Origin of the sequence: Nostoc sp. EspVER01 (assembly GCF_034530635.1) — a bacterium.
In the GTDB taxonomy this organism is placed as follows: domain Bacteria; phylum Cyanobacteriota; class Cyanobacteriia; order Cyanobacteriales; family Nostocaceae; genus Nostoc.
In genome coordinates this window covers 57,672-113,183 of sequence record NZ_JAVRCS010000011.1, presented here as the reverse complement: position 1 = coordinate 113,183, position 55,512 = coordinate 57,672, and the positions used below count along the sequence as shown (strand labels likewise).

General features: G+C 42.5%; 71 protein-coding genes and 1 tRNA gene (1 of these 72 cut by a window edge). 15 read left to right on the top strand and 57 right to left on the bottom strand.

Annotated features, from left to right (window positions below; all coding sequences use genetic code 11):
* Positions 1-35 precede the first annotated feature (35 nt).
* Entirely contained in the window at positions 36-1,166 is a 1,131-nt protein-coding gene (locus RMX69_RS12360) for an aldo/keto reductase (RefSeq protein ID WP_322637620.1), read from the top strand.
* Between the two features lie 193 nt (positions 1,167-1,359).
* Here the strand turns inward: RMX69_RS12360 and RMX69_RS12355 are convergent, their stop codons facing one another.
* The 3 genes from RMX69_RS12355 to RMX69_RS12345 form a co-directional block, all read right to left on the bottom strand.
* The gene (locus RMX69_RS12355) at positions 1,360-1,617 is read right to left on the bottom strand and encodes a hypothetical protein (RefSeq protein ID WP_289799297.1); all 258 of its coding nucleotides are present in this window, start codon (positions 1,615-1,617) and stop codon (positions 1,360-1,362) included.
* A complete protein-coding gene (locus tag RMX69_RS12350) occupies positions 1,595-1,816 on the bottom strand; it encodes a hypothetical protein (RefSeq protein WP_289799296.1) in 222 nt (73 codons plus the stop codon). Before RMX69_RS12350 ends, RMX69_RS12355 begins: the two co-directional genes overlap by 23 nt.
* A 123-nt stretch (positions 1,817-1,939) precedes the next feature.
* Positions 1,940-2,206 (bottom strand): hypothetical protein, encoded by a 267-nt coding sequence (locus tag RMX69_RS12345; protein ID WP_289799295.1) that lies wholly within the window; start codon positions 2,204-2,206, stop codon positions 1,940-1,942.
* A gap of 448 nt (positions 2,207-2,654) precedes the next feature.
* On the opposite strand from RMX69_RS12345, the gene RMX69_RS12335 reads away from it, so the two are divergent.
* Both RMX69_RS12335 and RMX69_RS12330 read left to right on the top strand, forming a co-directional pair.
* Positions 2,655-4,463, top strand: a complete 1,809-nt coding sequence (locus RMX69_RS12335) for an ABC transporter ATP-binding protein (protein WP_322637665.1) — start codon at positions 2,655-2,657, stop codon at positions 4,461-4,463.
* Positions 4,464-4,634: 171 nt separating this feature from the next.
* Positions 4,635-5,252 (top strand): Uma2 family endonuclease, encoded by a 618-nt coding sequence (locus tag RMX69_RS12330; protein WP_322637619.1) that lies wholly within the window; start codon positions 4,635-4,637, stop codon positions 5,250-5,252.
* A 28-nt stretch (positions 5,253-5,280) separates the two neighbouring features.
* On the opposite strand, the gene RMX69_RS12325 is transcribed toward RMX69_RS12330, so the two are convergent.
* Positions 5,281-5,511, bottom strand: coding sequence for a type II toxin-antitoxin system HicB family antitoxin (locus RMX69_RS12325; RefSeq protein WP_104899038.1), 231 nt, complete (start codon positions 5,509-5,511; stop codon positions 5,281-5,283).
* Complete coding sequence (locus RMX69_RS12320; protein ID WP_322637618.1) at positions 5,511-5,723, bottom strand: type II toxin-antitoxin system HicA family toxin; 213 nt, start codon at positions 5,721-5,723, stop codon at positions 5,511-5,513. The genes RMX69_RS12325 and RMX69_RS12320 overlap by 1 nt, the downstream gene beginning before the upstream one ends.
* Before the next feature lie 95 nt (positions 5,724-5,818).
* Here RMX69_RS12320 and RMX69_RS12315 point away from each other — a divergent pair, with 95 nt between their 5' ends.
* Positions 5,819-6,421 (top strand): hypothetical protein, encoded by a 603-nt coding sequence (locus RMX69_RS12315; RefSeq protein ID WP_322637617.1) that lies wholly within the window; start codon positions 5,819-5,821, stop codon positions 6,419-6,421.
* 136 nt (positions 6,422-6,557) lie between these two features.
* Here RMX69_RS12315 and RMX69_RS12310 read toward each other — a convergent pair whose 3' ends face one another.
* The gene (locus RMX69_RS12310) at positions 6,558-7,439 is read right to left on the bottom strand and encodes a LysR family transcriptional regulator (RefSeq protein WP_322637616.1); all 882 of its coding nucleotides are present in this window, start codon (positions 7,437-7,439) and stop codon (positions 6,558-6,560) included.
* Positions 7,440-8,131: 692 nt separating this feature from the next.
* Here RMX69_RS12310 and RMX69_RS12305 point away from each other — a divergent pair.
* Positions 8,132-8,689: a hypothetical protein gene (locus RMX69_RS12305; RefSeq protein ID WP_289799291.1), complete on the top strand. Its 558-nt coding sequence runs from the start codon at positions 8,132-8,134 to the stop codon at positions 8,687-8,689.
* A 77-nt stretch (positions 8,690-8,766) separates the two neighbouring features.
* Positions 8,767-9,411: a DUF3318 domain-containing protein gene (locus RMX69_RS12300; RefSeq protein ID WP_099099657.1), complete on the top strand. Its 645-nt coding sequence runs from the start codon at positions 8,767-8,769 to the stop codon at positions 9,409-9,411.
* Between the two features lie 252 nt (positions 9,412-9,663).
* Here RMX69_RS12300 and RMX69_RS12295 read toward each other — a convergent pair whose 3' ends face one another.
* Positions 9,664-10,461, bottom strand: coding sequence for a 7-carboxy-7-deazaguanine synthase QueE (locus RMX69_RS12295; protein ID WP_289799290.1), 798 nt, complete (start codon positions 10,459-10,461; stop codon positions 9,664-9,666).
* Positions 10,462-10,660: 199 nt separating this feature from the next.
* Here RMX69_RS12295 and RMX69_RS12290 point away from each other — a divergent pair, with 199 nt between their 5' ends.
* Positions 10,661-11,710, top strand: coding sequence for a sugar transferase (locus tag RMX69_RS12290; protein WP_289799289.1), 1,050 nt, complete (start codon positions 10,661-10,663; stop codon positions 11,708-11,710).
* Positions 11,711-12,013: 303 nt separating this feature from the next.
* Here the strand turns inward: RMX69_RS12290 and RMX69_RS12285 are convergent, their stop codons facing one another.
* The 6 genes from RMX69_RS12285 to RMX69_RS12260 all read right to left on the bottom strand — a co-directional run bounded on the left by RMX69_RS12285 (position 12,014) and on the right by RMX69_RS12260 (position 17,586).
* On the bottom strand, positions 12,014-13,471 hold the full coding sequence (locus RMX69_RS12285; protein WP_322637615.1) for a YcjF family protein: 1,458 nt from the start codon (positions 13,469-13,471) through the stop codon (positions 12,014-12,016).
* A gap of 103 nt (positions 13,472-13,574) precedes the next feature.
* Positions 13,575-13,651: transfer RNA gene (locus RMX69_RS12280), tRNA-Met, on the bottom strand.
* A gap of 46 nt (positions 13,652-13,697) precedes the next feature.
* Positions 13,698-14,651: an asparaginase gene (locus RMX69_RS12275; RefSeq protein WP_289799287.1), complete on the bottom strand. Its 954-nt coding sequence runs from the start codon at positions 14,649-14,651 to the stop codon at positions 13,698-13,700.
* Between the two features lie 93 nt (positions 14,652-14,744).
* Entirely contained in the window at positions 14,745-15,245 is a 501-nt protein-coding gene (locus tag RMX69_RS12270; protein ID WP_289799286.1) for a CGLD27 family protein, read from the bottom strand.
* Positions 15,242-15,700, bottom strand: coding sequence for a ribosome silencing factor (rsfS, locus tag RMX69_RS12265; RefSeq protein ID WP_181928677.1), 459 nt, complete (start codon positions 15,698-15,700; stop codon positions 15,242-15,244). The genes RMX69_RS12270 and rsfS overlap by 4 nt, the downstream gene beginning before the upstream one ends.
* 611 nt (positions 15,701-16,311) lie before the next feature.
* A complete protein-coding gene (locus RMX69_RS12260; RefSeq protein ID WP_289799285.1) occupies positions 16,312-17,586 on the bottom strand; it encodes a glycosyltransferase family 4 protein in 1,275 nt (424 codons plus the stop codon).
* Between the two features lie 374 nt (positions 17,587-17,960).
* Here RMX69_RS12260 and RMX69_RS12255 point away from each other — a divergent pair, with 374 nt between their 5' ends.
* The 5 genes from RMX69_RS12255 to RMX69_RS12235 all read left to right on the top strand — a co-directional run bounded on the left by RMX69_RS12255 (position 17,961) and on the right by RMX69_RS12235 (position 24,223).
* A complete protein-coding gene (locus RMX69_RS12255; protein WP_289799284.1) occupies positions 17,961-19,139 on the top strand; it encodes a DNA cytosine methyltransferase in 1,179 nt (392 codons plus the stop codon).
* Between the two features lie 170 nt (positions 19,140-19,309).
* Positions 19,310-19,990 (top strand): deoxyribose-phosphate aldolase, encoded by a 681-nt coding sequence (gene deoC, locus RMX69_RS12250; protein ID WP_289799283.1) that lies wholly within the window; start codon positions 19,310-19,312, stop codon positions 19,988-19,990.
* A gap of 138 nt (positions 19,991-20,128) precedes the next feature.
* Positions 20,129-21,079 carry a DNA repair protein RecO gene (gene recO, locus RMX69_RS12245; protein ID WP_322637614.1) on the top strand — a complete coding sequence of 317 codons (951 nt, stop codon included), beginning with the start codon at positions 20,129-20,131 and terminating at the stop codon, positions 21,077-21,079.
* Positions 21,066-22,718, top strand: coding sequence for an MFS transporter (locus RMX69_RS12240; protein ID WP_322637664.1), 1,653 nt, complete (start codon positions 21,066-21,068; stop codon positions 22,716-22,718). Before recO ends, RMX69_RS12240 begins: the two co-directional genes overlap by 14 nt.
* Positions 22,719-23,074: 356 nt before the next feature.
* The gene (locus RMX69_RS12235; protein WP_289799281.1) at positions 23,075-24,223 is read left to right on the top strand and encodes a glycosyltransferase family 4 protein; all 1,149 of its coding nucleotides are present in this window, start codon (positions 23,075-23,077) and stop codon (positions 24,221-24,223) included.
* Between the two features lie 537 nt (positions 24,224-24,760).
* Here the strand turns inward: RMX69_RS12235 and RMX69_RS12230 are convergent.
* On the bottom strand, positions 24,761-25,639 hold the full coding sequence (locus RMX69_RS12230; protein WP_322637613.1) for a pentapeptide repeat-containing protein: 879 nt from the start codon (positions 25,637-25,639) through the stop codon (positions 24,761-24,763).
* Positions 25,640-25,729: 90 nt separating this feature from the next.
* On the opposite strand from RMX69_RS12230, the gene RMX69_RS12225 reads away from it, so the two are divergent.
* On the top strand, positions 25,730-26,173 hold the full coding sequence (locus tag RMX69_RS12225) for a DUF29 domain-containing protein (RefSeq protein ID WP_322637612.1): 444 nt from the start codon (positions 25,730-25,732) through the stop codon (positions 26,171-26,173).
* Positions 26,174-26,242: 69 nt separating this feature from the next.
* Here the strand turns inward: RMX69_RS12225 and RMX69_RS12220 are convergent, their stop codons facing one another.
* From RMX69_RS12220 to RMX69_RS12170, 11 genes are all read right to left on the bottom strand, one after another.
* Complete coding sequence (locus tag RMX69_RS12220) at positions 26,243-26,479, bottom strand: hypothetical protein (protein WP_289799278.1); 237 nt, start codon at positions 26,477-26,479, stop codon at positions 26,243-26,245.
* Positions 26,476-26,907: a putative toxin-antitoxin system toxin component, PIN family gene (locus tag RMX69_RS12215; protein WP_289799277.1), complete on the bottom strand. Its 432-nt coding sequence runs from the start codon at positions 26,905-26,907 to the stop codon at positions 26,476-26,478. The genes RMX69_RS12220 and RMX69_RS12215 overlap by 4 nt, the downstream gene beginning before the upstream one ends.
* 38 nt (positions 26,908-26,945) lie before the next feature.
* Complete coding sequence (locus RMX69_RS12210) at positions 26,946-27,773, bottom strand: peptidase (RefSeq protein ID WP_322637611.1); 828 nt, start codon at positions 27,771-27,773, stop codon at positions 26,946-26,948.
* A gap of 10 nt (positions 27,774-27,783) precedes the next feature.
* Positions 27,784-28,017 (bottom strand): preprotein translocase subunit SecG, encoded by a 234-nt coding sequence (gene secG, locus RMX69_RS12205; RefSeq protein ID WP_109011945.1) that lies wholly within the window; start codon positions 28,015-28,017, stop codon positions 27,784-27,786.
* A gap of 135 nt (positions 28,018-28,152) precedes the next feature.
* Positions 28,153-29,751, bottom strand: coding sequence for a 2,3-bisphosphoglycerate-independent phosphoglycerate mutase (gpmI, locus tag RMX69_RS12200; protein WP_322637610.1), 1,599 nt, complete (start codon positions 29,749-29,751; stop codon positions 28,153-28,155).
* 221 nt (positions 29,752-29,972) lie between these two features.
* Entirely contained in the window at positions 29,973-31,658 is a 1,686-nt protein-coding gene (locus tag RMX69_RS12195) for an ABC-F family ATP-binding cassette domain-containing protein (protein ID WP_289799274.1), read from the bottom strand.
* Positions 31,659-31,813: 155 nt separating this feature from the next.
* Positions 31,814-32,632 (bottom strand): Rpn family recombination-promoting nuclease/putative transposase, encoded by an 819-nt coding sequence (locus RMX69_RS12190; RefSeq protein WP_322637609.1) that lies wholly within the window; start codon positions 32,630-32,632, stop codon positions 31,814-31,816.
* Positions 32,633-32,678: 46 nt separating this feature from the next.
* Positions 32,679-33,164, bottom strand: coding sequence for a hypothetical protein (locus RMX69_RS12185; protein ID WP_322637608.1), 486 nt, complete (start codon positions 33,162-33,164; stop codon positions 32,679-32,681).
* Positions 33,165-33,407: 243 nt separating this feature from the next.
* Complete coding sequence (locus tag RMX69_RS12180; protein WP_322637607.1) at positions 33,408-33,884, bottom strand: hypothetical protein; 477 nt, start codon at positions 33,882-33,884, stop codon at positions 33,408-33,410.
* Positions 33,885-34,000: 116 nt separating this feature from the next.
* A complete protein-coding gene (locus RMX69_RS12175; RefSeq protein WP_289799269.1) occupies positions 34,001-34,480 on the bottom strand; it encodes a DUF29 domain-containing protein in 480 nt (159 codons plus the stop codon).
* A 165-nt stretch (positions 34,481-34,645) separates the two neighbouring features.
* The gene (locus RMX69_RS12170) at positions 34,646-35,008 is read right to left on the bottom strand and encodes a helix-turn-helix domain-containing protein (protein ID WP_069070753.1); all 363 of its coding nucleotides are present in this window, start codon (positions 35,006-35,008) and stop codon (positions 34,646-34,648) included.
* A 240-nt stretch (positions 35,009-35,248) separates the two neighbouring features.
* Between RMX69_RS12170 and RMX69_RS12165 the strand changes: the two genes are divergently transcribed.
* Entirely contained in the window at positions 35,249-35,695 is a 447-nt protein-coding gene (locus RMX69_RS12165) for a hypothetical protein (protein ID WP_322637606.1), read from the top strand.
* Positions 35,696-35,788: 93 nt separating this feature from the next.
* Here RMX69_RS12165 and prfA read toward each other — a convergent pair whose 3' ends face one another.
* From prfA to rplC, 31 genes are all read right to left on the bottom strand, one after another.
* A complete protein-coding gene (gene prfA / locus RMX69_RS12160) occupies positions 35,789-36,886 on the bottom strand; it encodes a peptide chain release factor 1 (protein WP_163927947.1) in 1,098 nt (365 codons plus the stop codon).
* A gap of 104 nt (positions 36,887-36,990) precedes the next feature.
* The gene (gene rpmE, locus RMX69_RS12155; protein ID WP_251955662.1) at positions 36,991-37,233 is read right to left on the bottom strand and encodes a 50S ribosomal protein L31; all 243 of its coding nucleotides are present in this window, start codon (positions 37,231-37,233) and stop codon (positions 36,991-36,993) included.
* Positions 37,234-37,380: 147 nt separating this feature from the next.
* A complete protein-coding gene (gene rpsI, locus RMX69_RS12150) occupies positions 37,381-37,797 on the bottom strand; it encodes a 30S ribosomal protein S9 (protein ID WP_104906415.1) in 417 nt (138 codons plus the stop codon).
* Complete coding sequence (gene rplM, locus RMX69_RS12145) at positions 37,797-38,258, bottom strand: 50S ribosomal protein L13 (RefSeq protein WP_114081992.1); 462 nt, start codon at positions 38,256-38,258, stop codon at positions 37,797-37,799. Before rplM ends, rpsI begins: the two co-directional genes overlap by 1 nt.
* A gap of 122 nt (positions 38,259-38,380) precedes the next feature.
* Positions 38,381-39,229 carry a tRNA pseudouridine(38-40) synthase TruA gene (truA, locus tag RMX69_RS12140; RefSeq protein WP_322637663.1) on the bottom strand — a complete coding sequence of 283 codons (849 nt, stop codon included), beginning with the start codon at positions 39,227-39,229 and terminating at the stop codon, positions 38,381-38,383.
* Between the two features lie 117 nt (positions 39,230-39,346).
* Positions 39,347-39,697 (bottom strand): 50S ribosomal protein L17, encoded by a 351-nt coding sequence (rplQ, locus tag RMX69_RS12135; RefSeq protein ID WP_100901254.1) that lies wholly within the window; start codon positions 39,695-39,697, stop codon positions 39,347-39,349.
* Positions 39,698-39,728: 31 nt separating this feature from the next.
* Positions 39,729-40,676, bottom strand: coding sequence for a DNA-directed RNA polymerase subunit alpha (locus RMX69_RS12130; protein ID WP_292774906.1), 948 nt, complete (start codon positions 40,674-40,676; stop codon positions 39,729-39,731).
* A gap of 393 nt (positions 40,677-41,069) precedes the next feature.
* On the bottom strand, positions 41,070-41,465 hold the full coding sequence (gene rpsK, locus RMX69_RS12125; protein ID WP_012410703.1) for a 30S ribosomal protein S11: 396 nt from the start codon (positions 41,463-41,465) through the stop codon (positions 41,070-41,072).
* A 54-nt stretch (positions 41,466-41,519) separates the two neighbouring features.
* Positions 41,520-41,900 (bottom strand): 30S ribosomal protein S13, encoded by a 381-nt coding sequence (gene rpsM, locus RMX69_RS12120; protein WP_104906411.1) that lies wholly within the window; start codon positions 41,898-41,900, stop codon positions 41,520-41,522.
* Between the two features lie 115 nt (positions 41,901-42,015).
* Positions 42,016-42,129, bottom strand: coding sequence for a 50S ribosomal protein L36 (rpmJ, locus tag RMX69_RS12115; RefSeq protein WP_015129703.1), 114 nt, complete (start codon positions 42,127-42,129; stop codon positions 42,016-42,018).
* Positions 42,130-42,247: 118 nt separating this feature from the next.
* Entirely contained in the window at positions 42,248-42,472 is a 225-nt protein-coding gene (gene infA / locus RMX69_RS12110) for a translation initiation factor IF-1 (protein WP_006276978.1), read from the bottom strand.
* Between the two features lie 175 nt (positions 42,473-42,647).
* Complete coding sequence (locus RMX69_RS12105) at positions 42,648-43,202, bottom strand: adenylate kinase (protein WP_289799265.1); 555 nt, start codon at positions 43,200-43,202, stop codon at positions 42,648-42,650.
* A 2-nt stretch (positions 43,203-43,204) separates the two neighbouring features.
* On the bottom strand, positions 43,205-44,515 hold the full coding sequence (gene secY / locus RMX69_RS12100; protein WP_289799264.1) for a preprotein translocase subunit SecY: 1,311 nt from the start codon (positions 44,513-44,515) through the stop codon (positions 43,205-43,207).
* Between the two features lie 74 nt (positions 44,516-44,589).
* Positions 44,590-45,033: a 50S ribosomal protein L15 gene (gene rplO / locus RMX69_RS12095; protein WP_289799263.1), complete on the bottom strand. Its 444-nt coding sequence runs from the start codon at positions 45,031-45,033 to the stop codon at positions 44,590-44,592.
* Between the two features lie 103 nt (positions 45,034-45,136).
* Positions 45,137-45,664 carry a 30S ribosomal protein S5 gene (rpsE, locus tag RMX69_RS12090; protein WP_190891248.1) on the bottom strand — a complete coding sequence of 176 codons (528 nt, stop codon included), beginning with the start codon at positions 45,662-45,664 and terminating at the stop codon, positions 45,137-45,139.
* Between the two features lie 93 nt (positions 45,665-45,757).
* A complete protein-coding gene (gene rplR, locus RMX69_RS12085; RefSeq protein WP_094349098.1) occupies positions 45,758-46,120 on the bottom strand; it encodes a 50S ribosomal protein L18 in 363 nt (120 codons plus the stop codon).
* A 2-nt stretch (positions 46,121-46,122) separates the two neighbouring features.
* Positions 46,123-46,671, bottom strand: coding sequence for a 50S ribosomal protein L6 (gene rplF, locus RMX69_RS12080; RefSeq protein ID WP_163927942.1), 549 nt, complete (start codon positions 46,669-46,671; stop codon positions 46,123-46,125).
* A 72-nt stretch (positions 46,672-46,743) separates the two neighbouring features.
* Entirely contained in the window at positions 46,744-47,145 is a 402-nt protein-coding gene (gene rpsH / locus RMX69_RS12075; RefSeq protein WP_094349096.1) for a 30S ribosomal protein S8, read from the bottom strand.
* Positions 47,146-47,165: 20 nt separating this feature from the next.
* Complete coding sequence (rplE, locus tag RMX69_RS12070) at positions 47,166-47,714, bottom strand: 50S ribosomal protein L5 (protein WP_094349095.1); 549 nt, start codon at positions 47,712-47,714, stop codon at positions 47,166-47,168.
* A 116-nt stretch (positions 47,715-47,830) separates the two neighbouring features.
* The gene (rplX, locus tag RMX69_RS12065; protein WP_069070771.1) at positions 47,831-48,184 is read right to left on the bottom strand and encodes a 50S ribosomal protein L24; all 354 of its coding nucleotides are present in this window, start codon (positions 48,182-48,184) and stop codon (positions 47,831-47,833) included.
* Positions 48,184-48,552, bottom strand: coding sequence for a 50S ribosomal protein L14 (gene rplN / locus RMX69_RS12060; RefSeq protein ID WP_069070772.1), 369 nt, complete (start codon positions 48,550-48,552; stop codon positions 48,184-48,186). The genes rplX and rplN overlap by 1 nt, the downstream gene beginning before the upstream one ends.
* 46 nt (positions 48,553-48,598) lie before the next feature.
* Positions 48,599-48,847, bottom strand: a complete 249-nt coding sequence (gene rpsQ, locus RMX69_RS12055) for a 30S ribosomal protein S17 (RefSeq protein WP_094349093.1) — start codon at positions 48,845-48,847, stop codon at positions 48,599-48,601.
* 6 nt (positions 48,848-48,853) lie between these two features.
* Positions 48,854-49,081 carry a 50S ribosomal protein L29 gene (rpmC, locus tag RMX69_RS12050; RefSeq protein ID WP_289799262.1) on the bottom strand — a complete coding sequence of 76 codons (228 nt, stop codon included), beginning with the start codon at positions 49,079-49,081 and terminating at the stop codon, positions 48,854-48,856.
* A 3-nt stretch (positions 49,082-49,084) separates the two neighbouring features.
* The gene (rplP, locus tag RMX69_RS12045; RefSeq protein ID WP_012410718.1) at positions 49,085-49,510 is read right to left on the bottom strand and encodes a 50S ribosomal protein L16; all 426 of its coding nucleotides are present in this window, start codon (positions 49,508-49,510) and stop codon (positions 49,085-49,087) included.
* A gap of 87 nt (positions 49,511-49,597) precedes the next feature.
* Positions 49,598-50,380 (bottom strand): 30S ribosomal protein S3, encoded by a 783-nt coding sequence (rpsC, locus tag RMX69_RS12040; RefSeq protein WP_069070776.1) that lies wholly within the window; start codon positions 50,378-50,380, stop codon positions 49,598-49,600.
* A 53-nt stretch (positions 50,381-50,433) separates the two neighbouring features.
* Complete coding sequence (gene rplV, locus RMX69_RS12035; protein ID WP_069070777.1) at positions 50,434-50,790, bottom strand: 50S ribosomal protein L22; 357 nt, start codon at positions 50,788-50,790, stop codon at positions 50,434-50,436.
* Between the two features lie 93 nt (positions 50,791-50,883).
* The gene (gene rpsS, locus RMX69_RS12030) at positions 50,884-51,162 is read right to left on the bottom strand and encodes a 30S ribosomal protein S19 (RefSeq protein ID WP_012410721.1); all 279 of its coding nucleotides are present in this window, start codon (positions 51,160-51,162) and stop codon (positions 50,884-50,886) included.
* A gap of 108 nt (positions 51,163-51,270) precedes the next feature.
* Positions 51,271-52,134: a 50S ribosomal protein L2 gene (gene rplB / locus RMX69_RS12025; RefSeq protein ID WP_289799261.1), complete on the bottom strand. Its 864-nt coding sequence runs from the start codon at positions 52,132-52,134 to the stop codon at positions 51,271-51,273.
* A 99-nt stretch (positions 52,135-52,233) separates the two neighbouring features.
* Complete coding sequence (locus tag RMX69_RS12020; protein ID WP_069070779.1) at positions 52,234-52,548, bottom strand: 50S ribosomal protein L23; 315 nt, start codon at positions 52,546-52,548, stop codon at positions 52,234-52,236.
* Complete coding sequence (gene rplD, locus RMX69_RS12015; RefSeq protein ID WP_289800116.1) at positions 52,541-53,179, bottom strand: 50S ribosomal protein L4; 639 nt, start codon at positions 53,177-53,179, stop codon at positions 52,541-52,543. Before rplD ends, RMX69_RS12020 begins: the two co-directional genes overlap by 8 nt.
* Before the next feature lie 106 nt (positions 53,180-53,285).
* Positions 53,286-53,918 (bottom strand): 50S ribosomal protein L3, encoded by a 633-nt coding sequence (gene rplC, locus RMX69_RS12010; protein WP_289799260.1) that lies wholly within the window; start codon positions 53,916-53,918, stop codon positions 53,286-53,288.
* Between the two features lie 914 nt (positions 53,919-54,832).
* Here rplC and RMX69_RS12005 point away from each other — a divergent pair.
* Positions 54,833-55,309, top strand: coding sequence for an NAD(P)H-quinone oxidoreductase subunit N (locus RMX69_RS12005; RefSeq protein ID WP_289799259.1), 477 nt, complete (start codon positions 54,833-54,835; stop codon positions 55,307-55,309).
* 109 nt (positions 55,310-55,418) lie between these two features.
* On the opposite strand, the gene RMX69_RS12000 is transcribed toward RMX69_RS12005, so the two are convergent.
* Positions 55,419-55,512, bottom strand: partial view of an efflux RND transporter permease subunit gene (locus RMX69_RS12000; RefSeq protein ID WP_289799258.1) — the 3' end only. 3,173 nt of this gene lie beyond the right edge of the window; only the last 94 of its 3,267 coding nucleotides appear in the window; its start codon lies beyond the right edge, outside the window; it ends in the stop codon at positions 55,419-55,421.

Here is a 55,512-nt window from a genome sequence, read left to right as displayed (position 1 = left end):
ACTCCTAACTTATAACTCCTAACTCTTTGTTAAAAATGCAATACCGACGCTTTGGAAAAACGAATCTGCACCTCTCGGTTTTTTCCTTGGGAACAATGCGCTACTTGACTTCTTTTGAAAATGCTCACCAGACTATCGAACAAGCCTTAGCGCTAGGAATTAATCATTTAGAAACTGCCAGAGGTTACGGCAAAAGCGAGGAGTATCTTGGTAGAGCGCTAAAAGCTGGGTTGTCAGTACCCCGAACGGAGCTTTATGTCACTACCAAAATCTCAGCTACAGCAGATGCTGACACCATGCGTCGGTACATTGACGAATCCCTAGAACGATTACAACTAGATTATTTAGATTGCTTAGGTGTTCATGGTTTGAATACCTGGCAACATTTGGAGTGGATGCAAGCCAAAAATGGCTGTATGCAAGCTGTAGAAGAAGCTGTTGCTGATGGCCGAGTACGACACGTTGGTTTTTCCACCCACGGGCCATTAGAGGTAATTCAGGCAGCAATAAATACAGATTTATTTGAATTTGTCAATCTGCATTATTACTATTTTTTCCAACGGCACGCACCAGCAGTTCAACTAGCTGCCGAAAAGGATATGGGCATTTTCATTATTTCCCCTGCTGATAAGGGAGGACGCCTCTACACGCCACCTCAAACCTTAAAAGACCTGTCTTATCCGTATTCACCCTTAGAATTGAATTATCGATTTTTACTTGCAGATCGCCGTATTACTACTTTGAGTATAGGACCAGCTAACCCAGGTGAATTAAGAGAACCTTTACAAATTGCTGACCATGATGGAGAGTTAACACCAGCAGAAATTTCCATTTTCCAGCGGTTAGAAAATCATCAAAAACTTGCTTTGGAAACTGATAATTGTAGCCAGTGTTATGCTTGTTTACCTTGTCCAGAAAATATCAATATTCCAGAGGTATTGCGGTTACGTAATCTTGCCGTGGCATACGACATGAAAGACTATGGGGAATATCGTTATGGAATGTTTGAAAATGCCGGTCACTGGTTCCCTGGAATGAAAGGCAACCGTTGTACAGAATGCGGTGATTGTTTGCCTCGGTGTCCAGAAAAGTTAGATATTCCAGCTTTGTTAAAAGATACTCACCAAAAATTAAGTGGGAAAGCAGGTAGGAGATTGTGGGGTTGACAAATCCAGGGTCAAATTCGCTATCAGTCCCTCTTCTGGGCAACTACTTTGACCTGTGCAATTGCACCCTCTGGAGCTATATGTATAACGACGTATAACGGCTAAAGTGAGCGGTGTCGAGTAGACTAGAACATAGCGCGAAGTCTCTCTACCGTCTGCTCCACTGCGTTGTTAGCTGGCTTGTCGCAACGGGCTAGTTCAAAAAACTCTCATATTCATCATGATCACCGATCCAAATCCAATAATAATCGTCACCCTTTTTCAAAGCTAATGCTCGATACCTATCACTGAGACGGGCAGACCAAAGGTTTTTACCAACTTTTTTGAAATGCAACGAGGGATGAAGTGAATTTTCCTGCCAAAGTTGATAAGCTTTCCGCGCTTGCTCTTGCATCTCAGGTGACAACTCGGCATACGCTTTCCAAAAATCATCCGTCGCAAAGGACTTCATCGAGATCCCTCACGTTGTTTGCTGCAATGTCCTCCTCTGCTTGAGCAATGAGACGATCTAATTTTCCTGATGCTAAGTCCACTTCGATTTTCCGATCCCACATCTCATCGAGATATTCTTGAAGCCATTTTGCCAGATTGCGAACTTCATCCTCTGATAATTGCTTGATTGCTGATTCAACTTCTAGGCGAGTGTTCATCGGGTACTCCACATACTAAAAGCAGACATATATGCCCACTAATTATAGCTTAGAGGTCAGCAGAGCTAAAAAAATAGACAGCAGCTATTTGAAAGTTTTTGTGTAAAAGTCAGTACTCAATGTTTATTCAAAATCATCAGGCTCTTCAAAGCTCGACGGCTGAAGACGAACAATATTGCCATCCTCTATTCCTTCGATTTTGTTGAGAATCTTTTTTGGGGATTCTTCAGAGAATGTGACTATATATTCATAGATCAAACCATCATCACTCTCGTTTGTCTCAATATCCCACTCCAATTCAAGCAGATCGTTGTATGATATGCCAAGCTCAGACGCTAATTTCTGATTTGCCAACTTTTCTTGCATCTCTTCAAGCTGCCGATTACTCATTGTCCTGATCTCCGTATTAAATTTTAAGGTAACTATTTATTATACAAAACTTTCCGTATATTTTTTCTAAATCCTAATATATCAAGCATTCCCGACATCCGCACAGTGCAGGAATTACTCGGATACAAGGATTTAAAAAGCACGATTATTTACACCCATGTATCTAATAGGGGTGGTAAAGCTGTTCGTAATCCGCTTGATTAGAACTACTGATATATATATATTGCATGAATTTTGAACACCTAAAATGGTACAAAGTTAACACCCTAGTGCCTTAGCCTACGGCATAACACACCCTACAAAACTAGTTTTTAGGTTTCAACTTCGGGGTTTTCAGCCAACATTCTTAGAAAAATGTAAAATTAATAAAGATTTAATAGAGTCAGGAAGATCCGCCTAAGCTGGGGTATCTCGCGGCAATAAAGATGAAGATTAAAAAAAAAGAAATATCCTGCGCCAATCACTAACGGTTTTCCGCTACAGTGGACGGGCTGTAAGCTTAGTATGGACTACTAGCCGATCGCTTACTATTTTTCTGGCTAGTTTAACTTTGGTGGCTGGTCTATTACCGGCGGCGATATCCTACATCAGTAAATTAATTGTTGATGCAGTGGTATTTGCCTCTCAAGCTAATACACAAAGCAATGGTTCTGTCAATATTTATCCTTCACTATTTTATGTAGGATTAGAAGCGATCGCTGTAATTTTACTAGCAGGCAGTCAGCGAGGAATCACTATTTGTCAGTCGTTATTGCGGGCGCTAATGGGTCAGCGAGTAAATGTACTCATCTTAGAAAAGGCGCTGACACTCGATCTTAGGCAGTTTGAAGACTCAGAATTTTATGACAAATTGACCAATGCCCGACGAGAAGCATCGGTTCGTCCCCTTTCCCTAGTAAACCGCACCTTTGGATTGGTGCAAAATGCCCTTTCCCTAATCACCTATGGGATTTTGCTAGTAAATTTCTCAGTTTGGGCGGTGGTGGTACTGATTTTGGCAGCTATGCCTGTATTTATTGCCGAAACAAAATTTGCTGGAGAAGCCTTTCGCTTATTTAGTTGGCGTGCGGCAGAAACCCGTCAACAGCACTACTTAGAAAATCTATTAGCAAGAGAAGATTTTGTCACAGAAGTCAAACTTTACCAGTTGGGAGAGATGCTGCTAGGACGTTATCGCAGCCTATTTGAACAACTCTATGGTGAAGACCGTGATTTAACTCTGCGGAGAGGATTGTGGGGATATCTCTTGAGTTTGGTCAGTACTGGTGCTTTTTACTTAGCTTATGCTTGGATTGTGTTGGAAACAGTGTTAGGTAAGATTTCCTTGGGAGATATGACAATGTATCTCACTGTTTTTCGCCAAGGACAGTCTACTTTTTCCAATGCCCTCACTTCTATTGGAGGGATGTATGAAGACAACCTATATCTATCAAATCTCTATGATTTCCTGGAAGAAGAAGTACCAAAATCTTGGGGTAAGGCAACCATTGGTTTAAATCCCCAAGATGGTATCCGTTTTGAGAATGTCTCATTTACTTATCCGGGAAGTTCCAAGCCAGCATTGAGAAATATTTCGCTGCATCTTAAACCCAGAGAGAAACTGGCTATTGTGGGTGAAAACGGTTCCGGTAAGACTACCTTAATCAAATTACTTACCCGACTCTACACGCCAGACTCTGGGCGAATTTTCTTAGATGGCTTGGACTTGCAGGAATGGGATGTGGATGTATTGCGGCGGCGCGTTGGTGTGATTTTTCAGAACTTTGTCCGCTACCAGTTCACTGTGGGGGAAAATATTGGCGTGGGCGATGTAGAACATCTCGAAAACAAAACACAGTGGAAAACTGCTGCTGAAAAAGGCATGGCCCAATCTTTTATTGACCAATTACCCCAAAGCTTTCAGACTCAACTTGGTCGTTGGTTTAAGGGAGGACAAGAACTTTCTGGGGGACAGTGGCAAAAAATTGCACTGTCTCGTGCATTTATGCGATCGCAAGCAGATATCTTGGTGTTAGATGAACCAACATCAGCAATAGATGCCCAAGCTGAATTTGAGATTTTCAATCATTTTCGCTCGATTACTCAAAATCAGATGGTACTTTTGATTTCTCATCGCTTCTCGACGGTACGAATGGCTGACAAAATTCTAGTCATAGAAAACGGCGAAGTTATAGAACAAGGAACTCACGAAGAGTTGTTACAGCTAGGAGGACGTTATGCCAAATTGTTCCTCTTACAAGCCGCTGGTTATCAATAAGAAAAGAAGTTAAAAGACTATATGAATTGAGATAGCGATGCCTACAGTCGGCTGCGCCTACGCTCACTTTGTAAAAAGCACATAACATCTTTATCTAACCACGTTAAACTGTTCAGTAAATATGGCTCATTAGACAATCCGTATCGTTAAACATTGCTACCCGATAAAATTATGCAAATAACAAAACAGCGATACTATACCCCAGAGGAATATTTAGAGCTAGAAGAAGCTGCTGACTACAAAAGTGAATACATTGACGGGCAAATAATTCCTATGGCGGGTGGAACAGTAAATCATAATCAAATAGCACTCAACTTAAGTACTGAGTTAAATTTCGCTTTTAAAAAGCAGAACTACCGGGTTTTTATGGGTGATATCCGTCTATGGATACTCCAAAAGCGTACCTATACCTATCCAGATGTGATGATTCTGGCGGGTGAACCAGAGTTTTTTAACAACCGAAAGGATATAATTCTGAATCCACAGATTATTGTTGAGGTTTTATCAAAATCTACCAAAGGCTACGATCGCGAGGATAAATTTCAGGCTTACCGGACTATTTCCACTTTCCAAGAATACCTATTAATTGACCAAACTCGGATTCATGTAGATCAATTTTCCAAAACCGGGAAAAAGCAATGGACGCTTCGTGAATATGATGAAGAAGATGAAGCGATCGCACTTGTAACCGTACCATTTGAGATTTCTCTACAGGATTTATATAACAAGGTAAACTTTGAGCCTGTTGAGTCGGAAGGCGAAAGTGCTGATGTTGAGAAATTTGGGTAAAGTGCGATGCCCTGTATCTTAAAAAGATTTAAGCAACTTTTAACGGTTTTTGAGGAAAAGTAATTGGCTCTGGCAAAGGTTTTCCTTGCTCTTCATACCATTCAATCAGAGATTCAATTACCTCTTGCCCGTGTTTAGCGGCTTCTTCATAACTCTTACCATGAGTGTGAAATTGCTGCCAAGGGAATTCCGGTAAGTGTACTAAGTAGCAATTATCCTCATCTGACCATTGAATTACCATACTGTAGCGATCGTTCATTATTCTTCCTCTATTTCTCTTAGTTGCTTCAAAACACGATTAACTTGTTTTTCTAAGTATCGAGGTGCATCGTCTCCATCTTTTCCAGCAATAGTAACTGGTTCATCAGGTATCAATAGGTGAGTCCAGAACGTATGACTACCTTTAGCAGAACGGTAGACAAACCCAGCCTTCAACAAAATAGTTTTTAACTCTCTGATTTTTTTGGGCATCTACCCTAAATTTAAATAACTATGTTATTATCTTTTTGGTACATAAGTACTATACAAATAACTCAAATTTTTACTAAATATTTTTGAGGTCAAACTTGTCTCTATCAGAAACCATTAAGCTTAAAATTTATGAAATTGTAGAGCAAAATCCAGATTGGTTTCCAATATGCTTTACTTTCTACAAAAATGCAAGTAATTACTTAATTGATGAAGGGCATCCCAGTCAAATCTCTTATAAAGACTTGTTTCTCCAAGAATATGTAAGCGGAGATGCCTTAACTTCTGGTTACATTATAGGTCAATTTCATGCTCTAATAGCGTCTCAAAAGGCAGCATTTATTGCTATTGCAGTACCCGATGTACCTTTGGCAAATTCACAGAGGGAACATAACAATTCTATTTTGCAAGGGATAGCTCAACCATTTAAAGCAGAATTTGATGGTACATCATGGGGTGAAGACGGAATCATTGAATGGGATGCTCAGGATACTTTTGCACCAACTCATCCAGAGCTTACTTTAAATAGAGATATTTGGAGGTTCCCTTTGGAAGTAGGTACGTGTTCACCAACAACTTTATGGGTTCGCTTTATGGATTGGGGTGGTTGGGCAAGATGGCCTTATCATTCTCAATATATCTATTTATTTGCAGCCCCAAAGCAGCTTATGAGAATGAAGGACTCTTTACTAAAATTTTAGTGAGTAGTAAAAATTGGGTTGAGTAAGTAGCATCTATTATTAATTTTTTATTTAAAAAAACTATATTTTCTAAATACAAAGTTTAAATGCTTTGTTATTTTGCATAGCCTCTTTCTCAGAAAAGGGTCGTCATTTCTTAACAGATACTCCTGACAACTTGTAGAAATTCTCTTACTACAGGTGTCATATCCTCTTCCCGCCAGACTATAGCCGTTTCAACTAATGGTGTTTTCTCCTCCAGAGTACGATAAACTACGCCAGTTCTCTGAAGATTTTGCAATGAAGACGGTGCGATCGCAATCCCCATTCCCGCTGAAACCAATCCGATAATCGTCTGCATCTGAATCGCTTCTTGAGTCACTTTTGGACTGAAGTCTCCTTGCTGACAAAGACTTACGATTTGGTCGTAAAGTCCGGGCCCCAAATGGCGAGGGAACATGATAAAGTTTTCGTTTACTAGCGATCGCACTGAAATCTTTTCTTGTTCAGCGAAAGAATGAGTTTCCAACATAGCCACAATTAAAGCTTCTTGCTGAATGCATTCTTGATTGAGTGTGTTGTCTTCTAAAGGTGGATGGGCAAAACCTACATGGATGTGCCGATTCTGTAGTGCTTGCTCTTGCTGAGTTGTGGTTAATTCTTGCAATACCAACTCTACTTCTGGAAACTGTTCTCTAAACCGCCGCAAAATCACAGGAAGCAAATCGTAAGTTACCAAACTGGTAAACCCAATTCGTAATTGTCCCTTTTCACCTCTTCCCGTTTTTTGAGTTAGCTCAATTGCTTTTTGGAGTTGAGCTAAAAGTTGATAAGCCTCTTGCAAAAAAACTTGTCCTGCTTCTGTTAGTTGCACCTGTCGTTTGGTCTTGCGGTGAAACAGTTCTACTCCCAATTGCGCCTCTAATTGCTGAATTTGCTGGCTTAAGGGTGGTTGAGCGATGTGCAGTCGCTCGGCGGCTCTACTGAAGTGCAGTTCTTCAGCTACAGCAATAAAGTAGCGCAAGTGTCGCAATTCCATTTCTTTTTCATTTTATAATGTTTCAATTCTCTATAAATATATAAACGCAGAGAGGCGCAAGTTAGCGCAAATATTTTAGAGAATTTGTAACAAAAACTAGAGGTGCGATCGCTATGATTAATGCTAATTTACGTATAAATTTCATTGATACTCGACAATCAAAAATGTATTGCTCACTAGAATCATCCCGTGAAAAAATGTTGCTTGTAATATAAAACTGTATAAGTTTCTATGCTATATTTATTAGTTTTTAGAAGCAGCTATTGAAGTTTTTACGTATTGTTATAAAAGCCTCAGATGCTATGTAAAAATTATTTAAACTTGGCTTCAGCGTTCAAGCTTGATTACAAATCCTGCCACCATACTTGATCTACCAAGAGATTCATTCAAACTATAAAATAATATTAAGTTTTAAGCATTTTAGTGCTATATGCTTTACCAGCTAAGATTTTAAAAATAGTAATTATCGCTTCTTTAATAATGAGCAAGAGTGTTTCAAAAAATATTATTCATAGCGCCGAATAATGATCTATTTTTCTGATCTTCAATGCCCCATGCCCCATAACCTATACCCAATACCTTAATTGCATACTTCTATGGGATTAGAAGTATCCACACCAACCCAAACAAATACCCCTAGCAGGTTAAACTAGGTCTGGTAACAACTGCTCCACGTTCCTTATGAGGCTTTTATGGGAGCTAACCTCAAACAGATTGCCAGCTATTTAGACAACCTTGGTTGGGACTACCGTTTTGATGATGAAGAAGACCGAATCATAACAGGTGTGGAGGCTGATAACCTAGAAGATTTCCTAATAGTTGTCCAACTGGATGAAGAAGGAAAATTTTTTCGAGTATTTGCCCCTCAAGTCCTAGGAGGAATCCAAGACCATCCTCACAAGGCAGCTATCCTCCAAACAATGCTTGCCATTTCCTGGGAAACCAAAATGTTGCAATGGGAGTATGACCCATCCGATGGTGAAATTCGTGCCATTATTGAGTTTCCTTTAGAAGACTCGATTCTCACAGAAAAACAATTTCACCGTTGTCTGAGTGGATTAATTCAGATTGTCGATGGCATAGCAATACCTCGATTGACAGAAGTTATGGCAACAGGCCTCGATCCGGGGAATATAGAACTTGGGGAAAGACTATTACTCAGTATCCAAGAAGAAGCCCCAGGATTGTTAGATTTACTAGAAAAAGCAATGGAAGCGCGAAAAAAGCGAGGAAGTTTTCCTAGTGAGTGAGACGGATCATCACTTAAATAGCTATACTCCAAAGTGATACCCTCACTATATACTGAAATTTTCTGGGGCTGGATATTATGACATCCTATGCAACCTCCTCTGCCAAAGCGGAAATGAGTGAACTACGGCGGTTGAAAGGCTTACTACCGCCAGAATTACAGAGCTGGGTCACGGTTGAAGGCACAACTGAGGTCAATCCACCCCTGGTTCGCTGCGAAGAAATTGGTAAAGACCAAGTAGAAATTCAAATTGATTTGGTGAAATGGGATGCCCTCGCAATGGATCAGCGTAATCTGCTGTTCTGGCATGAGGTTGCTCGCGTTCAAAATGACACAATTCCTAAAGATGGTTGGGAAATGGCAGCTCTAGCCATCGGTTTAGGTGGTGCTGTAGGGGAATTGTGGGTACAAGATGGATTGCTGCTGGTGTTAGCTTTGTCGCTTTGTGGCGTGTCAGGCTGGCGACTGTACCAAAAGAATAATGGGGAAAAGCAACTAAGAGAATTGCTCAATGCTGATGAGAAAGCGATCGCTTTAGCAACTCGTTTTGGTTATAGCCTCCCCAATGCCTACAAGAGTCTCGGTAGCGCCTTGAAAACCTTGATTGATAATACTCCTAGTAAGCGCCAACGATCGAGATACGAAGCAAGACTCTCTGCCCTCAAACGCAGTGCCAATAAGGCAAAAGCTAAATCCAAGGCTCCAGATGAGGGCGCACTATAGCAACCAGAAATTAGGTTGGGTGGGTATTGCTCACCCCCTGAACTAAATCAACGCCTTGAACTAAAATTCAAGTTTCTCTTTGAGTTGGAGAGAGAAGGTTTTATGTAATAAAACCTCTTAGTGGTCTTTTGATTTAGCTAATTAGACTGCCTACTGAGGAGGCTGCTGCCTCCCTAATTAGCGGCAACAGCCCAATTACCATTTCATAAAATCTTACTTTTTTCTTGACTACATCTTTATCAAACTAAAATTTTACAACTGGTTCAGCATTTTATGCGTCTGGGGGATCACTCGTACGTGCTTGACAAACCCCTTCATCAAAGCTTGCCACGTCAAAACTTGATCGCTGGAAGGCGCAAGTACAGGTACTGGAGAAAATTGTTCTGATACTGCCAAAGGCGTAACTGGTTGTAAAAATACTGAGATATCTGGACTAACCTCTGCCACCAACGAAGCTGAACGTTCTAACTCGGCGGGATCTGTGTTTTGAGACACAATTATCTTGACAAAAACATTTAAATATGAGTCATAACATAACTGGAGAAATTTACTATGTTCTTGCCAATGACTTTCGCCACTAACACTGGGCAATTTTAAATCCATACCTACAGAGTCTAAGTATGGGATAATCATTGCTAGTTGTTCTGGGCGATGTCCGCCGGTTTCTAAGTATATAGGTAGACCAGTTATGGCTCGCACTTGGGGTAGAAACTGCGTTAGAAATGAGGCATGAAGAAGTGGTTCGCCGCCAGTTAAGCTAATGCTATCGTGTAGACAAGGCAGATTTTGCTGTTCCACCCATTCGATTAATATGGGTAATGGGACGGGGTTAGAGTGGATTTCAAAGTCGCGCAATCCAGGCGATCGCTCTATCCGACAAGTTGTAGGTGCACTCCAAGTGTGGGCGCTATCACAAAAGTGACAGCGCAAATCACACAAAGCAAAACGAATAAATATCTGACGTGTCCCTACATTCAGTCCTTCCCCTTGAATGGCAGAAAAGACCTCAATCAGGCGTGCGGTAGGTGTAACCGTATTTTTAGAAATCATTTGATGAGAGCAACGCGATCGCGCTGCGTCGGCACAACAGCAAGGATGTTTTTTGGCTTCTTGTTCTATTGTGAATCGTCGCTAGCGATCTCCAATCTCAGCCTGGGTAAATAACAGTTAGTCCTGATTACCACCAATTTCCGATATTAGGTTAAGTAATTTTGTAGGACAAACTAATGTTTGGCATATTACATTATACATGGCAACGAAAGTGCAGAGCTTCATGACTAGCCAACCGACAGAGGTCGATTTTCCAGTTAATTCCCTAAACGACATTGCTATAGTGCAGGTGCCGACGCGGTTGAGCGTGCTGGAGGCTTTAGGCTTTAAGCAAACCTGCCAAGGCTTAATTGGGCCCAATTCACATCCCAAGCAAATCATCATTGACTTTCACCAAACTACTTTTATCGATAGTAGTGGTTTAGGTGCCCTGGTAAGTAATTTTAAATATGCTCAGGCTAAGGATATTACATTAACACTGCGGAATGTAACACCTCAAGTCATGGCAGTTCTAAAACTCACAGGGTTGGATCAGGTTTTTCCTCTAGAACTTGTGGGGGATGGGTCGTTAATAGAACAAGATGACGTAGTAGATAATCGGAAGACAACTTCTCGTAAAGTAGAGCAGTTACCTACTACTCACCCATCTATGGCATCTTGGATGAAACGGTTCTTAGATATTGTTGGGTCAGTGATTGGTTTATTAATTACAGGAATTTTATTTATTCCGATTGCGATCGCTATTCAAATTAACGATCCCGGCCCCATTTTCTTTAGTCAAATTCGTTGTGGTTGGATGGGTAAACGCTTTAAGATTTGGAAATTTCGCTCTATGTGTGTGGATGCAGAAGCGAAGAAATCCCAAGTCAAAAACCAAGTGCAAGGTGCTTTTTTCAAGAATGAAAATGACCCTAGAATTACTAAGGTAGGGCGCTTTTTACGGCGAACTAGTCTTGATGAATTACCCCAATTTTGGAACGTCCTCAAAGGAGAGATGAGTTTAGTAGGCACTCGACCACCTACACCCGATGAAGTTGAACGCTATGAAGTACCTGAGTGGCAACGTTTAGATGTCAAACCCGGTATGACTGGCGAATGGCAAGTAAATGGGCGTTCTACAGTCCGTAGTTTTGAAGATGTAATTCGTCTGGATTTGCAGTATCAAAAAAATTGGAGTTTAGTGTACGATTTAAAGCTAATTTTCAAAACTATAGCTATTCTGTTTAATAGAAACAGTGGTGCTGTTTAGCTAATTATCCTTATTCACAATTTTTTGAGAACTCGCAACTCTCACGATATTCTTAAATACACCCAAGCCTATTTTAGGCTTGGGTAAATTTTAGGTTTACTAACAGCAGCACACAAGTATTAGCCAATTTTAGTTTTGAGATTTTAGACTGATCCCACGGATCAATCCTCTTTATTAAAACAAAGATGTTTATGTATTTTTATCCTCTATTAAAATCAGGGTTTGAAAAAATTTTGGATTTTGAATCATTCAATCCAAAATCCAAGATTCAAAATCTCAAATTTGGTAATCCTGTGTATGAGATTATCCCATTGCTTTCTGAACACTAACTACTTCAACCGGCTGCACTTCTGGCAACAAACGCTTCATGCCTTGCTTAACAAACCCCTGCAAAAAACCAATCTGCTGATTTTGTTGAAATACCTTTTGCAATGTTTGCCGCAAATTCTCCAAATTCAAACCAGTTCCAGAATCTATCGCTATTTCCTGCTGTTGGAAGTAATCAACTAGACTTAACCCTGCGACTCTAGTCAGATAAGCCGCACTTACTCCCTGCACTACACCACCAGCAACAAAGGTAACGGCATTACTTTTCAGAACAGTACTAATCGCCTTTGTAGAAAGTTCAACTAAACCCAATTTCAGCATTAAACTTCCCATTGTTCCAGCTACGGTTTGTGCCTGTTCTAGAGAAAATTTTTGCTGATAGATATTACCTAAATCCATTACCATTTGAGCATTAATTGCCGCAGTTGCCAGGATATCAAAGGCTGGTACTGGGTTAGCAAAGGCAGCGGCAGCAGCTATCCACTGATATTGTTCAATAATTGGGGTGGCGCGATCGCGTCTGGTTCCATTTAGCCAATTTTTCGCCTCAGCTTTCAACAATCCGGCTTTCCTCATGGTTGTTAACCAAACTAGCCGTTGTCCTTGCTGTGCCAAAACTTCACCCAACTGCTGCGTTAATTGCTGGATATCAGCTGCTGGTTGCTCCATCCACTCTTGCACAGAACCATCAGCCTCATGCTTTCGGACTTTGATGGCAATGGGAGAGGCCGCAGTTGCAACTACATTTCCCTGCATCCGCTGTTTCAACGACAGCAAGATGTTGGCGCTTTCATCGGTTAAATACTGGTCTTGTTTGTTGAAAACCATCATATTAGGCTGATTTGCTGCCTTTAGCTGCTGTAAAGTTTGAAATTCTGAGTCTGTCAAATCACCGTTTGTCAGAAATAGCACAAAATCAGATTTTGCTACTTCTGCCAAAATAGCCGCATCTGAGTTTTCACCCACTTCTCTAAATAAAGGTGGTGTCTCTTGTAGAGATACGAAATTTTGTGTCTCTAGATTTTGCTCTAGCACTTGAATTAAAGTGCTTTTACCCACGGATTTCCCGCCAGTCACAGCTACTTTAATTTTTTGCCTGTCTAATTCCAACAATAATTGGGCAATTTGTTCTCTGAGTGTCTCTAAGGCTGGATGGTTTTCCGCTTCTTGTGCTAGTTGGTTAATTACAGTTTCAGTTTTAGCGATCGCACTTTCCACAGTCGCTCGATCAACCACCATACCATCTAGCTGCTTTAAACTGTCTTTGGGGCGATTTTGTTGGAATAACCACAAACCACCACCTACAGCTAAGGCACTCAACAAACCAAACTCACCCACCTGCACTATAGAATCGTGCCAACTGTCCAACATCCACAGGGAAAAGGAAAGTCCCAATCCTCCCACTAAAATTGGTCGCTGCAACTTCACAACCATGATTCTCCGCGCTTTTTGGATGGCTATTTCTTCCAGAATAGATCAAAATAAAACAAAACCCCGCAATCTTTACTGATTGTAGGGTTTTGTTTTACATTTTATTTGGTGGCGGGAAGTGGATTTGAACCACTGACCTTCGGGTTATGAGCCCGACGAGCTACCAGGCTGCTCTATCCCGCGTTGCTCTCGACTTATTTATAGTAACCTATAGTCAAGAGTTTGGCAACTACAAAAACGATAATTCTCCAATTACTTCTAAACGCTTGTATTTTCCCAAGGTGACAAACTTTTCTGAGAGGCTTTCGGCGGCACTGGGACTAATCCACCCCATTTGCTGGAGTAAGTGAATAGCTACGGCATATTTTGCCCGTTTTGCCCCATCCATAACTTTGATTGCCAATCCCAAGCCTTCACCGAGTCTACCAATACACTGCACTCCTTCGGCACCAGTTTTGCTGACTAGTTCTCCTGGAGTTAAGCGCATCAGTTCCGTATCAAATTCTCCATCTCCTGCTACCATTGCGGGGTGATGAGTCATGGCACGGACAATGCGCTCCATATCCAAGTTTGTACTAGAGGCCAACAGTGCATACAAAGATGCCATGTGACCGAGTTGCATCAGATAAGTTGGTGCGCCACAGTCATCATGAGCGCTGATAAATTCTGCTGCTGGCATTCGCAGCAACTCTGCGACTTTGCCCAAAATTAACTGCTGTATTGGATGCTTGCGATCCAAGTAGTTATTCAAGGGCCAATGGCGTTGCTGACAAACAGCTAACATTCCCGCATGTTTTCCAGAACAGTTGTATTCCAGAGGACTCCGTTTGCCTTCAGGAATTGGACACTGGAGTATAGTTGGGTCAAGATCCGCCCGCCAAAGGATATTAAATACCTGTCGGACTTGATCTATTCTTCCTTTATGGGAACTTGTGATAATTGCTAAGTCGCGATCGCTGAGTTGATAGCGTTCCAGTGTACCTGTGGTGGTGACAGCAAGTGCCTGAAATGGTTTGAGGGCTGAACGGATAAATGCAGCAGTTTCAGAATTTCCGGCAACAGTTAGAACCCGTCCTCGTTCGTCGCAGACAACAGCTTGGACTATATGCCTGGATTCAATAATACCTTCCCGCAGCAACCGGACTTCCAGTGCTGTGGCTTGAGTTCGTTTTCCCATTGTCATGGGTTTATATTTATCACCTTTTTTTAGTTAGGAGTTAGGAGTTAAGAGTTATGAATTATTAACTAATCACTCCTAACTCCTAACTCCTAACTTTTAAAACAAATGCCAACCTATAGTACCAATAACGTACATTCCCGCCAACCCAGCAAAGGTAAATTGTAACCGCCGCAGAATGGGTTTGATTTCGTATGAGACAATTAAGCGATCGCGGTTGAGAACTTCCTCTGGTTTAGTCCAAGTTTGACCATCGTACCAGCCGGACTCTTCATAAAATACTGTGGGACTACAAAGGCGATCGCACACGTAGAACCAACCTAAGTACAACCTTACCAGTATCAGTACTAATCCGACACTCGCTCCGGCTGCACCACAGAGAATAAAATGTGCAATATACTTGTGAGGGGGAAAACTTGCCGCAGCTATGGGTCCTGCGAATAGCCAAGATAAACCCCAAATCCAAACAAGTTTCGTGATATACTCGCGCCAATCTAAAGTAGTATCACGAAACAGCCAGGAAGTTTTTAACTCTTCGTATTCATTGAGCGGTTGTTGGTCTGTAGGAACTGGGCAATTAGAAACCGAAGACCTAATCATGTTGGCTTACCCTCACCTTCATCAGATTCTGGAAGGGAAATACGTTCTGCATGAATCCAGAACGCTTCTAAATTATAAAACTCCCGTTCCTTGGGCATCATGATATGAACGATCACATCACCGTAGTCTTGTAGTACCCAACTCCCCTCAACTTTTCCTTCTGTCCTTAAGGGACGGCGTTGCAACTCAGTTTCGACTTTTCCTTCAATTGCTTGAGCGATCGCCCTTACCTGTACCTTAGAATAGCCAGTCATCATCACAAAGTAATCCGCCAGGTAAGATACCTCTGCTACTTTGAGCAATAAAATCTCACCTGCTTTGCGATCTGATGCCGCAACAGCGATCGTTGCAGCTAATTTTTCGCTCGCCTCTTCGGTTTGGCCGTGGCTTATTACCGCACTCTTCGTCAGTGGGACAGATTGCAATGGGAAATTTCCTTGGAAATAATCAGTCATTAAACCTCAGGTGCTTTCTTCCTTTTGAAACAATTGTTGACATTTACTTACAAACAACGAACAATTGATCTGACAAATGTGTCAATAGGTTTTTTTGAATACTAACAAAAAAACAGGTGTCTATGGGATTAGTTTGATAATTGGCTGTTGAGATTTCGATATCCGCAACAGCTGAAAAGCTGATGGTTATTGTGCAGCGATAAATCAACCAATAACTTTCCAGCAGGAATTAACAGCGAAAATAATCGCCGATTCATCAAACAGCATAATATGTAATGTAAAGCTAGTAATTCGCAGGTAACTATACATCTACGCTTTATACTGTCTACCAAAAATTATGATACAACACAGCATACTAATAACTGGTCTAGCAAAAGTGCGCTTTATTATATACGTATAAACTCAGTATTTATACATAATTTATCAGTAATAACCCACGGATGGAATGAAGTGAAGCCGTGAGATTTTTAGTTCAACAATCCACCTGACAACCTGCTTGTCTATCGCTATATTTTTAATAGTAAAATTAGCTACCCTCAAAATCTCATAATATTTAGACATGAGGGCATAATTGTAATCTCTACAGATGTAACATAACTTTGCAGTAAAGATTAAACTTCTTGTTTCGTAACTATGCCTCTAGACTGAATTGCTCTACGTTCTGCTGTCAATGAGTAACATAAGGACTCATACTGATTTAAAGCTTGCTCAAAAGCATATTGCTCAACGGCATATTGGCGACTTTTGTAACCCAGAGTTTTGACTTTTTCAGGGTTTTGGTACAAATCTAAAATTGCCATCGCTAAAGCTTGGGGATCTTCTGGAGGAACGATAACTCCGCCGCCACTTTGCCTAATGGCTCTTGCTGCCGTACCATTGTCGGGGACAGAGGCAACTAAGGCCCCTCCACTAGCAAGTAGCACTTGAATTTTTGACGGCATATTGAAGGATACAACATTTTTCTTTTGCACCACTAAACCAACATCCGCAGCTGCTAACATCTGTGGTAAATCTTTGCGGGGTTGAAATGGCAGTAACAACACATTATCTGCGCCGCAGTCTAGACATTCCTGTTGCAATCGCTGTAAACCTTTTGCCTCTCCAACGATGACAAAGACAATATCTGGGATATGACGCAATACAGAAGCAGCTTTGACGACGCTTTCTAAACCTTGAGTTAAGGCGATGTTACCAGAATAAAGTACTACAAATTTGCCATTCAGATTATGTGCTGCGCGGAAAGGGTTATCCTCTTTAGGCAAAGGGCGGATAAAATTTACATCAACCCAGTTGGGAATTTGCACAATTTTCTCAGCTTCTACGCCCTTAGCTCGCAAATTGTCCACAAACCCATCGGCGATGACGCTAATTTTACTGGCACTGCTATAGGCAAATTTTTCCAATAATGTAAACAACCGGATAAGTAATTTATTTTTCAGTAGACCGACATGGACGGCTGCTTCTGGTAATATATCTTGTAGATTTAAAATCACAGGACAAGCACGTAACCATCCTAAAAGAGCAACTGGTACACAGCTTGGCAAGGATGGCGATGTTGAGAGAATCACATCTGGGCGCCAACCGATGAGGGCGGGTACAAAACTAGTGACGACGAAACTAGCATCTAATAACACCCTATCTAATAGGTTGGGTTGTGGACGAATCCAAACGTAACTGCGTTGAATTTGAACGCCATTTTTGTATTCGTTGACATACCATTTACCCCGATATTCGTGGTAAATTTGCCGCTCAGGGTAATTGGGCATAGCGGTGACTACACGCACTTCATGCCCACGTTTCACTAGTCCCTCTGCTAATTCAGTCATTAGTGGGGCAATACCAATCGGTTCTGGATAGTAGTTGTAGGAGTAAATTAAAATCCGCATAAAAATTTAGTCCGAAGTACCCCGGTTTTTTATTTAGTGACAAATATTTGTCTGAAATATCATCTGGGCTTGGAAAACCCTATATCTAATTGTGACTCCAGACTGTTTTTATGTCAGGTGTTTTCCTTAAAGATTGAGTAAACTTTGAGATGTAATACTTAGGGTAACTATAAATTTTTTTTACTATTTAAACAGTTTTTCAATTGTTATGTTTTGATTGGTACTTACGTAGAAGCCCTAAGTATATTAGGTTTTACCAACTCTTAAAACCAAATTGGGATAGTTAGTATTAACTCTCTTTATAAGTTACGCACATAAACCATTTTCATAGAATCTGAATATTAATAATATTTTTTGATCGTACTAGTAATTCAATGAGCGATCGCCCTTGTATTTTCTCTTTTTTTGCTGGCTCAGGTTTCCTCGATTTAGGTTTTGAAACCAGCGGTTTTAATATTGTTTATGTCAATGAAATCTTCGCTCCATTCATCGCCGCCTATCGCCATTCACGAGAAGTTCTGAAAATGCGATCGCCTGAATATGGATATCATCACGGTGAAGCCGCCGATGTAACAAATCTTATTGCCGGAAAAGAAGCGCAACGCCTACAAGAATTAGTCAAAAATTGCCGCAAATCTCATAATATAATTGGTTTCATCGGCGGACCTCCCTGTCCTGATTTTTCTATTGGTGGAAAAAATAGAGGAGGTTTGGGAGAGAATGGTAAGCTTTCTGCTTCTTATGTTGAATTAATTTGCCGCAATCTTCCAGATTTATTTTTATTTGAGAACGTTAAGGGTTTATGGAAGACAACAAAACACCGTTTATTTTTTGAATCGCTTAAGCAACAATTACACGAAGCAGGCTATATATTAACAGAGCGATTAATTAATGCTATCGAATATGGCGTACCCCAGGATAGAGAAAGAATTATTATAATTGGTTTCAAAAAGAATTTTCTTCAGAACATAGGGATCAAAGTTGGTAGTGAAAAATTACTACATGAGGTGTATTTCCCTTGGAATAATTATATTTTATATTCTCACGAAAAAGTCTTTTCTTACCCTTGGCGCAAGTGTGAACCATTCCAAGAAAATTCTCTAATACCTTGTCCTGACAATATACCTGAAGAATTAACAGTTGAATACTGGTTTAGAAAAAATAACGTTCTGAAACATCCCAATACTGAAAACTGTTTTCAACCAAGGGCAGGGATCAGAAGATTTGCTTCTATTGATGAAGGAGATGATTCTAAAAAGTCTTTCAAACGTCTGCATAGATGGCGTTACTCTCCGACAGCTTGCTATGGAAATAATGAAGTACATTTACATCCTTACAAAATCCGGCGGATTTCTGTAGCAGAAGCTTTAGCTATCCAATCTTTGCCTGCCAATTTTGTACTTCCAGAAAATATGTCACTCACTAATATGTTTAAAACTATTGGTAATGGTGTCCCATATTTGGCATCGCAGGCATTGGCTCAAACTATTATTAATTTCTTAGGAAATAGTGTAAAAAATTCTGTTGATATTCCTAGTATTACTACTACTTAGCGTTAACTTAAATACTTGCACTAATTCCGGGATATCTGTAAAGCCAATATTAAAGACAATTCAGCAGCTTGTTTTCAGGATAAACTCGTAATAAATGTGGTTTAATGTATATATAAGAAATGTTTTAATTTTTTATAAAGTTTAATAATCAATCACTGGCAGAAGACACGATGGCAGCAGACTATCCAGACATTGATATTGCGCCATTTATCGATCACTCCCTGTTAATACCAACAGCTACTCCAGAGCAGGTTGAACAATGGTGTGAAGAAGCATACAGATTCAACTTTGCGGCGGTTTGTCTGTTCCCCGCTAATGTTAAACAAGCAGTAGAACTCCTCCACGGTAAAAACCCCAAAGTCTGTACGGTGATTGGTTTTCCTTCTGGTGCAACGACTTCAGCCGTGAAACTGTACGAAGCTCAAGAAGCGGCGGATAGTGGGGCCACTGAGTTGGATGTAGTCATGAACTTGGGCTGGTTGAAAGCTGGCAAAACTGAAGAAGTCCACCGGGAGATTGCCGAAATTTGCGAAGAGACTGGACAAACGGTCAAGGTGATTTTGGAAACTAACCTGTTGACAGATGCAGAGAAAAAAATAGCTGCTGAAATCGCTATGGAGGCGGGAGCAGCATTCTTAAAAACTAGTACAGGTTGGAATGGTGGTGCCACAGTGGCAGATATACGACTTTTGCAGGAATTGGCAAAAGAAAGAGTGGGAATTAAGGCTTCAGGTGGTATCCACACTATCAATCAAGCCCTAGACTTAATCGTAGCGGGTGCTACTAGATTAGGCACATCTCGCGGTATGGATTTGATCCGTCAGCGCGATAACTTGGGAAAGGGTGAATAGTCATTTGTCCTACCCTGCGGGAAGCCGCTGGCGCGTCTATGTCATTTGTCCTACCCTGCGAGAAGCCGCTGGCGCGTCTATGTCATTTGTCCTAATCTAATGACCATTGACTAATGACTAAATAACTACTAATGACTAATGAGTAGAACCTACAAAGCAACTGGTATTAATCTTAAAACCCAGGCGCTAGGAGAATCGGATAAAATAGTGACGATTTTGACACGAGAATTCGGTCTAATTCGAGCCGTGGCTCCAGGGTCACGTAAGCACAACTCCAGTCTGGGCGGTAGGAGTGGAATGTTCGTTGTGAATGAACTATTGATTGCTAAAGGGCGATCGCTTGATAAAATTACTCAAGCACAAACGTTAAAAACTTATCCTGGTTTAGCTAAAGATTTGGGAAAACTGGCTGCCAGTCAATATTTAGCAGAAATAGTTCTGTGTGAAGCTTTGAGCGAACAACCCCAAGAAGAACTTTATGATTTGTTCAATGAACATCTCCATCGCTTAGAAGCGGTGTCTAGTGCAAATCCATCTGGTGTTTTAGCTCATCTGGCTCATGGTGTATTTCACCTTTTAGCCTTAGCAGGACTGACGCCGCAAGTGCAAATCTGTTGCCTATCTCAACGTTCCCTTAAGCCAGACTTCACAGACCCCAACTGGCAGGTAGGATTTAGCATCCCTGCGGGTGGAACGGTTTCCTTAGAAGCTAGGGAACGTTTACGAAAAGAGGGGGAGAGGGAGATGAGGGCAGAAGGGCAGAGGAGCAGGGGAGCAGGGGAGCAGGGAGAGCTTAATAACCAATGCCCCATGTCCAATCTTTCATCCTCCATGCCCAAAACCCAAACAGTTGTTGTGCATCGGCAAGAAATACCTGTGATTTCTTGCCGTCTGGGTGCTATGGAACTGACTTTGCTTCAACATCTGTCACAACCAGAGATAATGCAAATTGATGGTGCTAGAGATTATGACTGGTTATCTGTTGAGCAGATTTTGCGCCAGTATGCTCAGTATCAATTAGGTCGCCCTATTCGCTCTGCTACCTTGATCGACTCTTATTTTGCTGCCAACCATGATGCAACCGTTTGATTTGGATAAGAAAATCCTGCCTTTGTCACCAAGCCTCGCCAAAAAACAGAATAGGGTATCAGATCCTACAGTCAGGAATCACTTGAGTGCTGTTCCCAAGTGTACACCTAGTCAAATAAATGGCCAAGAAATGTCCCCAAAAGATGTTTCTCAAAACGATCAAAGTTGGACAGCGGAGATCCCAAAAACTGATCTTCCAAGCCAATCAAAAACACAATCAGAGGACAAATTAACCACTGCTGAGGTAGATAGTAACGGCACTAGTAATGGGCATAGTTTGCCAGTAGCCACTATCCCAGAAAAAGAATTACCAAAATTAGATGGGTCTGGTTCAGGTGGAGAAGCTATTGCAGGGAATGTAAAACAGCTAGGATTTTTACCTGTATTAAAAAATCCTAATTTCTTAGCTCTTTGGGGCGGTCAAGTTTTCTCTCAACTAGCAGATAAAGTTTATTTGGTCTTGATGATTGCCTTGATTAATACTCAGTTTCAAGGAAGCAATCAGAGTATTAGTGGTTGGGTATCAGTCTTAATGATGGCTTTTACTATTCCAGCCGTATTGTTTGGTTCCGTTGCTGGTGTGTTTGTCGATCGCTGGTCGAAAAAGGCTGTACTGGTAGCAACGAATATTTGGCGCGGCATCCTAGTTTTGTCAATTCCCTTCCTGGTGTGGTTGACTCATGACTGGAAACCCATAGGAGTGCTGCCAGTGGGTTTTTTGATTGTTCTGGGTGTGACTTTTTTAGTTTCCACACTGACGCAGTTTTTTGCCCCGGCAGAACAGGCGGCAATTCCCTTAATCGTAGAAGAACAGCATTTACTCTCGGCTAATTCGCTTTACACAACAACGATGATGGCATCGGTGATTGTTGGGTTTGCCGTTGGAGAACCTTTGTTAGCAATCGCAGATGGACTTTGGCTGCAAATTGGTGGTAGTGGTAGTTTGGGCAAAGAACTTTTAGTAGGTGGCAGTTATGCGATCGCTGGACTAATTTTGTTCCTTCTGGCAACTAAGGAAAAACATCACCACCCCGATACAGAATTCCCTCACGTATTCTCTGATTTGCGGGACGGTTTTGCCTATCTCAAAGCAAATCATCACGTCCGCAATGCTTTGCTTCAACTGATTATCTTGTTTTCTGTTTTTGCAGCATTAACTGTTCTAGCCGTTCGGATGGCAGAAATAATTCCCAACATGAAAGCTTCCCAGTTCGGCTTTTTACTAGCAGCTGGCGGTGTTGGTATCGCTGGTGGAGCAACAATTCTCGGTCAATTTGGTCAACGCTTCTCCTATACTCGGCTAAGTCTGTGCGGTTGTATGGGTATGGCAGCATCCCTGATTGGTCTGTCAGTATTTACAACTCAACTGTGGCTCGTCTTGTTACTGGTGGCGCTAGTGGGCATCTTTGGGGCACTAGTGGGAATTCCCATGCAAACTGCCATCCAAACAGAAACACCTCCAGAAATGCGTGGTAAAGTTTTTGGCTTGCAGAACAATGTAATTAATATTGCCCTCTCCTTACCTTTAGCATTAGCAGGTGTCGCAGAAACCTTTCTGGGATTACAGGTAGTTTTTTTGGGATTAGCTGCGATCGTCTTTTCAGGAGGTATATTAACCTGGTATAACTCACACAAGTAGTTATCAGCTAACAGGAGTTATTATTCATTACCTTGAGGTAATTAATATTTACTTAAAGCTTTTGCGTTCATGGTAAACTGTGGTCAGTGAAAATTTATCACATACTTGCCGGATATGAATCTGACATTAGTCAGAATAAGTTGTTTAAATATCAGAAATTAACAACTTATAACTAAAATAAATAAAGCCATCAATCCACTGGTTTAATCAGCTGACAATAAGCTTTTTAAACTAGTAGAAAGTTTTGGGAATTTTTAATAAATAAAAAAACCAGCAAGTATAGCTAGATAAAAGAAAAATCACAAAGGACACACAAGTAATACATTACACCCGCTTTTCTTACAGCTAAATAAAGAATGCGTATAGCCTGGATTGGAAAAAAATCGCCCTTTTGCGGCAATGTTACCTACAGTCGAGAAATTACAAATGCCTTGCTAGATAGGGGACATCAAGTTAGCTTTCTTCACTTCGCCCAGGAAGATTCTGAACCTGATAATTGGCCAAATCTTCGAGAGGTTTCCCTACCTTTCATTTACAAGTCCCAGGTTTACACTATTCCCACTTTTAAAGCCACCAAAGTTTTAACCGATTCACTGCGGGAAATCAAACCAGATGTAGTCCATGCTTCCTTGACGTTATCTCCTCTAGACTTTTTTCTACCAGAAATCTGTGAGGAACTGAGGTTGCCCTTAGTTGCCACTTTTCACACACCGTTTGCTGGCAAGGGAGCAAAGCTGGTATCGGGAACACAACTTTTGGCTTATCAGCTCTATGCGCCTTTTTTAGTTAACTATGATCGCGTGATTGTATTTTCCCAAATTCAGCGAGAATTATTGGCAGGGATGGGCGTAAGGGAAGAAAATATTGCCGTAATTCCCAACGGTGTTGATACCAGCAAGTATTCTCCAGGATTTTCTCAAATTAAAACAGAATTTAAAGCCGAACGCTTGTTTGTCTATCAGGGTCGCATAGCACCAGAGAAAAATGTCGAAGCCCTCCTCCGGGCTTGGAAGCAGTCGGCAATGGAGCCTGGTACTAAATTGCTAATTGTTGGCGACGGCCCTTTGAAGTCTTCCTTAGAGCCATTTTATGGTTCAGAATACGGCATTATCTGGTTAGGATTTGTCGCTGATGAAGACCGACGCATTGAAATTTTGCGGGGCGCAGATGTATTTGTTTTGCCTTCATTGGTAGAGGGTTTGTCCCTATCTCTGTTAGAAGGAATGTCATGTGGGTTGGCTTGTTTAGCAACAGATGTGGGTGCAGATGGAGAAGTATTGGAAAAAGGCGCAGGTGTCGTCATTAGTACCAAAACAGCGCGATCGCAATTGAGAACGCTCTTGCCAGTGTTGCAAGACCATCCAGAGTTAACAACTCTACTGGGGCAAAAAGCTAGACAGCGTGTATTAGACCGCTATACCCTCAGTAAAAATATTAGTCTGCTGGAAGAACTGTATAAAGGAGTTTTAGCACAGCGACCTCTACCACTAAGTCGTAGAGCGTAGGGAAAGGAAATAACCCTGTTCTGTCACTCTCCGAAAACTTTTGCCATTTCTGAAATAAGAGAGCTTTTGTATAGCAAGCGATTGCGCGATTATTTCTTAATAACAAATACAAGAGCGATTTTTTTCTAATAGTATAGCTTGTATTGATTGCCTCATAGGGCTTCTAGCGATCGCCCTTCCGGAAAGTGACAGAAGAGGGATAAAGTGCGATGCCTGCACCTACGCATTTTTATGCTTATCAGTGTTCTCCAGATGCATTAGGTGCAGTTTAGCTTTTCTTCATCAGTCTTATATTAGGTATTAGGTTTTAACCTTGCTCTAATAATCATCACAGAACAGTGGCGAAATTCCAATATTTGGCGAGTAGAACTTTGAGAACTTGAAAATATTTTTAATGCTCAGGCAACAGGCGGTGATAGTTTTAACTTCTTATCTAATATTCGTGATGAAAATATTAGGAATCTTTTGAAAGGACGGCCCACAGTCTCCCTTCTAGCAACTGTAGAAGACATAACTATTTTAACAGAGACTTCGGTATTAATTAAGCCACCAGCGTTCAACGACAACATCTCCATCAGGACAAATAGTGTTCCACAATAGGGCATCCAAGAGCCAAGCGTCCTCCCAATTAGCTCCTTCCAAGTTAGCGCCACTCAAGTTGACACCAACCATTTGAGCGCCTCTCAAGTCAGCACCTCTCAAGTCGGTGTCCCTCAAGTCAGCATGGTTCATTTCAGAACCAGCGAGATTGGCACCACTCAAGTTGGCACCCCAGAAATTGAGCTTATTCAAGCTAGCCTCTTCCAAGTTAGCACCCCTCAACTCAGCGTGACTCAAGATAGCTCGACTCAATGCAATGCCGCGCAAATCAGCTCCTTCGAGGTTGGCGCGATGAATAACTACGCCGAAAAACTTTCTCTCACCACTGGCATAACGTTGGAGCAATTCCTCAACCTTAATTACCCTGCTGCGATCGCTATAAATACTCCCATCTGGCATAGTAGTATTACAGAAAAGGGTTCCTTCAGTAGTAATGGAACTCCAGTTTGCTCTCAGCAAATTGGCATCAGTCAGGTTGGCACGACTCAGGTCAATACCAGTCAAATCAGCACCTCTCAAGTCAGCAAAACTGAGGTCAGTTTCAGCCAAATTAGCACCTCTCAAATTAGCACCACTCAAGTTAGCCCGCCTCAAGTTGGCGTACTTGATGTCGGTTCCTTCCAAACAGGCGTTACTCAAGTCGGCTCCACTGAAATCAATATGATATCTAGTGATTCCACTCAGATTTGCACCTTTGAGTATGGCATCCCTAAAGATGGGTACTCTGTAATGGAAATTCATAACTCTTCTCAAATTAACACCGCTAAAGTCCCGCTCTCCAGCATCATATCGCTGGAAAAATTCTTCGCTTTCCATAATTTAACCCTCGCATCAAGCAACACATATAAAATACATTGTATATACAACGCTAGAATGGCTTAATGGAATAAATAATAAAATTAAAAAATGACTGCAATTATTGACCTAAAAACATTATATGAATCCAATTACCTGCAATGGTTAGAGGAGACTATTAAATGTCTCAAAAATCGACAATTAGCAGACATTGACTATGAAAACTTAATAGAAGAATTGGAAGATTTGGCTAAAAATGAAAAAAGACGAGTAAAAAGTTTATTAGAACAGATTATTAGACATTTATTACTTTATCAATATTGGGATTTAGAAAAGCAAATAAATACTAATCATTGGGCAGCAGAAATTATTAGTTTTCGTAATCAAGTAAATGAAGATTTAAGCACTAATATACGCAAACATTTAGAGGATAATTTCAGCAGAATTTATAGCAATGCCTTAGATTATGTGAAAGCTAAAACAAAGCTAACCAATTTACCTGAATCATGTCCTTATTCCTTAGAGCAAATTTTAGATAAAAATTGGTTGCCTTAATCTTAAATTTTAATTCTTGGCGCAAGGTATATTCATATTTTAACTGATCAATACCATAAAATTAAGTCGCTACAACTTATCATATTCTTCTGGTTCTACGTTAGGCACTTTATTCAAAACTTGCTGGAATTTTTGCCAACTACCGCTTTTGGCTTTTTCTTCCAAATAGTCTTTGGTCATCCATGCGGAAACTTGTGCAGATAAGGCAATAGTTGCAAGTTGTTCAATAGAAATATTTTCTCTGGCTGCTAAAGCTTCAATTTGTTTATATAAAGATTCGGGTAGCTGTACATTTAAGTTAGTCATGGAATTTCTCCTACTATTTGCAAGAATTCTTTGGGTGAAACTACCGTCAGTCCGAATTTTTGGGCTGCTTGTAAATCTTTTTTATTGTAAGTGATGATAAAGTCGGCTTGGCATTCAACAGCTAAATCGATGAGAAAATCATCATCAGGATCGCGTGCTACTGGCCGCCATAAATAGAAAATGCTACATCTATTAGCGATTCTACAAATAGCTTCAATAACGTTGTCAATATCTTCATCGCTCAATCCAAGCTGCTCTTTTTCTCGTTTGAGAATTTCTTCATACTCGAAGACTAAGGTGGTAGAGACATTTAACTGCCAACGTGTATCATTCAGAATTGTTAACAGTTTGTAAGATGCACCACGATTAGATCGTAAACCAGTAAGCAGTACATTAGTATCAAGTACAAGTTGGTACGAATATGTCATTATTTCGCTATTACTAGCATTTTTCCGTAGTGACGAGCTTATAGTCTACCTATCGATCGATTAATCTTTGAATTATCTACTAAAGACCATCCTAAACTGGTTGGCTGTTCATAAACCCGTTTTAGAGTATTTACATCTCTAGAAGAAATAGGCGACGGGTTACGAACTTGAGAAAAGTATAAAGCATCAGTTTGTAGCGGACTATGACCCCAAATTCCCAACGCATGGCCAAATTCGTGGCGGCTAGCTGCAATGAGATACTCACCTGTTTGACTGGGGCTTATCAAGATGGTAAAGCGGTGGGATAAAATTTTGCTGCTGGTATATAACTGGTAAGTAGTTTGTGCTGATCGCGCACGAGGTATATTACTACCAGGGGAAATTTGTAGAGGTGGCGCTTTTCGCGCGATCGTAATATCAGCAATCTCTGGCTGTTCGACTATTGTCAAAGGTAAATAAGTAGTCCACTCCTTTACACCCTGCAAGACACCATTAACCCATGCTTGAGCTTGTTTTTCGCTGACAGATTTTGGCAGTTCTACGTAAACTCGAATGGGAAATTGTGACCAAACTAAATAACCAACTTGGGTTGTTGTGACTTGGGAAAAGTAGTCACCACTGTTAGTGTTATCTTGCCACTGCGCCAGTGTGGGCGGTAAGGGATGAGGTTTTGGGGAAGTGGGGAGAGAGATTATTAAATCTGAATATACATATTTTGATATTATTGTAAACCCATGAATCGACTCGATATTAGTAAAAACGATTAACAGCCCTGTACCAAAAAATAAGGCAAGAGCTTTAATTAACCGTCGTGAAATTAAATTTATTAGGGTGTTAAGTATCGGGTGTTGGGTTCTTTTCCCCATTTACCTATCCTTATTTAGGCAGCCAACCAGCACTTAAAACTACTGTTAAACCGAGAAAAATTACTGTCAATGCCCAAGTAATTCGGTTTAAGGTGTTTTCTGCACTTTTGGTGCTGCTAAATAATTGGGCTTGTCCGCCAATAGCGCCAACGCCATCACCTTTAGGACTATGGAGTAAAACCAAGATAATCAAACCAGTGGCGGAAAATGCCCAAATGCCTTGCACGATATTACTAACTGTCATGGTAGGAATCTCATTTATAACAATTTTTCAAACAGGGAGTCAGAGTTGGGAGTTAGGAGTTAGGAGTTAGGAGTTAGGAAAGTTTTAATTCATCACTCTTGACTATTAACTCTTAACTCCTCACTATTAACTGTTTTACAGCCCTACTTGCACGGGAGTGCGAGTACGTTGCAGCTCGTATTCTGCTGTTTTCAGCAGCGATCGCCCGGTCATTTCTGGTGGCTGAGGCAGCTGTAAAATCTCTAGAATTGTGGGAGCGATGTCGGATAGCTTGCCATCGCTTCGCAGTTCGACATTTGTACCATATCCAGGGATTTTAACTCTCTCTCCTTCTACCAAAATGAAGGGCACTGGGTTAGTGGTATGAGCCGTCCAGGGATTACCCCCTTCATCTAGCATATACTCAGCGTTGCCATGATCGGCAGTAATAATTGTTGTACCGCCGGATTTGATAACGCTCTCTAACAAACGTCCCAAACAGCGATCGACTGTCTCAATTGCTGTAATGGTAGCTTCGATTTGACCAGTATGCCCTACCATGTCTGGATTGGCATAGTTAATCACAACTAAGGAATATATACCCTTTTGAATCGCAGCGATCGCAACATCTGTAACTGCTACTGCTGACATCGCTGGGGCGTGATCATAAGTCGCTACCATTGGACTGCTTACCAGTTCCCGATCTTCTCCAGCAAAAGGTTCCTCCAGACCCCCATTAAAGAAATAGGTGACGTGGGCGTATTTTTCGGTTTCGGCGGTGCGGAACTGATTCAAACTGTGATTGGCTATGACTTCTCCCAGAATGTTACTGAGATTCTGAGGCTCAAAGGCTACAGCCACGGGTAAGTCTGAATCATACTGCGTAAAGGTAACAAAAGACAGTGGTGTGATTTGCTGTCTTTCAAAACCGTTAAATGTGGGACTGACCAAAGCTTGAGTCAGTTGTCTAGAGCGATCGGGGCGGAAGTTGAAAAATATCACCCCATCCCCTGGTTCTATTGCGCCGGGAGCAATTCGGATTGGGTTGACAAATTCATCTTTTACCCCTTCGGCGTAAGATGCTTGCAAGATTTCTACAGCCGTGCGATTATCAACCACACCATCTTGAGTCATCACGTCGTAGGCACGTTTGACGCGATCCCAGCGGTGATCGCGATCCATCGCGTAGTAGCGACCGCTGAGGGTGACTATGCGCCCAATTCCTGTGCGGTTTATATAATCTTGCAATAGTGTGATTGCTCTTACACCGTCAGTTGGGGCGGTGTCACGACCATCGGTAATGGCGTGAATACAAACTTCTGGAATTCGCTGGTCTTTGGCTAAGTCAAGTAGTCCGAATAGATGGGTGATATGTGAATGTACCCCTCCCTCAGAACAAAGGCCTACTAAATGCAGCTTGCCATTCCGAGAGCGAACTTCCTGGCAAATTTTGACGAGTGCTGGGTTTAAGGCAATAGAACCGTCTTCAACCGCATCAGAGATGCGTACCAGTTCTTGCGGTACTACTCGCCCAGCGCCAATGTTCAAATGACCAACTTCCGAGTTGCCCATTTGACCCTCTGGCAACCCTACGGCTTTTCCTGATGTGCGGATGAGGGTATGCGGATAAGCTGTCCATAAACTGTCCACTATGGGAGTTTTAGCAGCAACAATAGCGTTTCCTCGCCTTTCCTCGCAGTAGCCCCATCCGTCTAAAATGACTAGCACCACAGGAGCAACAGGTGCTTTGGTCATAGTAAAATTGCCCTTTACTTTTTGTAATACCCGAATGATACCACTGCTAATCCACGCCGCAAGTGAATTTTTGCTTATTAATTTCTTTTATGAAAGACTTACAGTTTTTTGAAATATTTTTTAAACTTAAGCAATTTTTCTGTAGTGTTGCCGATCGCTAATAACAAGTGATTACTTAGTAGTAGCATTTTAGCACTACTACTAAGTCTGTACTCTATCTATTATTTCTTTTTACTGGAAGCTTTTGCAGCTTTTTTAGCAGCTTTTTCAGCAGCGATCGCAGCTAACTTTGCTTGTTCTTTTTCCTCGGCAATTTTCTGGAGATAGTAATGATAGTCTCCTAAGTAAACCCGGAATTCACCATCACGAATTTCGACGATTTTGTTAGCTACTTGAGAAATAAAGTAGCGATCGTGGGAAACTACAATTGCCGTACCGTCATAATTTTTGAGAGCTTCTTCCAGCATTTCCTTCGCTGGAATATCTAGGTGATTTGTCGGCTCATCTAAAATTAGTAAGTTTGCGGGACGTAAAAGCATTTTTGCCAACGCCAAACGAGCTTTTTCTCCTCCACTTAATGCCCCAACTGCCTTAAATACAGTATCACCTGTAAATAAGAAGCGTCCCAAAAGCGTGCGGACTTCTTGATTATCCCAGTCTGGAACTTCATCATGGATAGTTTCCATGACAGTTTTTTTCAAGTCCAAAGCTTCAGCTTGGTTTTGCTCAAAGTAACCAGGAATAACGTTATGATCCCCTAATTGAACAATGCCTTCTGTGGGTGGTTCCATACCCATAATTACGCGCAGAAGGGTAGATTTTCCAGCACCGTTGGGGCCAAGAAAAGCAATGCGATCGCCTCTTTCAATTAGCAGATTTGCTGCCAAAAACAAGATTTTATCACCATAAAGATGAGTTAAATCTTTAATTTCTACTACCTCGCGTCCACTGCGGGGTGCAGGGGGAAAACGGAAGTGTAGAGTTCTTACCCCAGCAATGGGCGCTTCAATGCGCTCGATTTTGTCGAGTTGCTTTTCCCGGCTTTTTGCCTGGGTACTGCGGGTAGCACTGGCGCGGAATCTATCAACAAAGGTTTGCTGTTTCTCTAATTCTTTTTGCTGGCGTTCGTAAGCACTCAGTTGTGCTGATTGACTTTCGGCTTTTTGTTCCAAATATGCCGAGTAGTTACCAAGGTAGGTACTGGAAACGCCACGTTCAGTTTCCACAATTTGGGTGCAGAGGCGGTCAAGGAATTCCCGGTCATGGGAGACTATTACCATCGGCGTAATCAGCCCTCTGAGGTAATTTTCCAACCACTCAATTGTTTCTAAATCTAGGTGGTTAGTCGGTTCATCCAGCAGCAACAAGTCGGGTTTTTGCAGCAGGATTTTACCTAAACTCATCCGCATTTGCCAACCACCACTGAAGGCACTGACGAGGCGATCGCCATCTTCTAGCCCAAACCCCATTTCTGGCAGAATTTTCCCAATGCGTGCATCTAAGTTGTAGCCGTCTAAGGCTTCAAATTTACGCTGCAAGCGATCCAACTTGTCGATCAGTCGATCCAGTTCCTCTGGGCTAGCCGTTTCCATCTCTTGTGGGATGTGCGCCAGAGATAACTGTACTTCGTTGGCTTCTTTGAAGACAGTCCAAAATTCTTCTCTAACGGTGCGAGTGGGGTCTACTTCAAACTCTTGGTTAAGGTAGGCTATATGTAAGCTATTAGGACGAATGATTTCGCCGGCGGTGGGTTCCATTTCCCCAGAGATGATTTTAAGTTGGGTTGATTTTCCAGCACCGTTGACACCGACTAAGCCAATGCGATCGCCTGGTTTAACTTCCCAGTTGATATCTTTGAGAACTTCGCCTGTGGGATAAATTTTACTTATATGTTCTAGTCGCAGCATTAAGTTTCTCTCAGGTAGGGAGTGGGTGGTTGAGGACGAAGTACTAACACCGCCTCTAATATTAACAAAAATTAACTATAAATTCGTCGTGATCAAGTTTGGAAGCCGCAAACCAAATTTGGCTTGAGCCACGGATAAAATTTACCACATCTATCTCAAGGCTGACTTTGTGCTACTTCTCTGACTTCTTCGACATTCAAATCTAACGCCTGTGCTACTTGTTCTACAGTCAACCCTGCTGCCAACATTGCTGGTACTGCTTTTAGTTTCCCTTGAACTTTACCTTCTTCAATGCCTTGAACCTTACCTTCTTCAACACCTTCCTGAAAGGCTTCTTGATAAAATCTGGTTTGTTTTAATTCGCTTAAGCCAAACATTTCCTCCATCTCCTCCCTACTCATTGTGGGAAATTTGTAAGCCAAAATCGTCTCTATAAATTGTAATAATTGCTGCTGTTTTGGTGGTGAGCTTATCTCTGACTTGGTTCTGTCTATCAACTCCCTTGCTTGTGCGATCGCTATATCGTCAGTTGCAATTACTAATTTAGCAGTTGCAATGCCAATTGGAAGCGATGCAGCCTCACCTAATTCATCCAAATAAATGCGTCTGACGCGCCCACTTGTGAAAAACTCACGGTAATGTTTGATATTGCCTGTATCTACATTCCTGTTGGGGTATAAAACCACAGCACCCCAGTCATTTGATGGTTGATTCTGACGGAGGTATAAACATATTTCTGCAATTAGCCGTGAATAAATTTCCCCATCAGCTTGAAATTGCACTTCAACAAAGTAAATCGGGTTCTCGCTTCCTTGTGTAGGCAGAAATACGCCATCGATTCTGAAGGCTGTTTGTTTGATTTCAACTGATGAAAATTGATAAAGACTAGCTGATTCTGGAGGATTACCAATAAGTTCAAAGAAGATATCAGGGAATTCTTGAAACAGCCGATAAAAGATGATGTCTGTTTTCACAATTTTATATCATTTGAAAATTTTTATTTGCTGTTCATTTATTACTTTATTCTTCAGAACCATCTCGCACTTTGAGCAATTGCTCTTTTGCCATCCCTAATATCCGTGAAAGGGGCGCTAATAAACTATCATCAAATGCTTCTCCAGCATAAATACTATTCAGTTCAGTAGGGGATAATTTAAAGGTATCGCAGAATTTAGCAAACTCCTGGTTACTCAAGTCAAGCTCTTTTTGTCTATCATGAAGTAAAACTGCGATCGCTCTAGTTCCATACTTGGGACGTTCACTAGTTTTTATATATTTTTCCATTAAATAATTGACTTTTCTGGTATCGCCGCCGATTTTTTTAATTAAATCACTACAAGCCATTTTTAGCGCTTTTTTTAAAACTTCTTCTTCATTTAAAATTTTAATAATTTCACTAGCATATTCTGGTTTAAAAAATCCCACCAAATTCCCTTGATGATAAACTGGTATATAAGGATTGTTGGTTTCAAGTTGCCAATCTAAAGGCTCATTGCGTAGCGACATAGCTGCACCCCTAAATATTTTCAGATTGCACCATTTTAAAACCATTTATTCCTTAACTGCCAGTAAAATACCCTAGCACTGGCGATTAGAAATCGCAGCTATACAGACAAAACCCACCTCCGTGGGTTTCAACTTGCTGGAGTCCACGCAGACGGGCTTAGTTTATATAGTCATTACGTATTTCTTCCAGAACCTCTAACTCAGCCAAAATTAGCGATCGCCAGATGAATCAAGGCGATTCTACTACTCACACGCCTTGTTTTGTGATTCGTATTCTTCAAAAATTATTACAGCAGCTTCTAAGTATCGATCTAATAGACGATGAGCGGATATATCAGGTAATACTAATTCGACTGCCCTAGTGGTTTCCATTACTCCACCACGATCTTCTCCATCTTTAAAAGCTGCGATAGAACCCCATAGTCGAGCTATTGCAGTTTGAATTTCTTCCCTTTCAGGCAAATACCATATTTCTCGACTAATTTCATTACACTGTAAAGGAGTTAAAAAATTTGCCTCTGACAAAGCTTGCTGAATATATTTATTAAGCTGGGAGAGTTTATCCGATTTAGTATTAGATGAATATATTTGTATGCATTCTATTGCCCATTGGATTGCCAAACTATAATGATATTTTTGTAATTTAAGTGCAATTGGATAAGCCCAAAGTATTTCTTTTTGCGCTATAGTTTGTTTTACATTTTCTATTACTTGTTTCATAGATGTAACTATATCTAACTAACTTGGAGTAAAACTTATAAGTATATAATTTTTTTCACCTCGTTCTACTTAAGATATCTCTAAATAACAAATGAGCATCATAAAAATGGTAGTAATTATCCTTCCCAGTCTTGACGAGTATCGCACAGAAAATTGTCTGCGTAGGCGTAGCCCGTCGTAGACATCGCATCATCAAATAAATAAGGGCAATCCTTTGGAAAAGTTCGTAATGGTAAGTTAGTTTCTCGTAGCGCCAAATCGACTCCGGCTTCAAAGCCATCTAACAATGATTCTTCGATTCGAGACTTTAAACTAGGGTTCTGTCGCAGATGCCTGTGGATGGCGCGACGCTGTTCTCTAATTGTTAAAAACCAACTGCGAGAGCGTTGTTCGGGTTGATACTCCCACTTTAAGAGATGACCGAGTAATACACTCAGACGGCTCACGAGTTCCCGATACTCCTGTCTCCCCAAAGCTTGAATTTCCTCTTGCAGGTGTTGCCAGTCTAGTTCCATAACTAGCCTCTGCTCTAACGCTTTAGCCTGCTGCTGTGTCCAGCCATAGAAGTCTTGGTCATACAAAAAAGGTTTGTCCATAGAGTTGAATCTTGACAGCAAGAAACCACAAGCTAGTTTGATCCGATTTTGCGCTAAATCGCCCTTAAAAAACTTAATTACGAATTACGAACTTGTACTGAGCGTCTTGCCTTGAGCGAAGTCGAAAGGAGCCGAAGTATTACGAATTACGAATTATTTTAATATTCAACTTGCTTTCGCTTCATCCCCAGACGCTTCAGCCACAGCCGCCAATCTATCTGCCGCAGCTTGCACAATTTGAGCTACTTGGCTAAGAGGCATGTGCTGGATTTGTCTCAGAATCAGACTCAAATCTGAAGTTTCTGGAATTGGCTTGCCATCAATGCAACTGATTAACTCTTCCATTGTGTAGCCTGCTTTCGATGCGATTTGAGCCAAATTTTCTGTATCTGGAACCTTCACACCTTTTTCCCACATCTGAACAGCAGTAGCAGATACTCCCAAAAGCTTACCAAACGCTCGCTGACTCATTGAACCGCGAGCTAGTTTAATGATTTCAATCAGTTTTTGTTTGCTTTCGATCTTCACTGCTTATATAGCTAGCCAACTTTATTTACAAGTTTACTTTCAATAATACAAGTTTACTTTTATATTGACAGCCTTGTGTTTTAGTACTAAACTATATCTCTGGTTGTAAATCGGCAACTACAGGCATCAAGCTAGTAGAATAACCCATCTATCTTTAATCAACCCAAAAAACTTAGTTTGCTACGGCGGTTGTGCTAGTAGTTAGACTTTGCTGCGAAGAAATAATATCGAAGGTGCATCATGTTTCGCAAGCCAGGCAAAATTAACCAATATCGCCGCAAAGGTAAAAATCTTATAGCCATTAATAAAATTAAACCAGAACAGTGGAACATTTCTGACGCAGAAACCAAAGAAGCTTTAAAAGTTAAAGGCTACGATGTTAAGCAAATCAAAAAAATCCACCTTCTGAAACATCAAGTGTGTATTTCCTACTGGGATGCAAAAGGCAATATATGCAGCAGCTTTTTTAGCTACCGGATTTTTGCACGTTGGCAAGAAGAAGTGGAAAAGCTAATTTATACCTGTGAAACCCTGAAGGAATGGGCGAAGCTAAACTACGTTATGAAGTACGAATTTGCCTATTACCATTATCCCAGTGAAATAGAAGATATACTCCATGCGATATTAGAAAACCACCTGTCCGTGTTAAAAGCAACATTGCAACAAGTGGTTTTACAGAATATTTAACAACAGCACAGCAATTATGACCATTTGTAGAGACGCGATTCATCGCGTCTTTATCCAACCAAAGATGTGTTGCAATCATTAATTGAATTGGTATTAGTTAGCGGCAGAAGTCGCTAACTCCGCAAGACGTTCCTGTTGGTCTAGAGATATACAAGATTGGATAAGCGTCTCTAAATCACCATCCAAAACAGGGGTAAGGGAATAATTCTGACCTAACCGATGATCGGTAGCGCGGTTATCTTTATAATTATAGGTGCGAATTTTTTCCGATCGCGATCCAGTACCAACCTGCGATCGCCGCATGGAAGTAACAGCTGCTTGTTGTTCGCTTAACTTGATGTCATACAACTTCGCCCGCAGAATTTGCATCGCCCGTTCTTTGTTTTGCAACTGGCTGCGTTCTTCTGTACAGAAAATCCGAATCCCTGTCGGTTTGTGCATCAAGTCAACGGCTGTTTCCACCTTGTTGACGTTTTGTCCACCAGCACCACCAGAACGGGCTGTAGTCATTTCAATATCTTTCGGGTCAATGTGAATTTCCACATCATCTACCTCTGGCATAATCGCCACGGTAGCTGTGGAAGTATGAACCCGTCCCCCAGATTCAGTTGCCGGCACGCGCTGCACACGATGCACTCCAGCTTCAAACTTTAACTGGCTGTAAACGTCATTACCTTTAATTTCGAGAATGACCTCTTTCCAGCCACCCATTTCTCCGCGAGATTCGCTTACTAGAGAAACTTTCCAACCTTGAGTCTGGGCATAGCGGGTGTACATCTGCATCAAATCGCCAGCCCAAATACTTGCTTCATCGCCACCAGTACCAGCCCGAATTTCCAACATGATATTCTTTTCATCATTGGGGTCGCGTGGTAGTAGTAAGACCTTCAAGCGAGACTCTAAATGTTCTATTTTTTCTTCAAGTTCTTTTACTTCCAGTGATGCCATTTCTTGCAACTCTGGGTCACTTGCAGATTCTTTGTAAACCTGACGCGCTCCAATCAAGTCTTCTTGGGCTGTTTTCCAAATTTCATAAGTATTAACTACCTCTTCCAAAGAAGAACGAGACTTAGCAATTTCTTGATACTCATCAGGATTGCTAGCGGTATCGGGGTCGCCAAGACGACGTGTTAATTCATTAAAAGTTTGTTCAACGGATTTTAGTTTGTCCAGTAAGTATGATTCAGCCATGACGATTGCGATCGCTCCTTAAAAAAATAACAAATTGGCTCGAGCATATAAATAAAAATCGACCCAGCTGATGCAGGGCCGTCGTTAACAGCAGAGCCAACTCGCTACTTTTTGTCTTGTTCGTCGCCAGATGTTTGAGTGCTGCTCATACCGTACTTGCGGAGGAAGCGCTCTACTCGACCTTCAGTGTCAATAATCTTCTGAGTGCCAGTGTAAAAGGGGTGATTTCCAGACCAAACATCTACGTGCAATTCTGGCTTGGTAGAGCCAATGGTCATAACGACTTGACCGTTGCAGTAAACTTTAGCATCTGGATACCACTGGGGGTGAATATCAGCTTTAGCCATTGTTCTTTTTGTGATGAATCTATATAAATTATAACTTTCAGGTTTCAATTGGAGCTAGGAGAAGGGAGAAGGGAACAGTTTACAGTTAACAGAAAACTATCACCTGTCCCCTGTAACCTATCACCTTCTTCACCAATGCCCAATTCCCTAACGCTTAGAGTATTGAGGTGCTTTCCGAGCTTTGTGTAAACCATATTTCTTCCGCTCTTTTGCTCTGGGATCGCGAGTCAAGTAACCTTCGGTTTTCAAAGGTGGGCGGTTGTCTGGGTCGAGTTGGCACAAAGCACGAGCAACTCCCAAGCGAACAGAATCAGCCTGTCCGGTCAAGCCGCCGCCTTCTGCTTTCACCAAAATGTCATACTCGTTTTCTAATCCCAGAGTTTCTAGGGGTGCTTTAATCACTCCCAGGTAGTTGGGGTTGAATTGGAAATACAAGGTTCCATCTTTACCGTTCACAATCAGTTGACCGGTGCCTGGAACCAAGCGTACCCGTGCTACCGCATTCTTACGGCGGCCAGTACCCCAGTATACGGCGCGACCGCTATTAGCATCTGCTACTACCATTAATTTTCTTCTCCAGGAATTGTATTAACTTTTAGTTCTTTAGGTTTTTGAGCATCATGGGGATGCGTAGGCCCAGCATAAACTTTCAGCTTGGTGAACAACTGCTTACCCAAGCTATTTTTAGGTAGCATACCTTTAACAGCTTGTTCTAAAATTCGCTCTGGTATGCGGTCTTGCAGTTTAGCGAAAGTTTCCGTTTTCATTCCACCAGGGCGACCAGAATGGCGGCGGTAAAGCTTTTGAGTGCGCTTTTTGCCTGTGACTGCTACTTTCTCGGCATTGATGACGATTACGAAGTCACCTGTATCTAGATGAGGTGTATATTCGGGTTTCTTTTTGCCTCTCAATACCTGGGCGATTTCGCTGGCGAGGCGACCGAGGCGTTTGTCGGTGGCATCTACTATGTACCACTCACGCTCAAGGGTTGCTTGAGAAGGAAGGTATGTTTTAACTGTTGTCATTTGTCATTTGTCCTTTGTCATTTTTAATTTGTCATTAGTCATTTGTCTTTTGTCATTTGTTATTTGTCCTTTGTCCTTTGTCAGTTGTCCTTAGTTATTCACTAATGACTAATGACCAATGACTACTGACCAATGACTAATGACTCTTGACTAGTGACGAACTTTGGCAAGGTGTCGTACCAAATCTCTTTTGGAAAGGGAAAATCGGGATAGCCGACTCGCAACAAACACAAGCCTTGAGGCGGTGCGGCGTATTTGACTTCTTCCCGGCGTTCTTCTTTCCAGAGTTCGGTGAAGCTAGAAAGTGTTCGTTGTCCAGAACCTACTTCTACCAGCATCCCTACCAACAGCCGTACCATGCCATACAAAAATCCATCTGCCTGTATTTCAATATGGATAAATGGCCCACTGCGACGACACTCTGCTGCTTGTACCTCTACCCAGGAATGCGATCGCTTTGAGCCTGCACGGTGAAAAGCAGCTAAGTGATGCTTTCCCAAGAGAGGTTTCAAGGCAGCTTGGATTAAAGATTCATCCAGGGGTGCATAATAATAATGCCAACTGAAGGGTCTTACAAACAAGTTAAGCCGATCTTCAGTATATATTGTGTAGCGATACCGTCGATAGGCTGCACTAAAGCGAGCGTGCCAACGGTTATCGACACCAGCTGAAGCCCTGATTAATATATCTGGCGGCAGGTAGCTGTTGAGGATTGTTGCCCACTTGTGAGGCGGAATAAAACCTGTTGCTTCAAAATGGGCTACTTGAGCAGCAGCGTGAACTCCAGAATCGGTTCGCCCAGCTCCATGCAGTGTTACATGATACCCAAGAATAGTAGCGATCGCAATTTCAATCTCTTCTTGGACTGTCCGGTGTTGTTTTTGCCGTTGCCAGCCATGAAAATGAGTGCCTAGGTATTGGATTACCAAGGCTACTCGATGAGTTTGTGTAGGCTGGTGGCTTTCTAACATACAGATTTTGTCCTTTGTCATTTGTTTTTTGTCATTTGTCCTTTGTCACTTGTCCTTTGTTATTCACCGATGACCAATGACTAATGACTAATAACTAATAACCAATGACTAAATGACTTAAACCAATTCAATTATTGCCATTTTTGCATTATCGCCCCGACGCGGTACGGTATGCAGGATGCGGGTATAACCGCCCTGGCGATCGCCATATCGAGTAGGAGCTTGCTCAAATAGAGCGTGAACCAGTTGTTTGTCGAAGATATAGCCAAGAGCTTCCCGACGTGCTGCCAAGGAGCCATTTTTGGCTAGGGTAATCATTTTTTCCACTTCACTTCTGAGAACTTTCGCTCTAATTAAAGTGGTGGTGATCTTACCATGACGGATCAACTCGGTGGCGAGCGATCGCAGTAAAGCACGGCGTTGATCGGCTGGTTTACTGAGTTTTTTGACGCGACAACGGTGACGCATAATTATGCACTATGAATTATGAAGGTTTTTCTTAAGGGTGTTTAGAGCCTCTTTCCATTGGCAGGGTAATGCCCAAGCGTCGCTGCAAAGCTTCCACAACTTCTTCTGCTGACTTCTGCCCAAAGTTCTTAATTTCTAAGAGGTCTTCTTGGGTATAATCCAGCAAATCTGCCACAGAGTTAACTTGTGCCCGTTTGAGACAGTTATATGCCCGCACAGAAAGTTGCAACTCTTCGATGGGTATCTGAGCAGTTGGATCGTCTGGAATATCCGAACCTGTGTCTGTTGGTTCTAGGGAGATGTCTTTCAACGGATTGAATAAATCTACCAAGATTGCGGCAGCAGAAGATAGTGCTTCTTGAGGGGAAATACTGCCATTTGTCCAAACTTCCAACAGTAGTCGGTCTTTTGGAATCAAGCCTTCCCCACGAGATTCTTCAACACTGTAGTTGACTTTTCGCACCGGCATAAATATTGAGTCGATTTGCAGAAAATCCAACGATGTGGCTTCCTCACGTCCTCGCTCTACAGTGCGATAGCCTTTGCCTTTCTCGATCCGAAATTCCATTTCTAGCTTTCCACCCTCAGCGATGGTGGCTACATACTGGGTCGGATCGATGACTTCTACTTCACTGGGCAAATCAAAATGCGCCGCAGTGATTGTTGTTGGACCGGTAACGAGTAATCTCCCAATCTGAGGCTGCGAAGAATAGTTTTTGAGGATAACTTCCTTCATTCTCATGAGGATTTCCAGCACATCTTCCCGCACGCCCGGAACTGTAGCAAACTCGTGTGAAACGCCCGCAATCCGCACTGCTGTAACTGCTGTACCTTCTAAATTAGACAGTAAAACCCGCCGCAGTGCGTTGCCAACAGTTGTTCCTTGACCGCGTTCTAGAGGTTCCAATACAAATTTACTGTAATGGTTCCGACTTTCTTCGGTATTCGACTCTACACATTCAATTTGAAACTGCGCCACGGATGAGCCTCCCTTTTTCTAAGGTGCTGCTAGCAGACAAATCAATTGCCTCCAGAATTGATTGCCAATTTTCGATTTTGGACTTTGGATTTTGGATTGTGCTTCTTTGGTTCATGCTCCGCCTCTGATTGGCGCAACAAATCTTAAATCATCAACTTAAAATCCACGAGGCCCAGCACCCTTATAATCGGGTTCAATCTAAAATCGCAAATCTAAAATCCAAAATTGATTAATAATATTTTTGGTAGCCGGAAGTTTAACAGCTTTCCCGGCGGGAAAATCTGACGCGCTTCTGGTTGCCCAAGCTTTGACTCAATAACAGTTTGCACGTTAGACGCTCAAGCGGTCATTGCTGGCTGTAACTTTTCGTCCTCACTGCCCAAGTCTTGGTGTTTAAACTCGACGGCGCTTGGGCGGACGACAACCATTGTGAGGAATCGGGGTAATATCCCGAATCAGGGTAATTTCCAGTCCTGCTCCTTGAAGTGCCCGGATAGCGGTTTCTCTACCTGCTCCTGGCCCACTGACCATTACCTCAATTTGGCGCATTCCTTGATCGATAGCGCGACGGGCTGCACTTTCAGCAGCGGTTTGCGCTGCAAAGGGAGTTCCCTTTTTTGCTCCCTTAAAACCGCTAGAACCAGCACTGGCCCAGGAGATGACATCTCCATTTTGATCGGTAATGGTGACAATGCTATTGTTGAAAGTAGACTGGATGTAGGCCATTCCACTGGGTACATTCCGTTTCTGCTTCTTGCTCCCGGATTTTTTAGTTGGTTGTCTCGCCATACTTGTTTAGTTGATTTAAGGTAAAACTTGCTCGGATTAGCAAGCGTTGCAAAATTATTTCCCTGGAGCCTTCTTCTTCCCAGCCACTGTCTGCCTTCTGCCTCGACGGGTTCTGGCATTGGTGCGAGTTCTTTGGCCTCTGACTGGTAAGCCCATGCGATGACGACGACCTCTGTAGGTACCAATGTCAACTAAGCGCTTGATGTTCAAAGACTCCAAGCGCCGCAAGTCGCCTTCTACTTGATAGTTGGTTTCTATTTCCCCTCGTAGGGCTGTCACATCGGCATCACTTAAGTCTTTAACGCGGGTGTCTGGGTTCACACCAGTAGCCGCTATAATTTCTTGAGAGCGTGATAAACCAATTCCGTAGATGTAAGTTAGACCGATCTCGACGCGCTTATCGCGTGGAAGGTCTACTCCGGCAATACGTGCCACAATGAACTCTCCCTATTGTTCTCGCAATTACTGTTGGTTGGAAAAACGTGACTAATCGCGTCTTTTCGTTTTAATGATGATGTGCGTGTTACAACTCACTCTGTTGGTAAGAGTTTTATCCTTGACGTTGCTTGTGTTTCGGGTTCACGCAGATCACCATAACGCGACCACGACGTTTGATCACGTTACACTTTTCACAAATTTTCTTGACTGAGGCTCTAACTTTCATGGCCTTTTATTTTTTGACTCCAAATATAAAATTATAGCATTTATAGGAAAATTAATCCAGTTAAATGACTAGTAAACAGTCAAAAAAATGGTTTTATGGTAAAATTCTCTACATACACTTACTTCTTTCGTAGTCGATAAGTAATTCTGCCTTTGGTCAAGTCGTAGGGTGTTAACTCCACCTTGACGCGATCGCCGGGCAAAATCTTGATATAATTTCGGCGAATCTTGCCGGAAATGTGTGCTAGCACGTTAAAACCATTGTCCAAGTCAACGCGAAACATCGCATTGGGCAATGACTCTGTAACCGTGCCTTCCATTTCAATCAAATCTTGCTTAGACAATTTGTTTTTTCCTCAACTCAACAATTCGGTGTTCAGTTGCAGCGCTTCATCTGCAAAGAAACACATTTTAAGAAATATATCAACAGTTTATTAATATATCTTAGCTAAAATTGATCTTTTTCTTGGGAGTGTGGTTGGGGAGTAGGGAATTATGTACTCTCTATTCCCCTTCTTTTCACGAAGCGATTACCTTTTGTAGTTCACCAGTGACATCTTCTTGGGACTGATTGCCATTGACTGTTAGGAGTTTTTTGCGATCGCCGTAATAATCAATTAAAGGTGCAGTTTCAGCACGATACACTTCTAAACGACGACGAATTACCTCTTCAGTATCATCTTTTCGTCCTCTAGCTAGCAAACGTGCAATTACAATTTCATCTGGTGCATCTAAATTGACTACCCTTTCGCCACCTTGATGTATTGCTTCCAGTAACTTCTCCAAAAAAGCTGCTTGGGTCACTTTCCGGGGAAATCCATCCAGAATCCAACCATTTTTGGCATCTGGTTGATCGAGGCGCTCCTGTACCAAGTCCTGCACTAGCTGGTCGGGTACTAACTCGCCGCTATCAACATAACTTTGAGCTTTGATTCCTAAAGGAGTCTGCTCTTTCATAGCTTGTCTTAATATTTCACCCGTAGAAATATGGGGAATATTCAAGTGTTCAGCCAAAGTTTGAGCTTGTGTTCCTTTACCCGCTCCAGGTGGCCCCAAGAAGATTAATCGCGTCACTATTATTTCACCATTCCTTCATAGCGCTGAGATATGACATAAGTTTGGACTTGTTTGGCTGTCTCAATTGCCACACCAACTAAAATTAACAAAGAGGTAGCACCTATCCCCTGGAAAGTTTTCACATTCAAAGCACTTTCCACGGCTGTGGGGATAATCGCAACAAAGCCCAAAAAGATCGCACCCAAAAAAGTGAGTCGGTTGGAAACGCGTTCGATATACTCGCTAGTTGCCTTGCCGGGACGAATTCCAGGAATACTAGAACCCATTTTTTTCAAGTTCTGCGCCACGTCTACTGGGTTGAGAATCAACGAAGAATAGAAGTAGCTGAAGAAAACTATGGAAACCATGTAGACCAAGGCATAGACCCAGGAGCTAGAACCGCCTGGACTCAAATAAGTGTTAACTATATTCGCCAATTCGGCATTTTTAGTAAAATTGGCGATCAGCAGTGGCAAGCTGAGGATGGCAGCAGCAAAAATAATTGGCATTACGCCGCCTTGATTTAGCCGCAGAGGGAGATAGCTACGTTGCTCTGCCAAAACTCTCCGACCTACTTGGCGACGAGCCGAAATAATTGGGATGCGGCGCATTCCTTCTTGAACAATCACAATACCAACAATTGTTGCTAGGAAAACTAAGATCAGCACGATCACCCGACCTACTGTTTCCCGACCGCCGACTTGCACCAAGTCGATGGTGTCACCCAAAGCTTTTGGTAATGATGCAACAATATTGACAAAAATCAACAAGGATGCACCGTTTCCAATACCCCGTTCTGTAATTAGTTCTGATGCCCACATAACGAACATTGAACCAGCAGTCAGAGCGATCGCAGTTTCAGCGACAAATATGGGACCTGGGTTTAAGGCAAATTGCTGGAGGAATAATGCCGAAAAAGCTGTACTTTGAAGAATTGCCCAAACTACAGTTACATATCGGGTAATTTGCGATATTTTTCGCCGACCGGCTTCCCCTTCATTTTTCTGTAAATTTTCTAAAGATGGAATGGCCGCCGTGAGCAATTGGATGATAATAGACGCATTAATGAAGGGCAAAATTCCTAAAGCAAAGACTCCCAAAGTCGAAAGTCCTCGCCCGGAAAATATATCCAGTAAGCCAAATATGGAATTACTGCCCGATATGGCTTCGGCAAATCTTGGTCTATCAATCCCTGGAACGGGTAAGAAAATACCCAGGCGAACCAAAATTAAGATACCGACGGTGACAAGCAGCCTACCTCTTAGCCCGGCTGCCTGCGCCATCTGCATAAAAGTTTCTTGAGCCGTTGGGGCTTTATCTCGACTGATCATAGAGTGCTACCTTTATAGTGAACCAAGCACTGGCAGCGAGTTGGCTTGCATTTAAGTGCGCTGTTCCGGCTCACTCATAAGACTTCACAACTACCACCAGCTGCCTCAATTTTGCTACGCGCTGAACCTGTGAAAGCTGCCGCTTGTACCTTGAGCGGGATGCTCAATTCCCCGTTACCTAGAACTTTCAGTGGCCCCTTGACAGCAGTCAGGATACCTGCGGCTTTCAATGAGGTCAAAGTTACTTCCGTATTCGCGGGAAGGGAGGCTAGCTTCTCTACATTAATCGTAGTGTAAATCCTCTGATTAATAATCGGAAAGCCCTTCAGCTTAGGTAAGCGGCGGTACAATGGCTGTTGACCACCTTCAAAACCTGGTCGGGTACCACTACCAGAACGAGATTTTTGACCCCGCATACCTAAACCAGCACTAGCGCCTTGTCCGGCAGAAATACCTCTAGCTACACGGCGCTTGCGTTTTTTTGAGCCTTTTTGCGGCTTAACATCATGGAGTCTCATAATTTATCAAGTTCTCATTTGTCGTTTGTCATTTGTCGTTTGTCATTTGTCATTTGTCCTTTGTTATTCACTAATGACTCATGACCAATGACTAATGACTAAATTAGATGTAGAGATTTTGAATAGGAATACCGCGATCTTCGGCGACTTCAGCAAGGGTACGCAGTGTAGATAAGGCATTAACTGCGGCTCTAGCATTATTGAGCGGATTGTTGGAGCCTAGTTGCTTGGCTAAAACGTTACGAACTCCTGCTAATTCCAACACAGTTCGCACAGCACCACCCGCAATTACCCCAGTACCAGGTGCGGCTGGACGCATAATCACTTTTGCACCACCACCGACACCATCAATGGGATGGGGGATGGAGTTGGATTTGGTGATTGGGATATCAATGAGGTGTTTTTTGCCGTCGGCTACGCCTTTTTTGACGGCACCTATTACATCTGAAGCTTTGCCTACTCCAACTCCAACCTGACCGCGTTCGTTACCAACGACAACAATCGCTCGGAAGCTGAGTTTTTTACCACCTTTGACCACTTTACTTACGCGGCGGATTTGGATAACCCGCTCTTGCCAAGTGGTTTCTTCTTTTTTGGCACGCTTTGTTCTACTTTTACGCTCTGTTGCCATAATTTATGCTCTGGTGAACGTCATTTGTCAGTTGTCATTTGTCATTTGTCCTTTGTCATTTGTCCAATAACTAATGACTAATGACTAATGACTTTAGAAATCTAAACCAGCTTCGCGTGCTGCATCAGCTAATGCTTTGACACGACCATGATATAAGTTACCACCGCGATCGAAGACTACTTTGGTAATGCCTTTTTCTAGCGATCGCACTGCGATCAACTTACCAACTTGTACCGATGCATCGCGGTTTGCACATGACGCTAAACTAGATTTCAACTCTGGTTCTACAGTCGATGCAGCCACGATGGTTTGATGCTGAGTATCATCAATCAGCTGGGCATAAATATGCTCATTAGAACGAAATACCGCTAAACGCGGACGTTCTGGGGAGCCAATCACTTTGCCACGAACGCGTCGATGACGACGGTTTTTTGATTCTCTACGAGTAAGTTTCATTTCTACTTCTTACCACCCTTACCAGTCTTACCAGCTTTCCGTCTGACCACTTCACCGGCATAGCGAATGCCTTTACCTTTGTAAGGTTCTGGTGGACGAACGGCACGAATCTTGGCGGCTGTGTTACCGACGATTTCTTTGTCATAGCCGCTAACAATGACGTTAGTGGTACCTTCTACGGCAAACTGAATTCCATCTGGTGGTTCAATTTGCACTTGATGGCTGTAACCCATATTCAAAACTAGGTTACGCCCTTGAAGTTGTGCCCTGTAACCAACACCTTGAATTTCCAAACGGCGCTGAAAACCTTGGGAAACTCCCTCGACCATGTTGGCAACTAAAGTGCGGCTCAAGCCGTGCAATTGCTTCGATGTCCGAGTTTCATCCCGACGATTTACGTGTAATATTTCCCCCTCTTGAGAGAGTGAGACATTATCTCTGAGAGTGCGAGAAAGTTCTCCTTTCGGGCCTTTCACCACAATATTCGTACCATCGATCGCCACTTGAACTTTGGCGGGAATAGTAATTGGACGTTTACCAATACGTGACATGACTTTTTGTCCTTTGTTATTTGTCCTTTGTCCTTTGTCTTTCACTAATGACAAATGACTAATGACCAATGACTACCAAACGTAACAAAGTACTTCGCCACCCAAGTTCTGACGCCGCGCTTCGCGGTCAGTCATAATGCCACTGGATGTAGAAATAATGGCAATGCCAATGCCGCCTAGTACTCTTGGTAATTCTTTTCGATTTGAATAAACACGCAAGCCAGGCTTACTCACTCGCTTTAAGGCGGTGATTAGAGGCTGACGGTTTTTTCCCTTGTATTTCAGGGAAATCACCAGATTGCGTTTTACCCCTTCTTCTGCTTCTTCGATTTCAGCAATAAAGCCTTCCTCCCGTAGCACTTTGGCAATGCTCCGGGTCAATTTTGTAGCTGGCACTTGTGTAGTTTGATGCCGCGCCAGGTTGGCATTGCGGATGCGCGTCAGCATATCTGCAATTGTGTCGTTAGCCGCCATCGTTCCCTCTATAGATGAACTTACTGATCGCGAAAGGGCATTCCTAATTCTTTAAGTAAGGCGCGTCCCTCTTCGTCGTTTTTTGCTGTAGTGATAATGGAAATATCCATCCCACGCACTTGATCGATGCTGTCGTATTCGACTTCTGGAAAAATTAGCTGTTCTCTTACACCCAAAGTGTAGTTACCGCGTCCGTCAAAGCTTTTAGGGCTAACGCCGCGAAAATCTCGAATTCTGGGTAATGACAGGCTAACTAACCGATCGAAAAAGGCATACATCCGTTCGGCTCTGAGTGTCACCATGATCCCCACAGGCATACCTTGACGAATCTTAAAGCCAGCGATCGCCTTTTTCGCCCTTGTCACCACTGGTTTTTGACCTGTTACCAGGGCAATTTCGTTGATGGATGCCTCTAGAGACTTCGCATTTTGAGCTGCTTCACCCAAACCCCGGTTAATCGTAACCTTTACCAACTTCGGTACTTGATGAACGTTGGTATATTGAAACTGATTAATCAGTTTGGGGACGATTGTCTCTTGATATAAGGTTTTGAGTCTTGTTGTCGGCATAGTTTTTTGTCCTGATATCCCTGGGCTTGGTCAGGGAACAAAGTTATGAGTTATGAGTTATGAGTTATGAGTTATGAGTTAAATTTAATTCTTAACTCTTAATTCCTAACTTCTAACTATTTATCCAGAATTTCGCCAGTTTTCTTGAGTTTTCTGACCTTTTTGCCTTCTGAGGTAAAGGTGTAACCAACACGACTGGCAACGTTTTGCTTGGTGGAATAAAGCATCACGTTGGAGCTATGAATTGGGAATTCTTGGGTAATAATTCGCCCTGATTCCCCTTCTTGCTGGGGTTTAACGTGCTTGGTTTTGATGTTGACACCTTTGACGATAACTTTACTCAGTTGGGGAAGTGCCTGAGTAATTTCGCCAACTTTTCCTTTGTCTTTACCAGCAATCACTTGTACGGTGTCGCCGGTTTTGACGTGCATTTTGTGGAATACTTTGGGCGTACCCTGTTTGGTTGCCATTAAAGCACCTCCGGAGCCAGAGAAACAATTTTAGTAAAGTTTTTATCGCGCAGTTCCCGTGCAACTGGGCCAAAAACCCGTGTGCCTCTGGGATTACCGTCTTTGTTGATGATCACAGCGGCGTTATCATCAAAGCGAATGCTCATACCACTGTCACGACTTACAGCTTTCCGAGTCCGAACAATTACTGCTTCTACAACATCAGACTTTTTTACAGCCATGTTGGGTGTAGCATCTTTAACAACTGCGATAATTTTATCGCCGATAAAACCATAACGACGGTTGCCTCCGCCTAAGATGCGGATACACATTAGTTTGCGGGCGCCGCTATTATCTGCGACATTCAGGTAAGTCTGGGGTTGAATCACAATTATTCTCCCTTGTAATGTTGTTAGCTTCTAACAACGATGAGGTTTAAGTAGGCTTGACGTTCAGGACTTCTGTGATTTTCCAGCGCTTGGTTTTACTCAGGGGTCTAGTTTCCTGAATGCGAACGCGATCGCCTACTTTACACTGATTTTCTTCGTCGTGAACTTTATATCGTTGGGTGTTAACCACAATCTTGCCGTACTTGGGGTGAGGAGCGCGGTTTTCTATGGCGACTACCACAGTTTTTTGCATTTTATCGCTCACTACCAAGCCAACTCGTTCTTTAACTGCCATAATCTCCTACTTTGCTTCTTTAGCCGATTGACTTGCTGCCCGTTTGCGTTCTGTTTCTAGCGTCAGCAATTGGGCTAGGCGGTGGCGCAATTGTCGGAACTGATGGGGCTTTTCTAGTTGTCTGGTGGCTTTTTGCAAGCGCAATTGAAATAGTTGTCTTTTGATCGCGACAATTTCATCAGAGAGCTTCTCGTCGCTTAATTCTCTAGCTTCTGAAATTTTGGGAAGAGGCATAAGCTACTCCTGCTCCTGTGGTTGAGAGCGCACAATAAACTTAGTTTTGATGGGCAGTTTAAATGAAGCCAAACGCATCGCTTCACGAGCGATTTCTTCAGAAACTCCACCAATTTCAAACAAAATTCGTCCTGGCTTGACTACAGCTACCCAAAATTCTGGATTACCTTTACCGGAACCCATCCGGGTTTCAGCAGGACGCATGGTTACAGGTTTATCAGGGAAAATCCGAATCCAGATTTGTCCACCCCGACGAATATAACGAGTCATTGCCCGACGGGAAGCCTCGATTTGACGTGAGGTAATCCAAGCAGGTTCTTGTGCTTGGAGTGCAAAATCACCGAAGTTGAGGGTACTACCACGGGTGGCTAGTCCTTCCATCCGTCCCCGCTGTTGTTTGCGGAATTTAGTTCTTCTAGGGCTTAACATGGTTGGTCACTTGTCATTTGTCATTTATCATTTGTCATTTATCATTTGTCATTTACTAATGACTAATGACTAATAACTAATGACGATTTATCCTTCATTTGAGCGGTCTTCAAATTGCTGGCGACGACGTTGTTGTTGACGGCGACGGGGTTCACGTTCGCGATCACGTGGGTCACGTTCGCGATCGCGGCTTGCTGGTGGTAGCGGTTCTGGTTCCTGTCCAGGAATAATTTCTCCCTTAAACACCCATACTTTGATACCCAAAATGCCGTAAACAGTTTTTGCTGTGCAATAAGAGTAGTCAATGTCAGCCCGTAAAGTATGTAAAGGTACTCTACCTTCACGAGTCCACTCTGTCCGGGCAATTTCTGCACCGTTGAGGCGACCGCTAACTTGGATTTTAATACCTTGGACACCAGCACGTTGGGCACGTTGAATAGATTGCCGCACTACCCGCCGAAAGGAAACCCGACGTTCCAATTGTTGAGCAATGTATTCAGCAATTAGGTAGGCATCAGCATCAACTCGTTGAACTTCAACTACATTGATCCGAATTTGACGATTACTACCCAACAATCCTTGGAGTCCGGTACGTAACGATTCAATACCTTGTCCACCACGACCTACTACTACCCCAGGTCTAGCTGTCCGTACTTCTAAGTCGATTTGGTCGGCTTTCCGCTCAATCCGTACTTCGGAAATTCCGGCGTTGTTTTGAGCCTGTCTACCCAGCTTTTGTTCTATATATTGACGCAGTTTGTAATCTTCTTGTAGAAGTTCTGGATAACGATCAGGAACAGCAAACCAACGGGATTGATGTTCATGTGTAATACCCAGACGAAAACCAACTGGATGAATCTTCTGTCCCACGAATGCTTCCTCTAAAATTTCTTACTTTACGCAATTTATTCGTGTAAACGTGCTTATTTTTCTGGGGCGGCTGCAACGGCCACAGTAATATGACACGTCGGCTTGCGAATTTGGTAAGCTCGACCTTGCGCTCTTGGTTGGAACCGCTTCAACGGCGGCCCTTGATCGGCATAAGCCTGAGTAATCACTAGTTGGGTCCGATCTAACCCAGCGTTGTGTTCGGCATTGGCAGCAGCGCTTCTGAGAACCTTCAAAATGGGTTCAGTGGCGCGATAGGGCATGAATTCCAGGATGATTAACGCTTCTCGGTAAGATCGCCCGCGGATTTGATCGAGTACCCGACGCACTTTATAGGCCGAGATGCGGATAAAACGAGCGATCGCTTTTACTTCAGTAGTATTAGTAGCCATAATTTTCTCCAATTTTATCTTTCGTCCTTTGTCCTTTGTCCTTTGTCGAAAGCTAATAACTAATGACCAATGACTATGACAAATGACTAATAACTACCTACCCGCTTTTTTGTCGCTTTTTCCATGACCCCTGTAGGTGCGTGTTGGGGCAAATTCACCCAATTTGTGTCCTACCATCTGTTCATTTACAAAAACTGGAACGTGTTGGCGTCCGTTGTGAACAGCGATAGTATGACCTACCATTAGAGGCAAAATTGTCGAAGCTCTTGACCAAGTTTTAATAACTTCTTTTCTGTTGTTGTCGTTGAGCTTTTCAATTTTCTTTAAGAGATGATCCGCAACGAAAGGACCTTTTTTTAGAGAACGACCCATAGTTCAATTTTGGCTTTAGGATTTAGGAATTAGGAGTGAGGAGTTAGGAGTGAGGAGTTAATAAGTTTAGATTCAACTCATAACTCATAACTCATAACTTCTAACTCTTTAAGATTCACGACCACCGCGACCGCGTTTAGAAGACTTACGACGACGACGCACAATCAACTTGCTGCTAAGTTTCTTGCGATTGCGTGTCTTCGCACCCAATGTGGGTTTACCCCAAGGTGTAACAGGCCCCGATCTACCGATAGGCGCTCTACCTTCACCACCACCATGTGGGTGATCCACTGGGTTCATGACGCTACCTCTAACCTTAGGACGGCGACCTTTCCAGCGATTTCGTCCGGCTTTACCTGCACTCAGGTTTCTTGCATCGGTGTTGCCTACTTGCCCAATGGTGGCGTAGCACTCACGTCGAATCAAGCGGACTTCTCCTGAAGGCAACTTGAGAGTTACATAATTACCTTCTTTTGCCACGACTTGGGCGCTAGCACCAGCAGCACGTACAATTTGACCACCTTTACCAGGGGTAAATTCTACGTTGTGAACACTAGTACCTAAAGGAATCTTTGAGAGCGGTAAGGCATTACCATCTTCAAAGGGAGCTTCTGGCCCAGAAATAATTATTGTTCCAACTTTCAACCCGTTGGGGTGAAGGATGTACCGTTTTTCCCCATCTTGGTAATACAAAAGGGCAATCCGGGCATTGCGGTTAGGATCATATTCAATTGCTGCGACTTTTGCCGGAATATTATGTTTATCCCTTTTAAAATCGATGATCCGATAAAGCTGTTTATGTCCGCCACCCCGGCGACGACTAGTAATCCGTCCGTGATTATTCCGACCTTTAGCGCGATGCTTCGAGGTTGTTAGGGATTTTTCTGGCTCGGTTCTGGTAATTTCCGCAAAGTCAGAGATTGTAACTTGGCGAGTGCTGGGGGTATAAGGGCGATAAGAACGGGTACCCATATTTTTAAGTGCTGAGTGCTAAGTGCTGAGTTTGAAATTTTGAGTGCTGAGTTTTGAGCGTAGTAACTCCTAACTCTTAACTCCTAACTCCTAACTTTTTTAGACTTCTGGGAATAGAACTTGTCTAATCTTGTCTTCATCCCCAGGTGCGACGGTGACGATCGCTCGCTTATATTGGGGCTTATAACCAATAAATTTACCAACGCGCCGCTTTTTACGCGGTGGTAGGGTGGTGTTGACTTTTACAACCTTGACCTGAAATAAATCTTCGATCGCAGCCTTAATTTCTGGCTTTGATGCCTTGGGAATTACTTCAAAGGTGTACTTGTTTTGCTCCATCAAGATGGTCGCTTTCTCGGTGACGATTGGGCGACGTACTAAGTCGGCAAGGTCGCGGGGGTCAAAGCTAGGCACTGTAGACCTCCTGAATTTTTTCTAGGGCTGATGCCGTAACTACAATTTTGTCAGCGTGCAGTAAATCAAAAACATTTAGCTGGTCGGCTGCAATTAGTTTTAAATTTTCAATGTTGCGGGCTGATAAATAAACGTTATCTGTATCCGCAATTTCAGACAAAATTAACAGTGCCTTGCTTTCTGGTACTATTCCCCAACGGGCAAGTGCTGCCACTAATTCTTTAGTCTTCGGGCGAGATAGCTCGGTGCTAAATTCTTCTACTACGATCAAGTCGTCAATACGACCGACAAATGCTGTCCGCAGTGCTAAACGTCGCTCTTTCCGGTTCAACTTCAGGTCGAAATCTCTAGGCTTTGGCCCAAAGATCACACCACCACCACGCCACAATGGTGAACGAATAGACCCTGCACGAGCGCGACCAGTACCTTTTTGCCGCCAAGGTTTACGGCCACCACCTCTGACTTCAGCACGAGTTTTTGTGCTGGCATTTCCTTGACGAGCATTAGTCAATTGCCGTACTAAGGCGCGGTGCACAATATGAGACGCTGTTCCTTCTTTGGCAACACGCAACTCGAAGGTCGTTTCGCCGACCTGTTCTCCTTGCCAATTTTTAACTACGCTTTCAACCATCTTTGTTATCTGTCCTTTGTCCTTTGTCATTTGTCATTGGTCTTTTGCCATTTGTCCTTAGCCAATGACTTTTGACTAATGACTTTTGACTAATGACTTTTTTTGACTATCCCACTATTTTTGCAGGCACAACACTTACTAGAGCGCCTGGTTTACCAGGTATAGCTCCCTTAATCAGCAATAAGTTGCGTTCTGGGTCAACTCGCACTATGGTCAGTTTGCGGATTGTAATACGTTTTCCACCCAAACGGCCTGCCATCCGCTTACCTGGATAGACACGACCGGGCGTTGTACCAGCACCAATAGAACCGGGCGCTCTGTGGTTTTTGGAACCGTGTGACATTGGTCCGCGACCAAAGTTGTTGCGCTTCTGGTTTCCCGCAAAGCCGCGACCAATGCTTGTGCCGACGACATCGACAATTTGACCAGCGCTAAAAATATCTGCTTTAATCTCTTGACCTAAAGCATAATCACTAGAGCTATCGGTGTGATATTCATTTAAGTGACGCAATGCTGGGGCAGATGATTTAGCCAAATGACCCAGTAGAGGTCTGTTTAGTGCCTTGGGTTTAACTTCGCCATAACCAACTTGAATGGCAAAGTAACCGTCGGTTTCTTTCGTTTTAACTTGTGTAACGGTGCATGGCCCTGCTTGAATGACAGTTACAGGAATAGATACTCCTGCTTCGTCAAATATTTGAGTCATGCCCAGCTTGGTGCCGAGAATACCTACAGACACAGTAACTGGTTCTCCTTTCTACTTGCTGACCTTGGAATTGGACTCTAGAGGACACGCTTTGTACGCATCAGTTTAGGCTGGGTTAGCCTGCGAAATTTGGAATGGCTTTAGTAAGCCGCTCCAAATGCTTTCGGACACAACAAACCGTGTCCGTACTGCTTGGTGAATCTGTTTAGCTTCACTCACTAGATCACCAGAACAGCCACAAGTTCCTTCATATTGGGAAGGGGTAACTTCTGGAATCAATGCAAGGCGCTACAGCTTTAAGCTGTGTGCAGCAATGCTTTCGTCCAAGCAATTGCTCTGGCACTTTCTGGAGGCAGCGCTGTCGGCGGGTTTTCCGATTTTTACACGCCCCAAGGGCGGCTTCCCGGAGATTGGCTACTGCCGTGTTGCAGTTGGACTTAAGCGGTTTTTACCGCCCAGTATCCGTTAACTGAGACTGACGTAATGCCATGAAACCAACATTGCTGCTCAGTCTTTACTTCCCTAAACACCTTAAACTATTGTTTAAGATTTTGCCTACTTTTTCAGAGGCACAGGAGTAAACCTACTCTGGAGCTTACATAAGCTCCAATGTTGACCTGAAAGCTTTTCTAGTTTACCAGTCTATGATCAATCTGAGTCAGATTATCCAATTTGGATTTATTCGTTAGTTTTTTATGCTAACACTACCCCAGAATGACAGTTGAGAAGTTCACTACTTTGCGTTTTTGGTCACAATCTAATAATATAAATTATTTATTTATGTTTGTCCAGTAATTTATAGAGTTATTTTTAGGGAGTGGGGACTGGGGACTGGGGAAGAAATAATTAATAGCCAATGCCCAATGCCCAATGCCCAAAAAAATGCTTTTAATCTATCGGTTCAGGGTAAATAATAGAGATATCTAAGTGGGATAAGACGAAAATCTATGGCACTAATTACCACTGGCAACGGTTTAATCCGCGATCTGGAAAAATTTGGCGCTCTTGGAGTGTATGTACCTCTGGAAGGGGGTTATGAAGGTCGATATCAGCGCCGACTACGGGCTGCTGGCTATACCACCCTTCACATTACCGCTAAGGGACTGGGTGACGTAGCTGCGTATCTCACAAGAATTCATGGAGTCAGACCTCCTCATCTTGGTAAAAAAAGTACTGGTAGCGGTGCAGCAGTAGGTCAGGTACACTATCTACCCCCAATTCTCAATTCTCATCTAGAACAGTTACCACCAAAGTCAAAGGGGCTGGTCTTGTGGATTATTGAAGGGCATATTCTTTCTAATGAGGAAGTTGAGTATTTAACGAATTTACCTCAGCTAGAACCACGAGTGAAAGTCATTATTGAGAGAGGTGGCGATCGCGCTTTCCGTTGGACTTCTCTAGAAAAAACTCTGTTAGCTAGCTAACAGTTACAAAAGTGAGGAAGGTATGAATTTTAACTCATAACTTCCTCACTCTTGAGATATTGGCAATTATTGATCAAACCAGAAGCTCTATGTGCAACTTAAATGCTCATTAGTTTGTAAGTTTTTTGGTAAATCCCTGCAACCGGATTAACACTGGCTTCGCCCAATTTCCACCCAGCAAATCGTGCAACAGGGTATAAAAA

Coding starts and splice junctions, on each gene's coding strand:
- RMX69_RS12360 (WP_322637620.1), top strand. CDS start 36: ATGCAATACCGACGCTTTGGAAAAACGAATCTGCACCTCTCGGTTTTT.
- RMX69_RS12355 (WP_289799297.1), bottom strand. CDS start 1,617: ATGAAGTCCTTTGCGACGGATGATTTTTGGAAAGCGTATGCCGAGTTG.
- RMX69_RS12350 (WP_289799296.1), bottom strand. CDS start 1,816: ATGAACACTCGCCTAGAAGTTGAATCAGCAATCAAGCAATTATCAGAG.
- RMX69_RS12345 (WP_289799295.1), bottom strand. CDS start 2,206: ATGAGTAATCGGCAGCTTGAAGAGATGCAAGAAAAGTTGGCAAATCAG.
- RMX69_RS12330 (WP_322637619.1), top strand. CDS start 4,635: ATGCAAATAACAAAACAGCGATACTATACCCCAGAGGAATATTTAGAG.
- RMX69_RS12325 (WP_104899038.1), bottom strand. CDS start 5,511: ATGAACGATCGCTACAGTATGGTAATTCAATGGTCAGATGAGGATAAT.
- RMX69_RS12320 (WP_322637618.1), bottom strand. CDS start 5,723: ATGCCCAAAAAAATCAGAGAGTTAAAAACTATTTTGTTGAAGGCTGGG.
- RMX69_RS12310 (WP_322637616.1), bottom strand. CDS start 7,439: ATGGAATTGCGACACTTGCGCTACTTTATTGCTGTAGCTGAAGAACTG.
- RMX69_RS12305 (WP_289799291.1), top strand. CDS start 8,132: ATGGGAGCTAACCTCAAACAGATTGCCAGCTATTTAGACAACCTTGGT.
- RMX69_RS12300 (WP_099099657.1), top strand. CDS start 8,767: ATGACATCCTATGCAACCTCCTCTGCCAAAGCGGAAATGAGTGAACTA.
- RMX69_RS12295 (WP_289799290.1), bottom strand. CDS start 10,461: ATGATTTCTAAAAATACGGTTACACCTACCGCACGCCTGATTGAGGTC.
- RMX69_RS12290 (WP_289799289.1), top strand. CDS start 10,661: ATGGCAACGAAAGTGCAGAGCTTCATGACTAGCCAACCGACAGAGGTC.
- RMX69_RS12285 (WP_322637615.1), bottom strand. CDS start 13,471: ATGGTTGTGAAGTTGCAGCGACCAATTTTAGTGGGAGGATTGGGACTT.
- RMX69_RS12275 (WP_289799287.1), bottom strand. CDS start 14,651: ATGACAATGGGAAAACGAACTCAAGCCACAGCACTGGAAGTCCGGTTG.
- RMX69_RS12270 (WP_289799286.1), bottom strand. CDS start 15,245: ATGATTAGGTCTTCGGTTTCTAATTGCCCAGTTCCTACAGACCAACAA.
- rsfS (WP_181928677.1), bottom strand. CDS start 15,700: ATGACTGATTATTTCCAAGGAAATTTCCCATTGCAATCTGTCCCACTG.
- RMX69_RS12260 (WP_289799285.1), bottom strand. CDS start 17,586: ATGCGGATTTTAATTTACTCCTACAACTACTATCCAGAACCGATTGGT.
- RMX69_RS12255 (WP_289799284.1), top strand. CDS start 17,961: ATGAGCGATCGCCCTTGTATTTTCTCTTTTTTTGCTGGCTCAGGTTTC.
- deoC (WP_289799283.1), top strand. CDS start 19,310: ATGGCAGCAGACTATCCAGACATTGATATTGCGCCATTTATCGATCAC.
- recO (WP_322637614.1), top strand. CDS start 20,129: ATGAGTAGAACCTACAAAGCAACTGGTATTAATCTTAAAACCCAGGCG.
- RMX69_RS12240 (WP_322637664.1), top strand. CDS start 21,066: ATGCAACCGTTTGATTTGGATAAGAAAATCCTGCCTTTGTCACCAAGC.
- RMX69_RS12235 (WP_289799281.1), top strand. CDS start 23,075: ATGCGTATAGCCTGGATTGGAAAAAAATCGCCCTTTTGCGGCAATGTT.
- RMX69_RS12230 (WP_322637613.1), bottom strand. CDS start 25,639: ATGGAAAGCGAAGAATTTTTCCAGCGATATGATGCTGGAGAGCGGGAC.
- RMX69_RS12225 (WP_322637612.1), top strand. CDS start 25,730: ATGACTGCAATTATTGACCTAAAAACATTATATGAATCCAATTACCTG.
- RMX69_RS12220 (WP_289799278.1), bottom strand. CDS start 26,479: ATGACTAACTTAAATGTACAGCTACCCGAATCTTTATATAAACAAATT.
- RMX69_RS12215 (WP_289799277.1), bottom strand. CDS start 26,907: ATGACATATTCGTACCAACTTGTACTTGATACTAATGTACTGCTTACT.
- RMX69_RS12210 (WP_322637611.1), bottom strand. CDS start 27,773: ATGGGGAAAAGAACCCAACACCCGATACTTAACACCCTAATAAATTTA.
- secG (WP_109011945.1), bottom strand. CDS start 28,017: ATGACAGTTAGTAATATCGTGCAAGGCATTTGGGCATTTTCCGCCACT.
- gpmI (WP_322637610.1), bottom strand. CDS start 29,751: ATGACCAAAGCACCTGTTGCTCCTGTGGTGCTAGTCATTTTAGACGGA.
- RMX69_RS12195 (WP_289799274.1), bottom strand. CDS start 31,658: ATGCTGCGACTAGAACATATAAGTAAAATTTATCCCACAGGCGAAGTT.
- RMX69_RS12185 (WP_322637608.1), bottom strand. CDS start 33,164: ATGTCGCTACGCAATGAGCCTTTAGATTGGCAACTTGAAACCAACAAT.
- RMX69_RS12180 (WP_322637607.1), bottom strand. CDS start 33,884: ATGAAACAAGTAATAGAAAATGTAAAACAAACTATAGCGCAAAAAGAA.
- RMX69_RS12175 (WP_289799269.1), bottom strand. CDS start 34,480: ATGGACAAACCTTTTTTGTATGACCAAGACTTCTATGGCTGGACACAG.
- RMX69_RS12165 (WP_322637606.1), top strand. CDS start 35,249: ATGTTTCGCAAGCCAGGCAAAATTAACCAATATCGCCGCAAAGGTAAA.
- prfA (WP_163927947.1), bottom strand. CDS start 36,886: ATGGCTGAATCATACTTACTGGACAAACTAAAATCCGTTGAACAAACT.
- rpmE (WP_251955662.1), bottom strand. CDS start 37,233: ATGGCTAAAGCTGATATTCACCCCCAGTGGTATCCAGATGCTAAAGTT.
- rpsI (WP_104906415.1), bottom strand. CDS start 37,797: ATGGTAGTAGCAGATGCTAATAGCGGTCGCGCCGTATACTGGGGTACT.
- rplM (WP_114081992.1), bottom strand. CDS start 38,258: ATGACAACAGTTAAAACATACCTTCCTTCTCAAGCAACCCTTGAGCGT.
- truA (WP_322637663.1), bottom strand. CDS start 39,229: ATGTTAGAAAGCCACCAGCCTACACAAACTCATCGAGTAGCCTTGGTA.
- rplQ (WP_100901254.1), bottom strand. CDS start 39,697: ATGCGTCACCGTTGTCGCGTCAAAAAACTCAGTAAACCAGCCGATCAA.
- rpsK (WP_012410703.1), bottom strand. CDS start 41,465: ATGGCGAGACAACCAACTAAAAAATCCGGGAGCAAGAAGCAGAAACGG.
- rpmJ (WP_015129703.1), bottom strand. CDS start 42,129: ATGAAAGTTAGAGCCTCAGTCAAGAAAATTTGTGAAAAGTGTAACGTG.
- secY (WP_289799264.1), bottom strand. CDS start 44,515: ATGATCAGTCGAGATAAAGCCCCAACGGCTCAAGAAACTTTTATGCAG.
- rplO (WP_289799263.1), bottom strand. CDS start 45,033: ATGAGACTCCATGATGTTAAGCCGCAAAAAGGCTCAAAAAAACGCAAG.
- rpsE (WP_190891248.1), bottom strand. CDS start 45,664: ATGGCAACAGAGCGTAAAAGTAGAACAAAGCGTGCCAAAAAAGAAGAA.
- rplR (WP_094349098.1), bottom strand. CDS start 46,120: ATGAAACTTACTCGTAGAGAATCAAAAAACCGTCGTCATCGACGCGTT.
- rplF (WP_163927942.1), bottom strand. CDS start 46,671: ATGTCACGTATTGGTAAACGTCCAATTACTATTCCCGCCAAAGTTCAA.
- rpsH (WP_094349096.1), bottom strand. CDS start 47,145: ATGGCGGCTAACGACACAATTGCAGATATGCTGACGCGCATCCGCAAT.
- rplE (WP_094349095.1), bottom strand. CDS start 47,714: ATGCCGACAACAAGACTCAAAACCTTATATCAAGAGACAATCGTCCCC.
- rplX (WP_069070771.1), bottom strand. CDS start 48,184: ATGGCAACCAAACAGGGTACGCCCAAAGTATTCCACAAAATGCACGTC.
- rpsQ (WP_094349093.1), bottom strand. CDS start 48,847: ATGGCAGTTAAAGAACGAGTTGGCTTGGTAGTGAGCGATAAAATGCAA.
- rpmC (WP_289799262.1), bottom strand. CDS start 49,081: ATGCCTCTTCCCAAAATTTCAGAAGCTAGAGAATTAAGCGACGAGAAG.
- rplP (WP_012410718.1), bottom strand. CDS start 49,510: ATGTTAAGCCCTAGAAGAACTAAATTCCGCAAACAACAGCGGGGACGG.
- rplV (WP_069070777.1), bottom strand. CDS start 50,790: ATGGCTACTAATACTACTGAAGTAAAAGCGATCGCTCGTTTTATCCGC.
- rpsS (WP_012410721.1), bottom strand. CDS start 51,162: ATGGGTCGTTCTCTAAAAAAAGGTCCTTTCGTTGCGGATCATCTCTTA.
- rplB (WP_289799261.1), bottom strand. CDS start 52,134: ATGGGTACCCGTTCTTATCGCCCTTATACCCCCAGCACTCGCCAAGTT.
- rplD (WP_289800116.1), bottom strand. CDS start 53,179: ATGGTTGAAAGCGTAGTTAAAAATTGGCAAGGAGAACAGGTCGGCGAA.
- RMX69_RS12005 (WP_289799259.1), top strand. CDS start 54,833: ATGGCACTAATTACCACTGGCAACGGTTTAATCCGCGATCTGGAAAAA.